Here is a 56,206-nt window from a genome sequence, read left to right on the forward strand (position 1 = left end):
GCGCAGGGCGGTGAGACGGCCGTCCTCGCGGTCGTGGCCGACGTCTAGGCTGCCCCTATGCCAAATGCTGTCGCCCAGGAGATCGCCGACGCCCGCTCCCGGGCCTTCGCGGAGGCGTTGCGCACGCGCGTCGTCGTCGCCGACGGCGCGATGGGCACGATGATCCAGGCGCAGGACCCGAGCCTCGAGGACTACGAAGGTCTCGAGGGCTGCAACGAGATCCTCAACGTGTCGCGGCCGGACATCATCGGCTCCGTGCACGACGCGTACCTCGAGGTCGGCGTGGACGCGATCGAGACGAACACGTTCGGCGCGAACTGGTCCAACCTGTCGGACTACGACATCGACGACCGCATCCGCGAGCTCGCGGCCGCCGGCGCACGGATCGCGCGCGAACGCGCGGACGCCTTCGCCACCGAGGAGCAGCCACGCTGGGTGCTCGGCTCGATGGGGCCGGGGACGAAGCTGCCGAGCCTCGGGCACACGACGTACGCCCACCTGCGCGACACGTTCGCCGAGCAGGCCGCCGGTCTGCTGGAGGGTGGCGCGGATGCCATCCTGGTCGAGACGAGCCAGGACCTGCTGCAGACGAAGGCCGCGGTGAACGGGTCCCGGGCCGCGATGCGCGAGGTGGGGCGCTCGGTCCCGGTGATCGCCCAGGTGACGGTCGAGACCACGGGCACGATGCTCATGGGCTCGGAGATCGGCGCGGCGCTCACGACGCTGCAGGCGCTGAAGGTCGACGCGATCGGGCTCAACTGCGCGACCGGTCCCGCCGAGATGAGCGAGCACCTGCGGCACCTGTCGCGCCATGCGGAGATCCCTGTGACGTGCATGCCCAACGCGGGCCTGCCGGTGCTCGGGCCCGACGGCGCGTCGTACCCGCTCTCGCCCGAGGAGCTCGCCGCCGCGCACACGCAGTTCGTGCAGGAGTTCGGGCTCGGGCTCGTCGGCGGCTGCTGCGGGACGACGCCGGAGCACCTGCGTCGCGTCGTCGAGGCGGTGCGCGGACGCCCGGTGGCCGAGCGGCACCCGCAGCGTGAGAACGGCGTCGCGAGCCTGTACTCGCACACGGACCTGCACCAGGACGCGTCGGTCCTCGCGATCGGCGAGCGGACGAACGCGAACGGCTCCAAGGCGTTCCGCGAGGCGATGCTCGCGGAGAACTGGGAGGAGTGCGTCGAGATCGCGCGCGCCCAGACGCGCGACGGCGCCCACCTGCTCGACGTGTGCATCGACTACGTGGGCCGCGACGGCGTCGCGGACGTGCGCGAGGTCGTCTCGCGCCTCGCGAGCGCGTCGACCCTGCCTCTCGTCGTCGACTCGACCGAGCCGGAGGTCATCGCCGCGGGGCTGGAGCTCGTCGGTGGGCGTGCCGTCGTGAACTCGGTGAACTTCGAGGACGGCGACGGCCCGACGTCGCGGTTCGCCCGGGTCATGCCGCACGTCGTGGAGCACGGGGCGGCCGTGGTCGCCCTGACGATCGACGAGGAGGGGCAGGCGCGCACGACTGAGACGAAGGTCGCCATCGCGACGCGCCTCGTGGAGACGCTGACGCGGGACTGGGGCATGCGGGTCGACGACATCATCGTCGACGCCCTGACGTTCCCCATCGCGACGGGTCAGGAGGAGACGCGCCGCGACGCGATCGAGACGATCGAGGCGATCCGCGAGATCACGCGCCGCTTCCCCGGCATTCACACGACGCTCGGGGTGTCGAACGTGTCGTTCGGGCTCAACCCGGCCGCGCGCACCGTGCTCAACTCGGTGTTCCTCCACGAGGCCGTCGAGGCGGGCCTGGACTCCGCGATCGTGCACGCGGCGAAGATCCTGCCGCTCGCGCAGATCCCCGACGAGCAGCGCGAGGCCGCGCTCGACCTCGTGTGGGACCGGCGCCGGTACGACGACGAGGGCAACCTCGTGCACGACCCGCTGGCCGTGCTGCTCGACCTCTTCGAGGGCGTGGACTCGGCGGCGCTCAAGGACCAGCGCGCCGCCGAGATGGCCGCGCTGCCCGTGGGCGAGCGCCTCGAGCGGCGCATCGTCGACGGCGCGCGCAAGGGCCTCGAGGACGACCTCGACACCGCCCTCGCCGACGGCATGAAGGCGCTCGACATCGTCAACGACCACCTGCTCGAGGGCATGAAGGTCGTCGGCGACCTCTTCGGGCGCGGCGAGATGCAGCTCCCGTTCGTGCTGCAGTCGGCCGAGGTGATGAAGACGGCCGTCGCGCACCTCGAGCCGCACATGGAGCGCGTCGAGGGCGACACGGGGAGCAAGGGCACGATCGTGCTCGCGACCGTGCGCGGCGACGTGCACGACATCGGCAAGAACCTCGTCGACATCATCCTCACGAACAACGGCTACACGGTCGTCAACATCGGCATCAAGCAGCCGATCTCGGCGATGATCGAGGCCGCCGAGCAGCACGACGCCGACGTGATCGGGATGTCGGGGCTGCTCGTGAAGTCCACCGTGGTGATGAAGGAGAACCTCGCGGAGCTGACCTCCCGCGGGCTGGCCGGCCGTTGGCCGGTGCTGCTCGGCGGCGCGGCGCTCACGCGGACCTACGTCGAGGACGACCTCGCCGGCCAGTTCCCGGGAGTGGTGCGGTACGCGCGCGACGCGTTCGAGGGCCTGCGGCTCATGGAGCCGCTCGTGCGCGTCGCGCGGGGCGCGTCGCCCGACGCCGTCGGACTGCCCGCGCTGAAGAAGCGCCGGCACGCTGTGGTCACCGTGACCGAGACCGCGCCGGAGGACCTGCCCGCACGCTCCGACGTCGCGGCGGACAACCCCGTGCCCGATCCTCCGTTCTGGGGGACGCGGCTCGTGAAGGGCGTGCGGCTCGCCGACTACGCGGCGTTCCTCGACGAGCGCGCGACGTTCATGGGGCAGTGGGGTCTCAAGCCCGGTCGTGGCGACGACGGGGCGTCGTACGAGGAGCTGGTCGAGACCGAGGGCCGGCCGCGACTCAACGAGTGGCTCGACCGCATCCGCACCGAGGGCATGGTCGACCCGTCGGTCGTCTACGGGTACTTCCCCGTGTGGTCGGAGGGCGACGACATCGTGGTCGCGCACCACGGCGCCGGGCTCGCGGGGATCGGCGCGCCCGACGGCGGGTCTGGCGGCGAGCCCGGGACCGAGCGCCTGCGCTTCACGTTCCCGCGGCAGCGCCGCGACCGGCACCTGTGCCTCGCCGACTTCGTCAAGCCGCGGTCGTGGGTCGAGGAGACGGGCCGGTACGACGTGCTGCCCGTGCAGCTCGTGACGATGGGCGCGAGCGTCGACGAGCACACCGCGAAGCTGTTCGCCGGCAACCACTACCGCGAGTACATGGAGCTGCACGGGTTGTCGGTGCAGCTCACCGAGGCGCTCGCCGAGATGTGGCACGCGCGGGTGCGGTCGGAGCTGGGCTTCGCCGACGAGGACCCGAGCGCGGTCGAGGACATGTTCAAGCTCGAGTACCGCGGCGCGCGCTTCTCGCTCGGGTACCCCGCGTGCCCGGACATGGAGGACCGGACCAAGGTCGTCGAGCTGCTCCGTCCGGAGCGCGTCGGCGTCGAGCTGTCGGCGGAGCTCCAGCTCCACCCCGAGCAGTCGACAGATTGTTTCGTGTTCCATCACCCCGAGGCCAAGTACTTCAGCGTCTGAGGTTCGCCGGGCTGCTTCCTGTCGGGCAACACGGCTCTGGGTCGGTCGGCACCTGCGTGGTGGTCCGCCGATCACGTGCGCGGTTTCAGTCACGGCGTCGTCGGGTCGGGATCTGCGGTCGCAAGCTTCCCTCACCGCCTCCGCAGGAGCGGGTCAACGACGTATTCGATCGGTGAGATTGCTGCCTGTACTGCCGTCGGCTGGGTCAATTGGTCCCGCTTCATCCACTGCGAATCCCGGGACCGGTGCCATGTCGATGAGGCGAATGAAGACATCACGTGTCTGGATGCCCCAGTTGTTGTTGAGGATCCAAGTCCGTCCTGCCTCGTGGATCGGATCGTCCAAGTGCCAACGCTTCCTATTCGCGGGCGACCTCTGGAGCTGCTGAACGACGGCGTCCCAGAGCTCATCGGTGTCGGAGAATAGTCCATCGACGACGATCAGCTTTCCAGTGGCCCCAGGTACCGAATCGAGTGCGTCCTTGATCGCCGTGACTGGAACGCCACTTGCCACCAGGCCTTGAACGAGGCACAAGACCGCTGCCCGCTTCGGCAGCGGTCCCGACGTTTCGCCAGGCGTTACCACGATGAACTTTGTCCTGTCCTGGTTGGCAGTCCCCTGCGTCTGACGCACCACGGCTTGCTCCCTCTGGCGAACACGCACGATGTAGTCGGCGGCCTCGGGAAGTGGAACCACCTGCTGAACGTCGAGCAAGAGAGTGCTCTCGTGCCGGTAGGGAGTAAGACGTACACAGCGGATGTCGAAGTCGTGAAACTCGTTCAGCCACAGAACCGTGGTGGTGATCTCCGGACTGAAGTCCTCCGAGACCAGCACGATCCCGACCTCGCGCGAAAGCACCGGCTCCTCCTCCTCGTCCCAGTCCAGCCACGCAAGTAATTCGGAGCGTGCATCCGGTTCACTCTCGTCGGTGACACCTCGCTCCCTTCGATACCTGGCGAAGGCGCTGACGAGAAGTTGGAACGTCATGGTCGAGACCATGGCCGCATATCGGATCGCCTGGAGCTCCATGTGGCCGCCATCAACCGTGCGCTTGAGCTCGAGCACGACGAGGCGGCCCTCACGACTCAGGCACAGAAGATCGATCCTGCGGTGGGCGCCTTCGAAGTCCCCGAACTCTTCGGCCACGACAAGCAGGTTGCGGTCGACCAGTTCGATGTGGTCGCGGAGCGCGGCCTGCAGATGAGCGCGCTCGAGAAGCCCTTCCTGGGCGAAGCTCGTTCTCGGCAATATGACCAAAGAGTCTTTCGTGACGGGGATTTTGGTCGAGAGCTTAGTGATGTCGTATAGCGCCATACGCGGTCTCCTCAGGTCGATGCTCTCGTCGCAACTGGTCCTTGGCTTCGTTCGCGGCGCCCTCCCGAGCGGCACGGGGTGGACAAGCGGTCAAGCGCGCCGATAACGCCTCGGTTAACCGCTCACCTGAGCGTCGCCCGCTGACGCGGGGCGGGCTTCTTCATCATCCCGATGGTCGACTCCGTCAGCATCTCGGACACGGTCGGCACGACCGTCTTCCAAGCCGCCTCCTACCTGGATCGACACGCCGGATCCGAACACCGCGTACGCAAACGCGCGCCCGTATCGACCGTAGTCGGCACCGGCACAGGCACTCGTGAAGGTGCAGCGTCGTCGTGGGGCACAGACGGGCACCACGGACCGGCGTCAGACGGCCGTGCCGCCGTAGTGCGCGGCCAGGCGCCGCAGCCCTTCGTCGACGCTCACGGCAGGGCGCCAGCGCAGGTCGCGGCGCGTGGCCCGCTGGTCGAACCAGTGCGCGGTCGACAGCTGCTCGGCGAGGAAGCGCGTCATCGGCGGCTCGTCGGCGCCCGGGCGCACGCGCCAGACGGCCTCGACCAGGCTGCCCGCGGCCCGTGCGACCCCGGCCGGCACGCGCCACCGCGGTGGCTCGACGCCGCCCGCCCGGCAGATGCCCGCGAGCAGGTCGGCGACGGTGCGCGGCTCGCCGTTGGTCAGCACGTACGCACGACCGTGCACGTCGTGGACGCGGTCGAGCGCGGCGAGGATGCCGTCCGCGGCGTTGTCCACGTAGAGCGTGTCGATGAGCGCCGCGCCGTGCCCCAGCAGGGGCAGGCGCCCGCCCGCCGCCCGCTCGAGCACCCGCTCCACCAGCTGGGTGTCGCCCGGCCCCCACACGATGTGGGGGCGCACGGCGACGACGCTCGGCCCGGTCTCGCCCGACCCGTCCGGCCGCCGACGGCGGTCGCGGCCCAGGGCGAGCAGCTCGGCCGCCGCCTTGGTGCGCGCGTAGTCGCCGCGCGCGTGCCGCGGGTCGGCGGGCGTCGTGCCCGCCCCGACCAGGGACGAGCCCAGGTGCGCCACGGACGGCGAGGACACCTGCACGAACCGCTCTACCCCGGCGCGCTCGGCCGCGTCGAGGAGCGCCCGGGTGCCCTCGACGTTCACGGCGTGGAACTCCGCGGGCTCGCCCGCGAGCGACACCTTGGCCGCGAGGTGCACGACCGCGTCGACGTCCTCGACGGCGCGCGTGACGGCTGCCGGGTCGGTCACAGACCCCTGGACGTCCTGGACGCCCGGCACACTGGAGGAGCGCCGCTGGAGCGTGCGGACCTCCTCGCCGCGTGCCACGAGCACGCGGGCGACGGCGCCTCCGAGCAGCCCCGACGCCCCTGTCACGAGCACGGTCACGGCGACCCCACCCGCCCGCCGGCGAGGACGCCGTCCGCCCAGGCGGCGAGGCGCGCCCGATCGATCTTGGAGTTGTGCCGCACGTCCGTGGGCATGCGCGGCACCACGAGCACGGCCGCGAGCGGCACGGGCGACGCGGCGCGCACGGCGGCGGTCAGCGCCTCGGGCGCCAGCCCGGGGCGGCGGGCGTCGGGCACGGTCTCCACCACCGCCACCGCCTGCTGCACGCCCGCGGGCCCGACGCCGACGACGGCGGCCCGCCGCACCTGCGCCACCCGCTCGACGTGCTGCTCCGGCCCCACGGGGGCCAGCGGGCCGTCGGCGGTGCGGAGCACGTGCCCGAGCCGCCCCTCGATCCACAGCCGGCCCTGCGCGTCGAGGTGCCCGACGTCGCCGGTGCGGTGCCAGCGCCCGGGCGGGGTGTCGTGCTCGGCGGCCAGGTCGGTGAGCCACAGCCGGTCGTAGCGCTCCTTGAGGTGCCCGGCCCGCACGAGGACCTCGCCGAGCACGCCGGGCGCCGCCGACGGCGCGCCGGTCGCGGCGCCGTCGTCGTCGAGCGCGCTGACGAGCACCTCCGCCCCGGGCACGGGGAGGCCGACGCACACACCCGCGTCGGGGGCCGCGGCGGCGTCACGGATGCCGTCGAGCGTGACGTCCGTGACCAGCAGGCACTCCGTCATCCCGTAGGGGGTGTGCGCCGTGGCAGCGGGCATGAGCTCGGCGGCCGAGCAGAGCAGCTCGGCCGAGATCGGCGCGCCCGTGGAGAGGAACGTGCGCACGCGCACAAGGGCGGAGCGGTCGGCGGTGTCGAGCGCGTCGGCGGTCGCAACCACGTTGAGGATCGCGGCGGGCGAGAGGAACACGATGCGCGCGTCCGACGCGCGCACGGCGTCGGCGACGGCCCGGGCGGTGAGCGTGCGCGGCGAGGAGACGTCCATGCGCGGCGTCACCGACCGGGTGCCGAGCGCGGGCCCGAGCAGCGCGAACGGGGCGAAGCCCGTGACGAGCCCGGTGTCGGGGCCGACGTCGAAGTGCTCGGCGAGCGTGTCCCGCAGCGCGGAGAGGCGGGCGTGCGAGTACACGACGCCCTTGGCCGGGCCCGTGGACCCGGACGTGAACAGCACGGCGGCCTCGTCGTCGGGGCCGGGCTCGGACGGCAGCGCGCCGCCCTCCCCGGCGCGCGCGACGTCGACGAGCTCGTGCGCCACGCCCAGCGCCCGCCGGACCGCGGGCGCGAGCGGGTCCGCCGAGATCCGCACGCCGGGCCAGCCGAGCGCGCGCGCCGCGGCCAGGCCCTTGGTCTGCGCGACGACGAACCGCGGCCACGCCCCGCGCTGGGCGCGCGTGAGCCCGCGGACGCCCAGCCCGGCGTCGGCGACCACCACGACGGCCCCGATGCGCAGGCACGCGTACACCAGCGCGGTCAGCGTGGGCCCCGGTTCCACCAGCAGCGACACGCGGTCGCCCCGGCGCACGCCGATCGCGTGCAGCCCCGCGGCCACCCGCCGCACCTGCCGGTGCAGCGACCGCCAGCTCACGGCCCGGGCAGAACCGTCGGCATCGCTCGCCGCCATGTCGAGCACCGCGGGCGCGTCGTCCCCCGCCCGCGCGTCGAGCCCCGCCCACAGCGGCACGAACGGCGGGGCGGCACCCCCGTCAGCACCGGTGGTCTCGGCACCGGCCTTGGACGGCACCTCGCCCCCGAGCCACCCGAGAACAGCAGGCGTCCAGTCCGCGTCCTCGGCGACGAGATGGCCTGCGTCCGCGAACCGGTGCACGTGCGCGTGCGGCAGCCGGCGCACGAGGTCGTCGAGGTAGCGGTCGGTGAACACCGGGTCGTGCGGTCCCCACAGCAGCACGGCGGGTACGCGGAGCCGCGCGACGCCGGCGGCGATGCGGTCGAGCTCGGGCGCGCTGGGGTGCGTGGCGTCTACGGGGATGTCGCCGACGAAACCCTCGATCCCGTCGCGGTCGTGCGCGGCGCGGTAGGGCAGCCGGTAGGCGCCCGCGACGTCGGCAGGCAGGCGCGGGCGCGCCAGGGCGAGCGTCGTGTCGAGGAAGGCGGGCGTCGTGCGGGTGCCGAGCCGGTGCACGGGCCCGGCGAGCGCGAGGCGCAGCGGCGCTGGCAGCGCGGCGTCGTCGGGCTGGTGCACGGCCGTGTTGAGCAGCGCGACGCCGGCGAGGAGGTCGGGGTGGTCGACGGCCCAGCCGAGGGAGACGACTCCGCCCCAGTCGTGGCCGAGGGTGACGACGGGCCCGGCGAGGCCGAGGGCGTCCGTGAAGGCGCCCAGGTCGGCGACGCGGCGGGCGAGCGGGCGGTGCTCGCCGGTGCGGGCGGAGAACCCCATCTCGAGCTGGTCGACGGCGACGACGCGCCACGCTGCACCGCCGCCCCGGGCGGCGGCGACGGAGTCGGTCACGAGCCGCCGCCACAGGTAGGACCACGTGGGGTTGCCGTGCACGGCGAGCACGGTGCCGACGGGCGCGAGACCGCGCCGCTCGAGCTCGGGGCCCGTGTCGAGGTAGTGCCAGGTCGCGCCCCGGGCGTCGCGCAGCACGTGGCTGTACCGCGGGTCCAGGCCGGGCAGCCCGGGCGGGACGGTGCGAGCGGGGCGGAGGAGGCGGTCGGTCGTGGGCGTGGAGGCGGGCCCGGTCACCAGGCCAGCTCCAGCATCGCCGTGTTGATGCCGGAGCCCACGCCCATGAGCAGCACGCGGTCGCCGGTGCTGAGCGTGCTCTGCTCCTCGGCGAGCGTGATCGGCACGGACGCCGGCCCCACGTTGCCGAGCCGCTCGTAGGTGGTGGGCACGCGGGAGCGGTCCAGCCCCACCGCCTCGACGATCGCGTCGGTGTGCACGCGCGAGACCTGGTGCGTGATGTACCGGTCCATGGAGGACCAGTCCCAGTCGGCGACGGCGTCCTTCCAGGCGTCCACGACGAGCTCGAGGCCGCCCGCGAGCAGCGCCTTGGCATCGGTGAACATGCCGTCGGTGCTGCCCACGCACAGGTCGTGGAACCGGGTGGCTGCGCGCGTGACGCCGCCGAGCACGCGGTGGGCGTGCGGGTGCTCGTCCGCGCGGCCCAGCACGGCGGCGGCCGAGCCGGAGCCGAGCGTGAGCGAGGCGAACTCCTGCATGAAGCTGTCGCGGTCGCGGTCTTCGCGCAGGAGCCGCTCGATCGTGCGGTCGTGGATGACGTCGGCGTCCTCGCCGTCCACGACGACCGCGTAGCGGATCTGACCGGACTCGATCATGCCCGCGGCGAGGCTCATGCCGTTGATGAAGCCGAGGCACGCGTTGGCGACGTCGAAGTTGGTGGCGGACGACGGCAGGTCGAGCCCGTGGTGCAGCCGCACCGCGACCGACGGCTCGAGGTGCTTGCGCGTGACCGACGTGTTGATCAGGAGCCCGACGTCGCTCGGGTCCACCCCGGCGGCGCGGAGCGCCTCCTGCCCCGCGGCAACCGTCGCGTCGTCGACGTCCTCGTGGGCGGTCCAGGTGCGCCGCTCGCGCACGCCCGCCACGCGCTGCAGCAGCGTGGACGGGAGACGCAGCCGCCGCAGCGCGGGGGCGAGACGCTCCTGCACCTCGGCAGACGTCCGCACGCCGGCGGGAAGCCGGCTGGTGACGGACAGCAGCGCGACGTTGGTGAACCTGGCGGTGGCGTTACCTGACACACGAGCTCCAGACGGCCGGACGCACGAGCGCCCGGCTCAGCGACGAGACGACCGGGGGGCGCCTGACCGCCGGTGCGGCAGCGCGACCGCGCCGGACGGGGGCCGACGGCTGGTGCCGTCCACTCCCGCGTCCCCGAGCGTAGGACGCTCGGCGGATGCCCGCCGTTCCAACCGGGCGCTGTGGGATGCGCCACGTCGGCACGGCGGCTCGCGAGATCGTCCTCGTCGCAGAGGGGCATGGTGCGCTCCTCCGTGATCGATGACTTCCCCGGCGCCGCACGGTCTACCCCGGAGACCGAGACGGCGAGCGACCTGGAGACGACCATGGGACTCATCGAGATCGAGCTGTTCACGACCCTCGACCTCGTCGGGCAGGCGCCCGGCGGGCCGGAGGAGGACCCCGAGAACGGGTTCCCGTTCGGCGGCTGGCAGGCACCGCTGCTCGACGACGTCGCCGGTGCGCAGATCGACGCCGCGTACGAGGGCACCGACGCGCTTCTCCTGGGACGGCGCACGTACGACATCTTCGCGTCGTTCTGGCCGCACCAGGAGGACGGCCCCGACAGCGGCTTCGCGACCCTCTTCAACCGCATCCCCAAGTACGTCGCCTCCCGCGGTACGCCTGACCTGCCGTGGGCCGGCTCGACACTCCTCGGCCCGGACCTACCCGGCGCAGTCCGGGAGGTGCGCGACCGGCACGAGCACGTCAAGGTCGTCGGCAGCCTGGACCTCGTGCAGACGCTCCTGCGCGAGAAGCTGTTCGACCGCCTCGACCTGTGGGTGCACCCGATCGTCCTCGGCACGGGAAAAACCGTGTTCGACGGCGGAGCGGTCCCCACCAACCTCACACTCCTCGAGCCCCCCGCACCGAGCCCCACCGGCACCGTGCTGCTGCGCTACGGCCTCGCCGAGGGAACGCCGGGGACGGGCGACATGAGCGAGCCGGGCCGGGGTGTGTGAGCCGGCGACGTCCGAGGCCACTGCGTCGGGACTCGCCGGACGTGGCCGGAACGTCCTCGGCTACCGAGCCGGGGCCGGCTCGCCCCTGAGGATGGACGTCATCTTCTTGCCGCGTGCGACCTCGTCGACGAGCTTGTCCATCCAGCGGATCTTCTGCATGAGCGGGTCCTCGATGTCCTCGACGCGGTAGCCGCAGATCACGCCCGTGATGAGGGACGCGTTCGGGTTCATCGCGGGCGCCTGGTCGAAGAACGTCTCGAGGTCGACCTCGGCGGCGATCGCCTTCTCGAGTCCCGCCTCGTCGTAGCCCGTGAGCCAGGTGATCACCTGGTCCAGATCCTCCGTCGAGCGCCCCTTGCGCTCGACCTTGGTCACGTAGAGCGGGTAGATGCTGGCAAAGCTCATCCTGAAGAGCCGCGGGTGTGCCATCGGTGTTCCTCCGTGCTCGTGCGTGGGGGCTGACGTCAGAGCGCGCCGACATCTCGCCGCTCGCAGCCGCCCTCGCGACCAGTCTCGCATCCCGGAGGACTGCGCGACCCTCCCGAGGACTGCGCAGTCCTCCCTCGGGACAAGACGCCGTGCATCGGCGCCCTCCGGCCGCTCGCCACGGCGGCGTCCGGGACCTACGCTCGATGGATGGCGATCCAGAGGTTGGACAACGTCGCCGTCGTGGTCGACGACCTCGACGCGGCCGTCGCGTTCTTCACCGAGCTCGGGATGGAGCTCGAGGGCAGGACGCCGATCGAGGGGCGGTGGGCGGAGCGCGTCGTCGGGCTCGACGGGATGCGGTCCGAGATCGCGATGATGCGCGTGCCCGACGGCGCGGGACGGCTCGAGCTCACGACGTACCACTCCCCCGCGCTCGTCGACGTGGGTCTGCGCGACGCGCCCCCGAACACGCTCGGCCTGCACCGCGTGATGTTCGCCGTCGACGACATCGACGACACGGTGGAACGCCTCCGCGGCCACGGCGCGGCGCTTCTCGGCGAGATCGTCCGGTACGGGGACGCGTACCGGCTCTGCTACCTGCGCGGCCCGAGCGGCATCATCGTCGCGCTCGCCGAGCAGCTCGGGTGACGCGCTGCCTCACCGGACAGAGAGTGCCGCCTGGAACGCGTCGAGGAGCGTGTCGCTGAACAGCACGAACCGGACCTCCTGCACGCTGCCCCGATCGTCGGGGCGCCAACCGCGCACCGCGTCGACGGCGACGGTCGCGACGACGTCCGGGTTCCACCCGTAGACCCCGGCGCTCACCGCAGGGAACGCGACCGATCGCGCGCCGCGCTCCGCGGCGACGTCGAGCGACCGCGTGAAGCACGACGCGAGCAGCGCAGGGTCGGTCTGCCCGCGGTGCCGGTTCGGCCCGACGGTATGGACGACCCATCGCGCGGGCAGGTCGAACGCGTCGGTGGCGACGGCGTCGCCGACGTCCAGACCGTCGCGGTGCGTGGTCGCCCGCAGACGACGGCACGCCTCGAGCAGGCGCGGCCCCGCGGCGGCGTGGATCGCGCCGTCGACCCCTCCCCCGCCCAGCAGGCTCGAGTTCGCCGCGTTGACGACGACGTCCGTCGCCACGCGCGTGATGTCGCCGCGCTCCGCCGAGATCTGCATGCCGTCGACCCTACGTGGGCCAGACGACAGGAGCCTCGCCGGTAGGCAGGTCAGGCTGGCCGAGCCGCGACGGCGGCCAGGCCGCGCGACGTCTCCAACCGGTCGACGAGCAGCGTGCCCGCCGCGACGAGCGGGACGAGCACGAGGTTGCCGACGAGCATCGTGCGCAGGAATGGCAGACCGGCGACATAGCTCGCCACGAGGCCGTCGACCCCCGGTGCGTACCACGTGCCGCGGCCCTGGAGCCACACGCCGAAGTTCGTCCAGAGGAAGAACCACAACGACCCGGCCACGCCGAACGCCGCGCCTGCACCGACACGTCGCCACCCGGACGTGTTCCGCGCGAGCAGGGAGCCGAGCCCCACGACGAGCCATGCGCTCCACGTGAACAGCGCGATGGAGGTGTTGCCGAGCACGACGTCGGACACGACCGTCACGGCCAGCGGCACGACGAAGGCCCAGCGCGAGCGCAGGAGGATCGTCGCGGCGAACGTGGCCGCGGTGACCAGCTCGAGGTTGGCCGGCGCGCCGAGGTCGGCCCGCACGAGGCGCCACACGACGGCGAGCGCCGCGAGCGCGACGACGAGCGCCGGGCGCCACCAGCGCGTCAGGAGGTGCGTCACGAGGTGAACGTCTCGAGCTTCCACGTGATCTCGTCCCCGTCCTTCGTCTCGAGCATGCCTGCCCCTACGGCAGCCATCTCACCGTTGACGTACAGCGCCCAGAACTCGCTCTCCGGGTCGGCCGTGATGCCGTCGATGGCGGTGATGTACGCGTTCTCGCCCTCGCCGGTCACCTCTGCCGTCGGGTCCGCCTCGAGCAGCAGGTCGAGTGCCATGCTCCCCTCCTCGCCCTCGTACGAGAACTCCGGCGCCTCCTCGGAGGAGTCGTCGGCCGGGGCGCTCGACTCATCGGTCGCGCTGCTCTCGGTCGCGGTCGGCGTGGTGGTCTCGGCTGCGTCGCCCGAGTCGGCGGCCGACGAGCACCCCGCGAGGAGGCCCGCAGCGAGCAGGAGGGACGTGAGGGCGGTCAGCGAGCGCGCGGGCGTCTCGCGAAGGGTCCGGAGGGTCACCCGCACAGCCTACTCAGAGCCGACGTCGTCCCGTTCTCCCGCCCGACAGGCGGACGCGTGCGGTCCGTGCGCGGCGGACGCGGTCCGCGGCGCCGACGGCGTCAGACGTCGATGCGCGCCCGGTCGAGCTCCGCCGCGCCGGCGACGATGAAGTCCTTGCGCGGTGCGACGTCGCTGCCCATGAGCAGCTCGAACACGCGCTCCGCGGCCTCCGCGTGCTCGGCCGTGACGCGACGCAGCGTGCGGTGCCGCGGGTCCATCGTCGTCTCGGCGAGCTGGTCGGCGTCCATCTCCCCCAGGCCCTTGTAGCGCTGGATGTCGTCCTTGTAGCGGCGCCCGGCCTTGTCGAGCTTCTTGAGGGTCGCGGTGAGCTCCGCCTCGGAGTAGGTGTAGATGTACTCGTTCTTGCGACGGCCCGACCCGATGACCTCGATCCGGTGCAGCGGCGGGACCGCCGCGAACACGCGACCCGCCTCGACCATCGGCTTCATGTACCGGTAGAAGAGCGTGAGGAGCAGGGTACGGATGTGCGCGCCGTCGACGTCGGCGTCGGTCATGAGCACGATCCTGCCGTAGCGCGCTGCCTCGAGGTCGAACGACCGACCCGAGCCAGCGCCGATCACCTGGATGATCGCGGTGCACTCGGCGTTGCGGAGCATGTCGCTCACGGACGCCTTCTGGACGTTGAGGATCTTGCCGCGGATCGGCAGGAGCGCTTGGAAGTCCGAGCTACGGGCGAGTCGCGCCGTGCCGAGCGCGCTGTCGCCCTCGACGATGAACAGCTCGCTGCGCGCGACGTCGTCGCTGCGGCAGTCCACGAGCTTCGCGGGCAGCGACGAGGTCTCGAGCGCGTTCTTGCGCCGCGAGATCTCCTTCTGCTTGCGGGCGGTGATGCGCGCGCGCATCTCCGCGACGACCTTGTCGAGCAGCAGCGCGGCCTGGGTCTTCTCGTCGCGCTTGGTCGACGTCAGCAGGGCGTTCAGCTCCTTCTCGACGACGCGCGTGACGATCGCGCGCACCGGCGCGGTGCCGAGGACCTCCTTCGTCTGGCCCTCGAACTGCGGCTCGGCGAGGCGCACCGTGACGACCGCGGTGAGGCCTGCGAGGACGTCGTCCTTTTCGATGCGCTCCGACGCGTCCCGCGTCGAGACCTTGAGGCGGCGCGCGTTCGTCTCGACGGCCTTGCGCAGGACCTTGAGCAGACCGGCCTCGAACCCGCCGAGGTGGGAACCGCCCTTGGGTGTGGCGATGATGTTGACGAAGCTGCGCACCTCGGTCTCGTAGCCCGAGCCCCAGCGCAGCGCGACGTCGACCTCGCACTCGCGCGTGACCGCCTGCGGCGACATGTGGCCGCGGTCGTCGAGGACCGGGACGGTCTCGGTGAACGTGCCGCTGCCGGTGAGGTGCCACGTCGCGGTGACGGGCGTGTCGGGAGCGAGGAACTCGACGAAGTCCACCGAGCCGCCGTGGTGGACGAACGTCTCCTCGTGCGGACCGTTCTCCGCCGGCGTGCCGGGCAGGCCGCGCTCGTCGCGGACCGTCACCTCGAGGCCCGGCACGAGGAACGTCGTCTGGCGCACGCGCGTGACGAGCTCGTCGTAGGAGAACACGGCGCTCTTCGGGAAGACCTGACGGTCCGCCCAGTAGCGCACGCGCGTCCCGGTGACTCCCCGCTTGGTCTTGCCGACCACGGCGAGCTCGGACCTGTCCACGAACGGCTCGAACGGCGCGTCCGGCGTAGGTCCCGCCTTCGGGTCGGCGAAGGTCCCCGGCTCGCCCCGGTGGAACGTCATGCGGTGCGTCTTGCTGCCGCGGTCGACCTCGACGTCGAGGCGCGCCGACAGGGCGTTGACGACGGACGCGCCGACGCCGTGCAGACCGCCCGACGCGGTGTACGAGCCGCCGCCGAACTTGCCGCCCGCGTGGAGCTTGGTGAAGACGACCTCGACGCCCGAGAGCCCCGTCTTGGGCTCGATGTCGACGGGGATGCCGCGCCCGTCGTCCTCCACGGTGACCGACGTGTCGGCGTGCAGGACGATGCGGATCTGCGTGCAGTTGCCCGCGAGCGCCTCGTCGACGGAGTTGTCGATGATCTCCCACAGGCAGTGCATGAGGCCGCGGGAATCGGTCGAACCGATGTACATGCCCGGCCGCTTGCGCACGGCCTCGAGGCCCTCGAGCACGGACAGGTGCCGAGCGGTGTAGCTGGACTCAGCGGAGGTGGTCGTCACGGCGGACAGCGTAGTCGAGGCCACCCACGGCCCGTGGCTGCCATGCCGCCGGACCGCCGAGCCGCCGTCTTCCCGTCCGGCGAGGGCTACGCGGGTAGCGAACCCGTGCACCCTCGGCACGGTCGGGTGGGCAGAAGATGGTTACATGGTCGTGTGACTGCTACGACGACCACCACCGAACCCCTGACCGCAGCCGACCGCTGCGACCGCTGCGGGGCCCAGGCGTACGTCCGCGTGGTCCTGCCGAGCGGCGAGCTGCTGTTCTGCGGCCACCACGCACGGGCCCACGCGGACGCCTACTCGGGCGTCGCGACCCAGATCCAGGACGAGACGGACCGCCTGCACGCCGAGCACGGCGCAGGCGCGATGCGCTGAGCGCGACCCCTCGCGACGAGACCGACGAGGCCCGGGCCGATCATGGCCCGGGCCTCGTGCTGTCCGTCTCTCCGAGTGCGCGGCCCAGGCCTGGCACTCAGCCTGGCCCGTCACCGTCACCGAGCAGGTCGACCCACTCGAGGATCCTGTAGGTGACGAGCCCGTGGACCACGAAGGGATCCGCCGCGGCGTAGGCCTCGGCGGCCTCCCGCGACGTGAGGATGCTCATCGCACCGTTCGACTGCGGGTCCTCGAACGTCCCGAGCGCGAGGAGCTCGCCGCGCGCCACGACCTCGTCGATGTGGGCGGAGTGCGCCTCCATGTGCGGGGCCGACCGCACCAGGACCTCGGGTGCGGAGTTGTAGAACACGACCCATCGCGACGTGCTCATGTTCTTCCCCCGACGTCGACATGGGACACGAGCCGACCGAGGATGTGCTCCCACCCTCGCTCGAAAGCGCCCCCGGCGTAGCCGCCGAGCTCGGGCAGGGCGCACGCCGCTCGGAGCTGGTCGTCGTCGAGGGCCTCCCAGCCGCGGTGCTCGACCGAGACCCGCGTCAGGGACGGGGCGAGCGACGCGAACGCCAGCTCGACCTCCGTAGTCACCGGGGTCAGCAGCCACGTAATGGTGAAGCCACGCGGCGGGTCCCAGGCCACGAGCTCGCCCCACGACCTCGTGGTGCCGTCGTGCCAGGTCTCGACGACGCGGCCGCCGACGCCCTCCTCCACGGCGACCGACCGCACGGCGTCGCCGCCGGCGGAGAACGGCGTGACCGGCCACCACGTGCCGATCTCTCGCACGAACACCTCGAAGGTGTGCCCCTGGTCGGCGTGCACCACGACCGACCGGCGCACCGGCGGCCGTCGGAACTCCAGCACGCCGGCCCCTGGCTCAGGCCGTCGCTCGCTCATCCTCGCCCTCCCCCCTCACCGTGCGGCCCGCCTCCTGCTCGGCGAGCCGGGCGGCGACGTCGAGCGACGCCGCCCACGCGTCTTCCAGGAACTGCCGCAGTCCGGCCAGACCTTCCGACCGGGCCCTGTAGAGGTTGCGCGTCCCGACGCTGCGGTGCGTCACGAGACCCGCGTCCTCCAGCACCCGCAGGTGCTGGCTCACGGCGCTGCGCGTCACCTCGAAGCTGCTCGCGAGCTCGCCCACGGCCAGCTCGTCGGAGGCGACCAGGCGCAGGATCTCGCGCCGACGGGGCTCGGCGAGCGCCCGCAGCACGTCGTCCTCGCGCGACGCGGTCATGCCCACAGTCCTACCGCGTTCCCGCCGGGGTCCGCCAGGACGGCGATGGTGCCGTGGTCGACCGGGTGGAGAAAGCGCGCGCGGGCGGCGTCAGGACTGATGATCTCGAAGAACGCGAGCGACGTACCCATGGTGGTCCCTCCGTCGGACGTCTCGCCGGGTCGGCGAGAACGCCGCCACTTTCACGGTAAGTCGTCACTAACGGTTAGTCAAGACTGACGGTTGCTTGGCCACGCTCGCGGGCGGTCGACGTCCGGAACCGTCAGGCCCCTGGCTCAGCCCAGCGGGTCGGTCACGAGGCGGGAGCGCGCCTCGTACACCTGGAGCGGCTCGGCCGTGCTGTGGACAGCTACTCCCTGCTCCGCGCCAGAGAGCCGGACACGACGAACGCCCCGCCCGGCCGTCGGGCCGAACGGGGCCTGCGTCGTGCTGGACGGACGACCTGGCGTCAGTCCAGGTAGTCCCGGAGGACCTGCGAGCGCGACGGGTGACGCAGCTTCGACATGGTCTTGGACTCGATCTGACGGATGCGCTCGCGCGTCACGCCGTAGACCTTGCCGATCTCGTCGAGCGTCTTGGGCTGCCCGTCGGACAGGCCGAACCGCATCGACACGACACCGGCCTCGCGCTCGGAGAGCGTGTCGAGCACCTGGTGCAGCTGCTCCTGCAGGAGCGTGAAGCTCACGGCATCGGCCGGGACGATGGCCTCGGAGTCCTCGATGAGGTCGCCGAACTCGGAGTCGCCGTCCTCGCCGAGGGGCGTGTGCAGCGAGATGGGCTCGCGACCGTACTTCTGGACCTCGACGACCTTCTCGGGGGTCATGTCGAGCTCCTTGGCGAGCTCCTCGGGCGTGGGCTCACGACCCAGGTCCTGCAGCATCTGCCGCTGCACGCGGGCGAGCTTGTTGATGACCTCGACCATGTGCACCGGGATACGGATGGTGCGCGCCTGGTCCGCCATCGCCCGGGTGATCGCCTGACGGATCCACCACGTCGCGTACGTCGAGAACTTGTAGCCCTTGGTGTAGTCGAACTTCTCGACCGCACGGATCAGACCGAGGTTGCCCTCCTGGATCAGGTCCAGGAACAGCATCCCGCGACCCGTGTACCGCTTGGCGAGCGACACGACCAGGCGCAGGTTCGCCTCGAGCAGGTGGTTCTTCGCCCGCTTGCCGTCGTGCGCGATCCACTGCAGCTCACGCTTGAGCTTGCGCTCGACGTCGTCACCCTCGGCAGCGAGCTTCTCCTCCGCGAACAGGCCGGCCTCGATGCGCTTGGCGAGCTCGACCTCCTGCTCCGCGTTCAGCAGCGCGACCTTGCCGATCTGCTTGAGGTAGTCCTTCACCGGGTCCGCGGTCGCACCCGCGGTGACGACCTGCTGCACCGGGGCGTCGTCCTCGTCCGCGTCGGACACGACGAAGCCGCGCGCCTCCTCGGCACCCTCGGTGGAGCCCGACTTCGCGCCGGTGGTCGTCGCCGCGTCGCCGTCCCCGGCGTCGTCCGTCACGTCGATCTCGACGTCCTCGACGTCGTCCGCACCCTTCGCGGCGCCCGCCTTGGCCGCAGCCGACTTCGTGGCGGTGGACCGCGGCGAGCGCGTCGTCCTGGCGCCGGCGCTCTTCGTGGCGGCCGCCTTCGTCGCACGCGTCGGGGTGGCCGACGCGGCGTCCGGCTCGCCGGACGCCGACTCGGACGCGGCGGCAGCGCTCGTGGTGCGCGTCGACGGCGTCTTGGGGGCCGCCTTCGCGCGTGCCGTCGTCGTGCTGCGCGGGCTCGCCGCCGCCGCGACCGCGGTCGCGGTGGGGATCTCGACCTCGACGCCTGCACCGGCGAGCGCGCGGAACACCGCCTTCAGCCGCTTGGCGTCGTTGACTGCCGCCTGCTCGCACGCGGTGCGAAAGCTCTCGGCGTCGACGCGACCGTTGGCACTGCCACGGCGCAGGAGCTCCTGCAGTGCGGGGTGCTCGAACTCGCGCGGGAGTGCGGGGATCTGTGTGGAGGGCGCCACAAACCGACCTTTCGGCATCACTTGGGGGGCGGTAGGGCCACCAGAGCGGGGGACATGGACCGTGATCAGGGTGCTGACTCGGGAACTCTCACGGGCTCACACTGACTCTCACGGCGAGTCGTCGGGCTCGGGTGGACATCTCTATTGTACCGGCGATCCGCGCGCGGAGCGTCGCGACACGTGGCTGCACGCGCTCGTCGTCGGCGGCTTCTCGTGCTCAGTGCTGTGTCGCAGGGCGCTTCCGCGCCGGGGCCATGTGGGGTTCAACGACCGCGGCACGCCGAAGATTCCCGACCGCGACGGTCCTCTAGCGGCCTGCGGCACGCTCCGGCTTGACCGCGAGCACCGGGCACGGGGCGTCGAGGAGGATGCGCTGCGCGTTCGAGCCCAGGATGAGCTTGCCCACCGGGCTGCGTCGTCGCAGCCCGATGACGATCAGGTCGGCGGACGTCCGCTCCGCGACCGCCACGAGGTCCTCCGCGAGATCGGCCGTGCCGTTCTCGACGTGCAGCGTCGCGCCCGCGCCCTGGAGCCGCTCCTCGACCCGGCGCAGCTCGTCCCCGCGCACCGTGTCGGCCTCCGGGGACACCGCGGACTCACCGATCACGACGACGAGCCCGGTCCCGCGGCGGACCGCCTCCGTCGCGGCGGTGTCGAGCGCCTCCCGGCCCTCGGGTGTGCTCAGGTGGGCGACGACGACGGTCATGTGTCCTCCGCGGGGCGGCTCGTCGGAACGGGCGGTGGCGGCGCCACCGTGCCGACCGTACCCGAAGCGGGCCGTGCCCGGACGACCGGCGCCCTCACGCCCGAGCGCGGACCCAGCCCGGCGGGACACCTGCGTCGAGAGCGCTCGAGAGCAGGAGCGCGAGACGGTACGACCCGTCCTGGGCGAGCGCCTCGCGCAGGCGCTCGGACGCTCGGCCGCCGTCGCCGTGCCACCAGGCGATGAGGGCGAGCAGCGTCAGGGCCGGCGCCGCCCGCCGTCGGGCGGCATGAGCGACGACGGCCTCGAGCACGACGCGCGCCGGCTCGGTCTCCTCCGGGTCGGGGACGATCGCGACGGCCGGGTCGACGATCCTCCCGATCGCCTCTCCCGTCCCTGCGTCGACGTCGCCCCCGCCACGTGCCGTCCGCTCCGGCAGGTCGCCGACACCCGGGACGAACGACAGGAGCACGGCGTCCCGGACGGGCACGGCCTCGAGAGCCGCCTCGACGCGGCCGAGCAGGGCGGGCGGCAGGTCAGGGGACCTCCCGGCCGGTGCACCCGCGGCGAGCGCCACCGCACGCCGCCAGGCGACGAGGCCCTCCTGTCTCCAGCCGACCGCGTCCGACGTCGACTGCTCGGACGACCGCGCCGCCCGCGCGCGACGCGACGCCCGTGCGGCGCTCCGGCGCGCGTCCGGGGCCGCCGGCGCGATCCGGAACGCGTCCTCGCGGGAGTCCGCGACGCTCGCGCCGGCCAGCACCATGTGAGCGCCGACCTCGCTCGACTCGAGCTCGCTCGGAGGACGCCCTCCCGGTGGGCAGCAGACCGGGTCGTCGCAGTCGAGGCAACCCCAGCCCGTCGTCGTGACGACCCACACGTCGGTCGGTCCGAACGTGTCCTCGACCGTCTCTCGGCAGTGCTCGACGGCGGCCCGCTCCCGGGCGGCCTCCGGGCCGCCGGTACGTATCGGCGCGTCGGTGTACACGACCACGGCGGCCCGGGACGCGCCGTCGGCGGCCAGGTGGGCGAGCACCGTGCGCGCGACCTGCGGCCCGTGCTCGAGGTCCGCGACGTCGGCGATGTCGACGCGCGCGACGAGGCCGACGCGGCCGCGCGGGCCGCGCAGCCCCACGAGCACGACGCTCTCGTGCGGCCGGTAGCCGAGGCGGAAGGGGACGTAGGCGAGCAGCTCGCGCGGGCCGCGGGCCCGGATCAGGGTCGACATGCCTGCCATCCCAGCCGTGACCGGACCCGAGCGGGGTTCCGTTCGCGGGGCTGTGGACACGCCACGAGGTTGTGGTCGACCGTTCTCCCAGCTGCTGGCCCGTTCACGCCGCGATGACTACGGTGTGCGCGTGCCCCTTCGACCGCCTCGTGCCTCCGACGACCGCGCGGTCCCGACCCTCGTCCTCGCCGCTCTTCTCGTCGTCGTGCTCACCGCGTGCGGCCCGACGGGGAGCGACGGCGAGCCCGACGCCGGGGCCACCGGGCGCGGACAGCTCATGGAGGGCCCCGACGAGACGGACGGCTCCGGCGATGCACCGTCCGCGGCGCCGGGCACCCCGCTGCCCGAGTACGACGTCGCCTCGGCGGTCGGCGACCTCGTCCAAGGGTTTCCCGCCGAGCTCGTGCCCGTGGCGCCCGGCTCGCAGGTCCTCGCGAGCTCGGCGCGTCCGTCCGACGACGGCACGCTCACCGTGATCACCCTCAACCTGCGCTCGGAGGACACCGTCGACGCGCTCACCGCCTACTACGCGGAGGCGCTGGGGGCCGCCGGGTTCACGGTCTCGCCCTCGGGCGTGCCGAGCGCCCTCACGTCGCTCACCACGTTCGTGCGCGCCCCGGCCGCCGACGCACCCGCCGAGTCGGTGGCGGTGGGGATCTTCGACGACGAGGCCGAGCGTCTCGTGACGATCAGCGGTCAGGTCGTCGGCGGCTGACCGCCGTCGCATAGGCTGCCCCCGTGCCGAACGGGACCCCCAGCGCCTCTGCCCCTCACGCCGGTCCGTCCGAGGACGAGCAGGCCGCCCGGACGAGCCTCGTCGATCGCGAGGGCGTGCGTGCCGGCGTCGACGCGGCGCTGAGCAGCGCGTGCGCCGGGCTCGCCGACGAGCTCGCCACGACACATCCCGACGCCGCACCGCTCGTGCGGGCCACCGAGGAGCTCCTCGCGGGCGGCAAGCGGCTCCGCGCCGCGTTCTGCTACTGGTCGTGGCGCGCGCACGGGGGCGACCCCGAGGACCCTCGGCGCGACGTCGTGCTGCGCGCCGGCGCGGCGCTCGAGCTGTTCCAGGCCGCCGCGCTCTTCCACGACGACGTCATGGACGCGTCCGACACGCGCCGCGGCCGGCCGACGGCGCACCGTGCGTTCGCCGCGCTCCACCGGCGCTCGGGATGGCACGGGGACGCGGACCGGTACGGCGAGAGCACGGCGATCCTGCTCGGGGACCTGGCGCTCATCGGGAGCCACCGCGAGCTGGGCGACGCGCTGGCGACCGTCCCGGGCGACGTCGCCGCGCGCAGCCGCGGCGTGTTCGGGCGCATGCAGACCGAGGTGACGGTCGGCCAGTACCTGGACGTCCACGCGCAGGTCCTCCCCTGGGGCGAGGACCCGGCTGCGGACGAGGAGCGCGCCCGCGCCGTCGTCCGGTCGAAGTCGGCGCGCTACTCCGTCGAGCACCCGATCGCGCTCGGGGCCGCGCTCGCGGGCGCCGACGACGCGCGGGTCGCAGCGACCGGCGTGTTCGGGCTGCCCGTGGGTGAGGCGTTCCAGCTCCGCGACGACGTGCTCGGCGTCTTCGGCGACGCCCAGGTCACCGGCAAGCCCGCCGGGGACGACCTGCGCGAGGGCAAGCGGACAGTCCTGGTGGTCCGCGCCCTCGCCGCGGCGTCGCCCGCGCAGCGGGACCTGCTGCTCGGCCGCCTCGGGGACCCCGCGCTCGACGCCGACTCGGTCGCCCTGCTGCGGGACGTCCTCGTGGCCACCGGGGCCCTGGCTTCCGTCGAGACCCTCATCGCCGAGCTCACGGACCAGGCGTTCGCGGCGCTCGCCGCCGTCGACCTCCACGAACCGGGAGCCCAGATGCTCGCCGCGCTCTCGCGCGCCGCCGTCGAGCGCTCGGCCTGACGGCGGGGCCTACGGGCGAGGGCGGGCGATCAGGCGAGCGACTGCGCGATGCGCCGCACGTGCGACTTGCGTCCCGCGGCGAGCGCGTCGATCGGCGACTCCCCCAGCTCCTTGTCGGGGCGGAACAGCCAGCCGATGATCTCGTCGTCGCGGAACCCGGCGTCGGTCAGGACGACGATCGTCCCCTGCAGGCTCGCGAGCACGCCGAGCCGGCCGTCGCCGGTGGGCTGCTTCGCGTTCGCCGGCTCGATGAGGTGCCGCGGCACGAGGAACCGTGCGGGCACCTGGAACGTCGTGCGCTCGCCGCGCCGCATCCCGACGACACGTCGCTCCTGGACGATGCTGCGCGCTCTGCCGACGTCCGTCCCGAGGGCCTCGGCGAAGTCGGGCATGGAGAGCCACTCCCCCACGAGGGCGTCGAGCTCGGCAGTGGGGTCGGTGGAGGGTTCGGTGGAGGGTTCGGCGGTCGCGTCGTGATCGGTCACGAGGCAAGCCTAGGCGCCTGCACAGGACACCCACGACCCGACCGCCCCGGCTCACCGGAACGAGACCGCTCGCCGCCTAGACTGCGTCCGTGGCCACCGTGACGACCGATCCCCTCGTAGGCCGCCTGGTCGACGGGCGCTACGAGGTCGTGTCGCGCATCGCCCGCGGCGGCATGGCCACGGTGTACCTGGCGGTGGACCGCCGCCTCGACCGCGACGTCGCGCTCAAGGTCATGCACCCGCACCTCGCCGAGGGAGCGACGGGCGCCGACTTCGTCTCGCGCTTCCGCCGGGAGGCACGCGCCGCCGCCCGGCTCACGCACCCGGGTCTCGTCGGGGTCTACGACCAGGGGCTCGACGGCGACACGAGCTACCTGACGATGGAGTACGTCGCGGGGACGAACCTGCGTCGCGTGATGCTCACGGAGGGAACCCTCACCCTGGGCCGCGCGCTGGACGTGCTGGGCGAGGTCCTGGACGCGCTCGCCGCCGCGCACCGCGCCGGCCTCGTGCACCGCGACATCAAGCCCGAGAACGTCCTGCTCGACGCGGACGGCCGTCTCAAGGTGACGGACTTCGGCCTCGCGCGCGCCGTCAACGAGGTCACGTCCACGACGACGGGCACGATCCTCGGGACGGTCGCCTACCTCTCCCCCGAGCTCATCGCGACCGGCGCGTGCGACGCCCGGACCGACGTGTACGCCGTCGGGATCCTCGCCTACGAGATGGTCCTCGGCTCCGTCCCCTACGTCGGTTCCACGCCCATCCAGGTCGCGTTCCAGCACGTGAACAACGACGTCCCGCCGCCGTCGGACACCGCACCCTGGCTTCCGCCCGAGCTGGACGACCTCCTGTGCGCGCTCGCCGCGCGCGACCCGGCGGACCGCCCCGCCGACGCCGGCGCGGCGCTCGCCCTCGTCCGTTCCGTCCGGTCGGCCCTCGACCCCGCAGACCTGGAGCGGCGCGTGGACCCGCCCGCCGCGTCCGACGGCGGGGTGCAGCCGACGGCGGCCCCCGCGACCGGTGCGGTGCCCCGCTGGGCCCCTGGCGAGGGCGACGACGCCGGCCCCGCCCCCACCGCGTCGCTCGCCGCGCTCAGCCTCCACGACCGCGAGGCCGCGGGCCTCACCGAACCGCTCGCCGTCGGGCACCTCATGGTCCCGACGACGCAGCCCGGCCCGCCGCACCCGCCCCGGGACGGCGGCCGGAGACGCGGGCGCGCCGCCCGCGCGCTCGTCTGGACGCTCGTCGTGCTCCTCGTGCTCGCCCTCGGCGGCGGCGGCGCGGCCTGGTGGTTCACGTCCGGGCCCGGCGCGTACACGACCGTCCCCGACGGCCTGACCGGCGTCTCGCAAGCAGAGGCGAGCGCCGTCCTCGACGACGCGGGCCTCGACGTGACGGTCGACGAGCGCTACGACGACACCGCGCCCGCGGGCGCGATCGTGTCGACCGACCCGGCGTCGGGCGACGCGGTGCGCAAGGACGGCAGCGTCCAGCTCGTGGTGTCCCAGGGCGTGCGGATGCTCACCGTGCCGACCGGTCTGGTCGGGTCGACGCAGGTCGAGGCCACGGCGGCCGTCGAGGGCGCCGACCTGACCCTCGGCGAGCCGGTGTCGCAGCACCACGACGAGGTCCCGGCCGGTCAGGTCATGGCCGTCACCGACCCCGACGGTGCGGCGATCGAGGAGGGCTCGACGATCCGGCACGACGTCCCCGTCGTCCTCACCGTCTCGGGAGGACCGGCGCCGGTCGTCGTGCCACAGGTCACCGGGTCCGAGAAGGACACCGCGGTGCGCACCCTGGAGGACGCCGGGCTCGTCGTCGACGTCACCGAGGAGTACTCGGAGTCGGTGGCCGCCGGACTCGTCGTGCGGCAGTCACCGGAGCAGGGCACCGACGCCGTCCGCACCGACACCGTCTCGGTCGTCGTCTCGCTCGGCCCGCCGCTCGTCGAGGTGCCGAACACCAACACGCGCAACGTCGCCGACGCGGAGAAGCTCCTGAAGGACGCCGGCTTCGAGGTCGAGATCCGCTACCCGCAGGGCATCCACCCGCTCAACATCGTCTACGCCCAGGACCCGCCGGGAGGCGACGGCAGGACGGCCCCGAAGGGCTCGACGATCGTCCTCAACGTCTTCTGAAGCGGGCGGCAGGCCGTCAGCGCCGCAGCATCTCCGCGACCTGGAACGCCATCTCGAGCGACTGCTGGTGGTTGAGCCGCGGGTCGACGAGCGTCTCGTACCGGAGGGCCAGCCCCGCGTCGTCGATCTCCTCCGACCCGCCGAGCACCTCGGTGACGTCGTCGCCCGTGAGCTCGACGTGCAGGCCGCCCGGGACGGTCCCCGCGGCACGGTGGACCTCGAAGAACCCGCGCACCTCGTCGAGCACGTCGTCGAACCGACGCGTCTTGTACCCGCTCGCGGACGTGATGGTGTTGCCGTGCATCGGGTCTGTCACCCACGTGACGGGGACCTCCTCGCGCGCGACCGCCTCGACGAGCGGAGGCAACGACTCCCGGATCCGGCCCGCGCCCATGCGCGAGATGAAGGTCAGGCGGCCGGGGACCCGGCCCGGGTTGAGGCGCTCGGCGAGCGCGAGCGCGTCGTCGGGCGACGTCGTCGGGCCGAGCTTGACCCCGATGGGGTTGGCGACGCGCGAGAGGAACTCGACGTGCGCGCCGTCGAGCTGGCGCGTGCGCTCGCCGATCCACAGGAAGTGTGCGGACGTGTCGTACGCGTCGCCCGTGCGCGCGTCGAACCGGGTGAGCGCGCGCTCGTAGTCGAGCACGAGAGCCTCGTGGCTGACGAAGAACTCGACCGTGCGCAGCGCGTCGAAGTCGGCACCGCACGCGTCCATGAAGCGGATCGCGCGGTCGATCTCCGACGCGGTCTGCTCGTACCGCGCGTACGCGGGGTTGCGCATGAAGCCGCGGTTCCACTCGTGGACCTGGCGCAGGTCGGCGAACCCGCCGGTGGTGAAGGCCCGCACGACGTTCCACGTCGCGCTCGAGATCTGGTACGCCTCGACGAGACGCTCGGGGTCGGGGACGCGCGAGGCGGCGGTGAACGCGTGGCCGTTGATCATGTCGCCGCGGTAGGCGGGCAGCGTGACGCCGTCGCGCGTCTCGTCGTCGGAGCTGCGCGGCTTGGCGTACTGCCCGGCCATGCGCCCCATCTTCACGACGGGCGTGCTCGCGCCGTGCGTGAGGATGACGGCCATCTGGAGGATGGTCCGGATCTTGTTGCGGATGCGGTCGGCGTTCGCCTCGGCGAACGTCTCGGCGCAGTCGCCGCCCTGCAGGAGGAACGCCTCGCCCCGGCCCGCCGCGGCGAGCCGGGAGCGCAGGGTGTCCGCGGCGGCGGGCACCACGAGCGGCGCGGAGGCCGACAGGCGCTCGCGCACGTCGGCGAGAGCCGCCTCGTCCGGCCACGTCGGCTGCTGGAGCGCGACGAGAGAACGGAAGTGGTCGAGGTCGGTGCCGACCTCCGGCTCGCTCGTGGTGGTCATCGCCGTGCCGCCGGCGTCAGTGCGCGGCCGGGGCGGCCGCGACGAGCGGCTGCCCGATGCCGTCGAGGAGCTCGCCGAACCACGCCTGCGTGACGTCGAACGCCTTGCCGCCCGCGATGCGCGGGAACTCGATCGCGCGCAGGCGGTCGCCCTGCTCCTCGTCGTGGCCGATGACGCCGGACTCGCCGCGCAGCGCGCACTCGACCGCGAGGTCGGTCATCGACTTGATGAGACGCAGGTCCTCGGCGTTCGCGGCCGCGGCGCGCGAGAAGTAGCCGGACTTCTGGACCATGACCTTCTCGGCGCCCAGCTTCTCGGCGAACTGCTTCGCGAACCACTGGCCCGGGTTGACGGTGTCGAGCTTGACGTGGCCGAACGGGTCGCGCTCGACGGTCTCGCCCGCCGCCTCGAGCTGCGCGACGATCTCGTGCATGCCCGCGCCCTCGGAGAGGAAGATGTTGACGTTGCCCTGGGAGTCCATGATCGTGCGGAGCCTCGCCGCCTCTGCCTCCAGGTCGAGGGCGAGCTCGGGCAGGAACACCGCGTGCACGTCCCAGCGCTCGCGCGTCAGCCCGAGGGCCGGGGCCCACTCCTGGGCGTCGAGCCACTTGCGGTACTCGGCCGCCGACGCCGCGGTGAGCCACCCGCAGTGGCGGCCCATGACCTCGTGCACGATGAGCATGCGTGGGCCCGAGCGGTGCTCCCCGATGACGTTCGCGGCGAAGCCCGCGGCCTCCTCGGCGGCGGTCCACGCTCCGAGCGACTGACGGATCGGGATCACGTCGTTGTCGATGGTCTTGGGCAGGCCCACGACGGTGAGCTCGTACCCGTTGTCGTGCAGGTAGGCCGCGAGGTCGGCGGCGGTCGTGTTGGTGTCGTCGCCGCCGATGGTGTGGAGCACGTCCACGCCGTCCGTCTTGAGCTGCTCGGCCGCGACCTGCAGCGGGTCCTGGCCCTCCTGGACGAGACCGCGCTTGACGCAGTCCTTCGCGTTCGTCAGCTTGACCCGCGAGTTGCCGATCGGCGAGCCGCCGAAGCGGTGCAGGAGGCCGGCCTGCTTGCGGCCCTCGTCGTCCACGACGATCTTCGTGCCCGTGAGCAGGCCGTGGTAGCCGTACTGGTACGCGATGATCTCGATCTCCGGGTCCAGCTCGGTGTACCGCTCGATGAGCCCGCCGACGGCGGAGGACAGGCACGGGGCGAAGCCGCCCGCGGTGAGGAGGGCGACGCGACGAACCGACATGTGAACTCAGAACCTCTCGTGGGACGGGATCCGTGGGACGGGATCTGCTGGCGCCCGGCCCTGCCGCCCGTCGGGCGTGCGCGGGCGACGGCGGAGGTGGGCGCCCTGAGGGCCGGCGACGGACCGCGGTGCTCGCGGTCCGGTCTGCCCGGCTCAGTCTACTGACGCGGGACCGGGCTCCGACGGCGGTTCCGGCACCTGGACGTCGGGGACCGGACGCCCGCCGGGGGCGCCGCCGCCGTGCTCGACCTCCTGGTGACCGGCCGCGATCCGGGCCTTGGCGGTCGCGGCGTAGATGTCGACGTACTCCTGACCCGAGAGCCGCATGATGGCGTACATGATCTCGTCGGCCACGGAGCGCAGGATGAAGCGGTCGTTCTCCATGCCGCGGTAGCGCGAGAAGTCGAGCGGCTCGCCGACCACGATGCCGATGCGCATGGGCTTCGGGATGACCTTGCCGATGGGCTGGGCGATGTTCGTCCCGATCATCGCGACGGGTATCACGGGCGCACCGGACTCGAGCGCGAGGCGCGCGACACCGGTCTTGCCGCGGTACAGCCTGCCGTCCGGGCTGCGCGTGCCCTCCGGGTAGATGCCGAAGAGGTCGCCGTCGCGCAGGACGCGCAGGCCGGTGTTCAGCGCGGCCTCGCTCGCCTTGCCCCCGGCGCGGTCGACCGGGATGGTGCCGACGCCGCGCATGAAGCCCGCCGTCAGCCGGCCCTTGACCCCGGTCCCGGTGAAGTAGTCGGACTTCCCGAGGAACTGCACCTTGCGACCCAGGACCAGCGGGAGGATGAACGAGTCGATGACGGCGAGGTGGTTGCTCGCGAGGATCGCGCCGCCGGAGTCCGGCACGTTCTCCACGCCCCGCGTCCAGGGACGGTAGAGCACCCGCAGCAGCGGCCCGACCATCACCTGCTTCATGAACCAGTAGAACAACGTTCCTCCTCGCGGGGTCCCGGCGCGGGACGTGCATCCGACTCTAGAGTGATAGTCATGGCCGCACCGAATGCCCAGCCGGACGATACCGAGCCCGACGACGTCGAGCCCGGTCGAGACGAGAACGGCCCCGGGGACGTCGACCCCGACGAGAACCGCGACGAGAACCCCGACGAGAAGCTCGACGTCGACGCGCGCTGGGCGGGCATCGTCGCCGAGCTCGGCGACCTGACCGACCTCGACCCCGGCTCCGTGCGCCCCGCCCCGGGCGACGGCGGGGCACCCGGCCGCGGGACGGCGTCGGGCACCGGTGGGGCGGCGCGCGGGCGCGACGTGATCGGGTCCGTGCCGGTCGCCCCCTGGGTCCAGCCCCGGGGGCCGCGTGACTGGCCCGCGACGCCCGAGGTGGAGGCGCTCGAGGAGGCCGAGAGCCACTTCGTGCCCCCGGACCCGCCGCTCGTGCTCGGTCGCGACCCGCTGCTGACGATGGCGTGGTCGCTCGTCGTCGGCGTGCCCCTGGTCCTGCTCGTGCTGCTCGCGGTCGCGCGGCCGTTTCCGGTCGTCGTGGCGCAGGTCGGCGGGCTCGCGTTCCTCGCGGCCCTCGCCGTGCTCCTGTGGCGCATGCCGCACCGGCGCGACGACGACGACGCGGGGCCGGGCGCCGTCGTGTGACCTCGCCGCGGGCGGGGCGGTCGCCGGACCACCCCGCCTGCGGACGCGTCAGCGGCGCGCGAGATCGGCCGCGCCGACGATGCCGGCCTCGTTGCCGTGCTCGGCGAGCTCGATCTTCGCCTCGGGCCGGTGACCGCGCGCGGAGAGCTGGTCGGCGAACGCGCGGCGGACCGGCTGCAGGAGCAGGTCCCCCGCGGCGCCGACGCCGCCGCCGATGACGATGAGCTCCGGGTCGAGCAGCGCGGTCACGGACGCCGCGCCCTCGCCGATCCAGCGGCCCAGGTTCGCGAGGAGCTCGACGGCGAGGTCGTCGCCCTCCTGCGCGGCCTGCGTGATCTGGGGGCCCGTGAGCTTGTCGGCGTCGCCGCCGCACAGCTCGAGGAGGCGGCGCGCGCGGTCGGGCTGCGCGATGAGCGCGCCCTGGCCGTCGCGCACGAGCGCCGTGCCGGAGGCGTACTGCTCCCAGCAGCCCTCGTGCCCGCACCCGCAGTAGTGCCCACCGGGGACGACGCGCATGTGGCCCACCTCGGCGGCGACGCCCCACTTGCCGCGCACGAGCTGACGGTCGACGACGATCGCGCCGCCCAGCCCCGTGCCGACGGTCAGCATGAGCATGTCGCTCGCGTCGCGCGCCACCCCGAACTGGAACTCGGCCCAGCCGGCGGCGTTCGCGTCGTTCTCGACGACGATGCGCACGTCGTCGGCCCCGATCAGGTCGCGCACGTTGCGCGCCAGGGGGTACTCGCGCCAGGCGATGTTGGGCGCGAAGAGCACCGAGGTGCGGTCGGGGCTGACGAACCCGGCGGCGGCGAGCCCGACCGCACCGACCTCGTGGTCGGCGGACAGCTCGGCGTACACCTCGGCGATCGCGCGATCGATGCTCGCGACGTCGTCGGGCTCGGTGTCGCGACGCGTCTGGGCGAGGATCTCACCCGTCTCGTCGACGACGCCGGCCGCGATCTTCGTCCCGCCGATGTCCACACCGATGGCGTGCATGTCCCGTCCTTACCCGCTAGATGTCGCTGACCGAGCCGATGCCGGGCGCCCGCGGCCGGGCACGCGAGGGCGCGTCGGGCCGGAACTCCACGCACGCGCGAAACGTTGCGCAAGCAGCGCACAGCGACTGAAGCCTACCGACATCCGATGGTCCCCGGCACGCACCGCCACTGGGTAGGGTTCTCCCACCGTCGACTACTGCCACTGGAGCCAGCATGGACGAGATCAGCGCCCCACGGATCGTCGAAGTCGATCCGTCGAAGAACCTCAACGACCTTCTCGCGAGCCGCGTCGCGGCCGACCCGTCCGCACCCATGGTGGAGCGCCCGACGGGGCCGGGCGGGGCGTGGGAGGCGCTCAGCGCGCGGGAGTTCGACGCCGAGGTCGTCGCCGTCGCGAAGGGGTTCGTGGCGCGCGGCGTCCAGCCCGGCGACCACGTCGGCATCATGTCGCGGACGCGGTACGAGTGGACGCTCCTCGACTGGGCGTCGTGGGCCGCGGGCGCCGTCCCCGTGCCGTTGTACGAGACGTCGAGCGCGGAGCAGGTGCAGTGGATCCTGTCCGACGCCGACGTGCGGCTCCTCGTCGTGGAGACCGAGGCCCACGCCGCGACCGTCGAGGAGGTCCGGCAGAGCACCCCGTCGCTCACCGACGTCCTCGCGATCGACAGCGGGGCGATCGCGACCCTCGTCGCGGAGGGCGCCGGCGTCGACGACGCGGAGATCGTGCGACGGCGTGGCCTCGCCGACCTCGCCGACGTCGCCACCATCATCTACACGTCCGGGACGACGGGCCGCCCCAAGGGCGCGGAGCTGACGCACGAGAACTTCTACTCGCTCACGGTCAACGCGGTCGAGGCCGTGCCCGAGGTCTTCAAGCAGCCCGGCGCGCGCACCCTGCTGTTCATGCCGCTCGCGCACGTGTTCGCGCGCTTCATCGGCGTGCTGGTCGTGGCGGGCGGGACGGTGCTCGGCCACACCCCGGACACGAAGACGCTGCTCGCCGACCTCGGCACGTTCAAGCCGACCTACATCCTCTCGGTGCCGCGCGTCTTCGAGAAGGTCTACAACTCCTCGGAGCAGAAGGCGGCCGCGGGCGGCAAGCTGAAGATCTTCCACTGGGCCGCGGCCACGGCGATCGCGTACTCGCGCGCGCTCGACGACCCGAAGGGGCCGGGGATCGGGCTGAAGGTCCAGCACAAGGTCGCCGACGCCCTCGTGTTCAAGAAGCTGCGCCACGCGCTCGGCGGACAGGCGAAGTACGCCGTCTCCGGCGGCGCGCCGCTCGGGGAGCGGCTCGGGCACTTCTACCGCGGCATCGGGATCCGCATCCTCGAGGGCTACGGCCTCACGGAGACGACGGCGCCCACCGCGGTCAACCGTCCGTCGGCGACCCGGATCGGGACGGTCGGCACCCAGCTCCCCGGGTGCGCCGCGCGCATCGCCGAGGACGGCGAGATCCTGCTCAAGGGCCACCACGTGTTCCGCGGCTACCACGGCAACGAGCAGGCGACGCAGGAGTCGTTCGTCGACGGCTGGTTCCGCACCGGCGACCTCGGCTCGCTCGACGACGACGGCTTCCTGCGGATCACCGGCCGCAAGAAGGAGATCATCGTCACCGCGGGCGGCAAGAACGTGGCGCCCGCGATGCTCGAGGACCGGATCCGGGCCCACGCGCTCGTGTCGCAGTGCGTCGTGGTCGGCGACCAGAAGCCGTTCATCGGGGCGCTCGTCACGCTCGACCCGGAGGGCCTGCCCGGCTGGGCCGCCATGCACGGCAAGGGCGAGCTGACCGTCGAGGAGGCGGCGAAGGACGCGGACGTCCTGGCAGCGCTCGACGCCGCCGTGACGCGCGCGAACCAGGCCGTCTCCCGGGCGGAGTCCATCCGCAAGTTCACCGTCCTGACCACCGACTTCACGGTCGAGAACGGGTACCTCACGCCGTCGCTCAAGGTGAAGCGGTCCGAGGTGCTCAAGGCCTTCGCCGCGGACGTCGACGCGCTCTACGCCGACGGCGCGGCACCCGTGCGCTGACGGGGACCGACCTCTGACGACGGCCCTCCCGGCACGATCCGGGAGGGCCGTCGCCGCCTGCGGCGTCGTTGTCGGAGGGCCTCGCTAGCCTTCCCGCCATGTCGCCGAGCCCGTTGCTGTCGCCTCCCCGGACCGGGTCGGTGGTGTCAGCGGCGACGGCGACGGCCGGCGCGGCGGTCCAGGCGTCGTTCGAGGACCTGGGGACGCCGCTGAGCGACGTGACGTTCGTCGTCGTCGACCTCGAGACGACGGGCGGGTCGCCCGCCGCCGAGGGGATCACGGAGATCGGGGCCGTCAAGGTCCGCGGCGGCGAGGTGCTGGGCGAGTTCCAGACGCTCGTCGACCCGGGACGGCCGGTCCCGGCCTTCGTGGCGCGGCTGACGGGGATCACGTCGGCGATGGTGGCCACCGCGCCGCGGATCGAGGCGGTCCTGCCGAGCTTCCTCGAGTTCGCGCGCGACGCGGTCCTCGTGGCCCACAACGCGCCGTTCGACGTGTCGTTCCTCAAGGCGGCGTGCGCCGCGGCCGGGTACGAGTGGCCGGGCAACCAGGTGCTGGACACCGTGCCGCTCGCGCGACGCGTCGTCACGCGGGACGAGGCGCCGAACCACAAGCTCTCGACCCTCGCGGCGCTCTTCCGCGCGACCGTCACGCCCGAGCACCGCGCGCTCGCCGACGCGCGCGCGACGGTCGACGTGCTGCACGCCCTGCTCGGCCGTCTGGGTCCGCTCGGCGTGACGCACCTCGAGGACCTCGCCACCGCGACCGACCCCGTGCCGCAGGACGTCCGGCGCAAGCGCCACCTCGCGGACGGTCTGCCGGACGCGCCCGGCGTGTACCTCTTCCGCGGACCGGGCGACGAGGTGCTGTACGTCGGGACGTCGACCTCCATCCGCCGCCGCGTGCGCTCGTACTTCACCCGGTCCGAGAAGCGCGGGCGCATCACCGAGATGGTCCGCATCGCGCACGCCGTGACCCCGGTCGTGTGCGCGACGCCGCTCGAGGCCCAGGTGCGCGAGCTGCGCCTCATCGCCGAGCACTCGCCGCGGTACAACCGGCGCTCGCGCCACCCCGAGCGCATGGCGTGGGTGCGGCTGACCCACGAGGCCTACCCGAGACTGTCGGTCGTGCGCGACGTGCGGGCGCCCGCCGCGCACATCGGCCCCTTCTCGTCGGGCAAGCAGGCGCAGACCGCGGTCGACGCGCTCCACGACGCGTTCCGGATCCGCCAGTGCACGCGGCGACTGCCCGTCGTCGCGAGCACCGGCGCGAGCGCGTGCGTGCTCGCCGAGATGGGTCGCTGCTCGGCGCCCTGCACCGCGACGACGCCGGACGCGGGCTACGCCGCGGTCGTCGAGGCCGTCCGGGGGGCGCTCGAAGGGGACCCGTCGCGGGTCGTCGCCGAGCTCGGCCGGCGCATCGCGGCGCTCGCCCACGACGAGCGGTACGAGCAGGCGGGAGAGGTCACGCACCGGCTCCGGGCGTTCCTCGTCGGCGCGGGGAGGGCGCAACGGCTCGCCCCGCTGTCCGCGTGCGAGGAGCTCGTCGCCGCACGCGAGACGGACGCCGGGGGGTGGGAGGTCGTCGTCGTCCGGCACGCGCGCCTCGCCGCGACGGGCGTGAGCCCTCCGGGCGAGGACCCGTGGCCGCTCGTGCGGGCGCTCGTCGCGACGGCGGAGACCGTCGCGGCGCCCGTGCCGCCCGCCCCGGCGTGCCACCCGCACGAGGCCGAGATCGTGCTCTCGTGGCTCGAGCAGCCCGGGGTGCGCCTCGTCGACGTGGCAGGCACATGGGCCTCCCCGGTCCGTTCCGCAAGGTCCCACGCCGACCCGGCGGTCACGGCCCGCGAGGTGGCCCGGCACGGCGTGCCCGCAGACGCCGCAGGCCCGGCCGTAGAGTGGGCGCACGACGACGACCCGTCCCCGGAGGAACCATGCTCACCGCCATCGTCCTGATCGACACCGACCCCGCGCGCATCCCGGAGGTCGCCTCGGAGGTCGCCGACCTCAAGGGCGTCAGCGAGGTCTACTCGGTCACCGGCAAGGCGGACCTCGTCGCGATGGTCCGCGTGCACGAGCACGACCAGCTCGCGGACGTGATCGCCGACCGCATCAGCAAGGTCGCGGGCGTCGTCCGCACCGAGACCTTCATCGCGTTCCGCGCGTACTCGAACGTCGACCTCGAGCAGGCCTTCGCCCTGGGGCTCGACGACTGACGGTCAGTCCCGGGCGGCCGCCTCGGCCCAGCGCGCGAGCACCCCGCGGGCAGCGCCCGAGTCGACGCTCGCGGCGGCGAGGTCGTAGGCCGCCCGCAGCCTCTCCACGAGCGACCCCTCCGTCGTACCCGGGAGGGTCGCGTCCGCGACGAGCGCTGCCGCCGCGTTGAGGAGCACCGTCTCGCGCACGGGACCGGGCTCACCGTCCAGGAACCGGCGCGCGACCTTCGCGTTGTGCGCGGCGTCCCCGCCTCGCAGGTCGGCGACGGTGATCGGCGCGAGACCGAGGTCGCCGGCCGGGTCGAGCCGGTGCTCGACGACGACGCCGTCACGCACCTCCCAGACCGTCGCCGTCCCGGTCGCGGCGAGCTCGTCCAGGCCGTCGTCGCCCCGGAAGACGAGCGCCGACGTCCCGCGTGCCGCGAGCACGCCGGCGATGAGCGGCGCCATGCGCCGGTCGGCGACGCCGATCGCCGCGGCGGGCGGCTGCGCGGGGTTGGTCAACGGGCCGAGCACGTTGAACGCCGTGGGGATGCCCAGCTCCTTGCGGGCGACACCGGCGTGACGCATGGAGGGGTGGAAGACCATCGCGAAGCAGAACGTGATGCCGGCCTCGTCCGCGATCTGCGCGACGCGCTCCGGACCGTGGTCGAGCCGGATCCCGAGGGCCTCGAGCACGTCCGCCGCACCCGACGAGGACGTCGCGGCCCGGTTGCCGTGCTTGACCACGCGCGGTCCGGCGCCGGCCACGACGAGGGAGGCCATCGTCGACACGTTGACGGTGTGCGCCTGGTCCCCGCCCGTGCCGACGATGTCCACCGAGGGTCCCTCGACGGTGAACCTGCTGGCGTGCTCGAGCATCGCGTCGGCGAGCCCGGTCAGCTCGGCGACCGTCTCGCCCTTGGCCCGCAGCGCCACGAGGAAGCTCGCGAGGCGCACCGGGGACACCTCTCCGGACATCACCTGGTCCATCGCCCACGACGCGTCGTCGACCGCCAGGTCCCGTCCCGCGACCAGCTCGGCGAGCAGTCCGGGCCAGGACCGCGTCGCTCCCGTCGGACCCGGTGTCGTGCTGGCGGGATGGGAGGTGGCGGTCACGAGGTCCTGCCCTTCGGCTGGTCGGTCACGGGGTGCCGGCGGCACCCAGCAGGTCGGCGACGGCGCGCTGGAGCTCCACCGCGTCGAACGGGCGCGGCACCGCGTCATCGGCGAGCGACCACGATGCTAGCCAACCGTCCTGCGGCCTGCCGGTGAGGACCAGGACCGGTGGGCAGCGGTAGATCTCGTTCTTCAGCTGGCGGCACAGCCCCATCCCGCCGGCCTTGTCGGCCTCCCCGTCGAGGACGATCAGGTCCCACCCCCCGGCGTCGGCCGCGCCGACGACCGCGGTCGCGGTGGCGACCTCGTGCCACGCGATGTCGGGGCTCCCGGCCCGGAGCCGCCGCCCGACGGCGAGGCGCACCTGCTCGCGCACGCTCACGTCGTCGCTGTACAGCAGGATGCGCGGCGCACGCGCCTGGGGCGCCGCGGCGTCCCCGTGCGTGGTCGTCACGGTCGTCGTCATCGTCGTCACCGTCACCTTCGTCCTCGGCGGTCGGAGCAGGCGGGCGATGGAGCCCGGCTCACGCTGGCATCTTGGCACGTCCGGCGGGCTCGCAGCACCCCCGGAGGGTCCTCCCCGAGGAGTCCTCTGCCCGACGGGCCAATCGACCGGGCGCTGCGATTTCATGGCACTTGACGATGATCCGTCACCAAGTGCAGGTCCGCGTGGGAAGATCTGGAGACTTTGTGAGATTCACCGCCTCGGGGTGGCACGCCCGGTGCCGCGAACCACCCTGACGTCGGCCATAATGGCTGGTGTGTCGACCGCAACGGCTGCCCCCCACGCCCATCAGCACGTGAGCGTCAACCGACCGAACCCCGTCTCGGTCGGGACGATCGTGTGGCTGGCCAGCGAGCTCATGTTCTTCGCCGGCCTCTTCGCCATGTACTTCACCGTCCGCTCGGTGATGCCCGCCGAGGAGTGGTCCGCCCAGGCGGACAATCTGAACCTCACCTTCGCGGCGATCAACACGACCGTCCTGGTGCTGTCGTCGGTGACGTGCCAGATGGGCGTGTGGGCTGCGGAGCGGTTCCAGCCCGTGCGCACCGGCTCGATCTGGCAGGTCAACCGCTGGGGCATGAACGAGTGGATCACGCTGACGTTCCTCATGGGCGCCTTCTTCATCGGCGGCCAGGTGTTCGAGTACGCGGAGCTCGTGGAGCACGGTGTCTCGATCTCCTCCACGCCGTACGGCTCGGTCTTCTACCTCACCACGGGCTTCCACGGCCTGCACGTGGTCGGCGGACTCCTCGCCTTCCTCTTCCTTCTGGGCCGCTCGTTCTCGGCCAAGAACTTCGGGCACCACGAGGCCACGACGGGCATCGTGACGTCCTACTACTGGCACTTCGTCGACGTCGTGTGGATCGCGCTGTTCTTCGTGATCTACATCCTGCGCTGACGGGGTCGGGGCCGCCCCGGCCCTCTCCCTCAGCATCTCCCGCCCCCTGCTCCCCCACCTGCGAGACGAGGATCATTTCGTGAAGGCACTCGCTGCCCGCAGACACCACCGCTTCGCGCCGGTCGTGCTGCTGCTGCTGGCGCTGCTGGTCACCGGTGGCGTCTACGCCACCCTTGCACCGACCCCGGCGAACGCCGAGACCGCCAGCACCGAGGACATCGAGACCGGCCAGAAGCTGTTCCAGGCCAACTGCGCCACGTGCCACGGCCCGAACGCCGAGGGCACGGACTCCGCCCCGTCGCTCGTCGGCGTGGGCGCGGCGTCGGTCGACTTCCAGGTGTCCACCGGCCGCATGCCCATGCAGATGGACGGCCCGCAGGCGCTCGAGAAGCCCCGCCAGTTCGACGAGGAGCAGACGGCGCAGCTCGCCGCCTACGTCGCGTCGCTCGGTGCGGGTCCCGCGATCCCGACGGACGAGCAGGTCGACGCCGAGCTCGGCAACGTCGCCAACGGCGCCGCGATCTTCCGCACCAACTGCGCCATGTGCCACAACGCGGTCGGCGCCGGTGGCGCCCTGTCCGAGGGCAAGTTCGCGCCGCCGCTGTGGGACACCTCTGAGCGCAACATCTACCAGGCGATGCTCACCGGCCCGCAGTCCATGCCCGTGTTCAACGACGCGACCGTGACCCCCGAGGAGAAGCGGGACGTCATCGCGTTCCTCGTCGACCAGCGCGAGGGCTCGGCCGGCGGCCTCAGCCTCGGCTCCCTCGGCCCCGTCAGCGAGGGCCTGTGGGCGTGGATCGTCGGTATGGGCCTCCTCATCGGGGCCGCAGTGTGGATCGGAGCCAAGTCCTCGTGAGCGACTACCAGAACCCGCGCTCGCCCGAGTCCTCGCACCGCGAGGTCGGGCACCGCGAGGAGCACGGCACCCTCGAGAGGTTCCCGGACCCGGGGCTGCCGGAGCACAAGAGCCGTCAGGCCGACCGCGACCCGCGGGCCGCGAAGCGCGCCGAGCGCCAGACCGCGACCCTGTTCGGCATCTCCGTGATCGGCACCATCGCCTCGATGGTCGTCTACTTCGCGCTGCCGCCGGACGGCACCACGGCCGGGGTCCGTCTCTCGACCCTCTCGCTCGGCGTGGCGATCGCGTTCGCGCTGCTCGGCATCGGCCTCGGCGCCGTGCACTGGGCCAAGACCCTGATGTCCGACCACGAGAAGGTCGACGAGCGCCACGCGATCGCGAGCGACGACGAGACCCGTGCCGGCGCGATCGCGGAGCTCGAGGCCGGCGTGAAGGACTCGGGGATCGCCCGTCGCGGGGTCCTCAAGGGCGCCGTGATCTCCGCCCTCGCTCTCTTCCCGCTGACCATCGCCGTCCCGCTCGTGAGCAGCGTCGGCGGCGACTGGAACGTCTCCAAGTTCAAGCACACGATGTGGAAGCCCGGGACGCGGCTCGCGATCGACCCGTCCGGTCGCCCCATCAAGGCGGCGGACGTGACGATCGGTTCGGTCGTGCACATCATCCCCGAGGCCTCCCAGGAGGAGATGCAGTCCCACGAGTGGATCACGGAGAAGGCCAAGGCCGTCGTCCTCCTGGTCCGTCTCGACCCGCGCGACCTCCACGCCGACCAGTCGCCCGAGGGCGAGACCTGGTCGTACGACGGCATCGTCGCGTTCTCCAAGATCTGCACGCACGTCGGCTGCCCCGTAGCGCTCTACGAGCAGCAGACGCACCACCTGCTGTGCCCGTGCCACCAGTCGACGTTCGACGTGGCCGACGGCGCGAAGGTGGTCTTCGGCCCCGCGAAGAGGCCCCTGCCGCAGCTGCCGATCTCCGTTGATGACGAGGGCTACCTGGTCGCTCAGAGCGACTTCCACGAGCCCATCGGCCCGAGCTTCTGGGAGCGTCTGAAGTGACCACCAGCACCGGAGCCGCCTCCTCGAAGGCGGCCGCACCGAAGGCAGCCGCGCCGACCACCCCTGCGGGCAAGGCCGCCGACTACCTCGACCAGCGCACGAGCATCGGCTCGGCCGTCAAGGAGTTCGCGCGCAAGGTCTTCCCCGACCACTGGTCGTTCCTCCTGGGCGAGATCGCGCTGTACTCGTTCATCGTGCTCATCATCACGGGCATCTTCCTGACGATGTTCTTCGTGCCGAGCATGTCGCTCGTGACGTACCACGGTGAGCCCGCGTCCATGGACGGCGTGCTCATGTCCGACGCGTTCGCGTCGACGCTGCACATGTCGTTCGAGGTCCGCGGCGGTCTGCTCATGCGGCAGATCCACCACTGGGCAGCGCTCGTCTTCATGGCCGCGATCGTCACGCACATGATGCGCGTCTTCTTCACCGGGGCCTTCCGCAAGCCGCGCGAGGTCAACTGGATCGTCGGCATGCTCCTCATGATCATGGGGCTCGCCGCCGGGTTCTCCGGCTACTCGCTGCCTGACGACGTCCTGTCGGGGAACGGCCTGCGCATCACCGACGGCGTCGTCAAGGCGATCCCGCTCATCGGCTCGTACCTGTCGTACTTCATCTTCGGCGGCGAGTTCCCTGGCGAGCACATCATCCCGAGGCTGTTCACGGTGCACATCCTGCTCGTGCCCGGCCTGATCCTGGCGCTCGTCGCGCTGCACCTCTTCTTCATCGTGCTGCACAAGCACACGCAGTACCCGGGCGGTGGCCGCACCGACAAGAACGTGGTCGGCTTCCCGCTGTTCCCGGTGTACGTGGCCAAGGCCGGCGGCTTCTTCTTCGTGGTGTTCGGCGTCCTCGCCCTCATGGGCGGCACGATGGCGATCAACAACGTCTGGAACTACGGCCCGTTCGACCCGTCACCCGTCTCGGCGGGTGCCCAACCGGACTGGTACATGCTGTTCCTCGAGGGATCGCTGCGCCTGATGCCCGGCGGGGCGGAGTTCGTCACGTGGGGTGACTTCACGGTCCCCCTCAACGTCCTCATCCCTGCCGTGGTGGTCCCGGGCCTGCTGTTCACGTTCCTGTTCGTCTACCCGTTCCTCGAGGCGGCAGTGACGAAGGACAAGCGCGAGCACCACGTCCTCGACCGTCCGCGCAACGTCCCCGTCCGCACCGGGCTGGGCGTCGCGTTCCTCACGGCGTTCATCATCCTGGCTCTCGCCGGGTCGAACGACCTCATCGCGACGCACTTCCACATGTCGATCAACACGATCACCTGGGTGTTCCGCATCCTGTTCTTCGTCGGCCCGTGGTTCGCGTACTGGATCACGAAGCGCATCTGCCTGGGTCTGCAGCGCAAGGACCGCGAGCTCGTGCTCCACGGGCACGAGACCGGACGCATCGTCCGGTTCGCGCACGGCGAGTACATCGAGGTCCACCGCCCGCTGGACGAGCAGGAGCGCTGGCTGCGCGTCAACTACCCGGCGCACGCCCCGCTCGAGATCGAGCCGGCCACCGACTCGCGCGGTGTGCGACGCAAGGGCTACAAGAGCGACAAGCGCATGCAGCGCCTCTCGCGGTTCTTCTACGAGGACCGTGTCGAGCCGGTGACGCCCGCCGAGCTCGCGGCTGCCCACTCGCACGGGGAGCACGACGCGCTCGAGGGCGCCTCCCACGCCGAGCTCGAGTCGGGTGCCGCCGTCGGTGGCGGGCGCGACCTGGTCGAACCCGAAGGCGGTGCTGACGAGCGTCGACCCTGACGTTCCTGCACAGTAGGACGATGACCCGCGACACAGCTTCTCGGACTTCCGAGGACTGGTCGCGGGTCATCGGCGTCTCCGGGGGACGGTGACCGGTTCACCGCTCCCGTTCACCCGTCGACCAGCCGCCGTGCCGGCACCAGGCCTGCGGTGGCCCGAACCAGGAGGAATTCCGGATGCCTGTCTACACGCTGCCCGAGCTGTCCTACGACTACGGTGCGCTGGAGCCGCACATCTCCGGGCGCATCATGGAGCTGCACCACTCCAAGCACCATCAGGCCTACGTCACCGGCGCCAACACCGCCCTCGAGAAGCTCGCCGAGGCCCGCGAGACCGGCGACTTCTCCGCGATCAACCTCCACGAGAAGAACCTCGCGTTCAACCTCGGCGGCCACGTCAACCACTCCGCCTTCTGGACCAACCTCTCCCCCGAGGGCGGCGGCGAGCCCACCGGCGAGATCGGCGCCGCGATCGACGAGAACTTCGGCTCGTTCGACGCCTTCAAGAAGCAGTTCGCCGCCGTCGCCGCGGGCGTCCAGGGCTCCGGCTGGGCCATCCTCGCCTGGGACTCCATCGGCTCCAAGCTCATCACCGTCCAGCTCTACGACCAGCAGGGCAACATCGCCCTCGGCCTGACCCCCATCGTCCTGCTCGACGTCTGGGAGCACGCCTACTACCTCGACTACCAGAACGTGCGCGCCGACTACGTCACCGCCTGGTGGAACCTCGTCAACTGGTCCGACGCCGAGGCCCGCCTCCAGCGCGCCAAGACCCAGACCGCCGGACTCATCGTCGCCTGAGAACAGAGCCTGACACCGCCTGACACGACAGACACCCGGCCGAACCCGGGGTTACACGTCACCCAGCAGCTCCGGTGACCCGTAACCCCGGGTTCGGCACGTCACCGCGCTCACGTCACCGAGGTCATCTCGACGACGTCGGGCCCGGCCCTCCGCAAGGAGGGCCGGGCCCGACGTTCGTCATCCGCCTGCCGGCGGGTACGGGTGGGTCAGTGGGCGTGCTGCCCGCGCGAGAACTCGAAGACCCAGCCGACGAGGGCGATCGCGCCGAACGCGACGCCGACGTAGACGAGCCACCAGCCGACGGCGAGGCCGAGGAAGGTGATAGCACCGGCGGAGGCGATCGCGAGCGGCCACCAGCTCCACGGCGCGTATACACCCTGGTCGCCGGCGCCCTGCTCGACGAGTCCGTCCGGGTCGTCCTCGGGACGGGCGTCGATCCGCTTGGCGGTGAGGGCGAGGTACGCGCCGATCATGGCGACGAGTCCCGCCGTGAGGAGGATGGCCACGGATCCGACCGGCTCCCAGCCGCTCATGAACCCGTAGACGACGCCCGCCAGCACGAAGAACGGCGTCCCGTAGAGGAACAGCTTGTACTCGACCCTCACTTGCCCGTCTCCTCGTCCGTCGGGCCCGTGGTGCCGGGCTCGTCGATGATCGTCGTCGTCGTGGAGTGGCTCGCGGCCTCGTCGCTGCCGCTCAGGCGGTCGAGCGCCACGCTCTTCTCACCGCGCCGGTCGGCCTCGCCGTACACCTGCTCGAGGACGTTGGGGTTCGGCTCGGCGTGGTCCATCGCCGCGACCTCGGGGTGGTGCAGGTCGAACGCGGGCGACTCCGAACGGATCCGCGGGAGCGACGTGAAGTTGTGCCGCGGCGGCGGGCAGGACGTGGCCCACTCGAGCGAGCGGCCGTAGCCCCACGGGTCGTCCACGGTGACCTTCGGCGCGTTGCGCCACGTCGTGTAGACGTTCCAGAGGAAGGGCAGCGTCGACGCCGCGAGGAGGAACGCGCCCACGGTCGACACCTGGTTCTCCCAGGTGAACCCGTCCGACGGCGCGTAGTCCGCGTACCGGCGAGGCATGCCCTCGACACCCAGCCAGTGCTGGATGAGGAACGTCGTGTGGAAGCCCACGAACAGCAGCCAGAAGTGGATCTTGCCGAGGCGCTCGTTGAGCATGCGGCCCGTGAACTTGGGCCACCAGAAGTAGAAGCCCGCGAACATCGCGAACACGACGGTGCCGAAGACGACGTAGTGGAAGTGCGCCACGACGAAGTACGAGTCGGACAGGGAGAAGTCCAGCGCCGGGCTCGAGAGGATGATGCCCGTCAGGCCACCGAAGAGGAACGTGACGAGGAAGCCGATCGACCAGAGCATCGGCGTCTCGAACGTCAGCTTGCCGCGCCACATCGTGCCGATCCAGTTGAAGAACTTCACACCGGTCGGGACGGCGATGAGCATCGTCATGAAGGCGAAGAACGGCAGCAGGACCGCGCCGGTCACGTACATGTGGTGCGCCCACACCGTCACCGAGAGCGCCGCGATCGCGATCGTCGCGTAGACGAGACCCTTGTAGCCGAAGATCGGCTTCCGGCTGAACACCGGCAGGATCTCGGTGACGATGCCGAAGAACGGCAGCGCGATGATGTAGACCTCAGGGTGCCCGAAGAACCAGAACAGGTGCTGCCAGAGGATCGCACCCCCGTTCTCCGGGTTGAAGATCTGGGCTCCGAGCCGGCGGTCCGCGCCGAGCGCGAAGAGCGCGGAGGCCAGCGGCGGGAACGCCATGAGCACGAGCAGGCTCGTGACGAGCGTGTTCCACGTGAAGATCGGCATCCGGAACATGGTCATGCCCGGGGCGCGCATCGTGATGATCGTGGTGATGAAGTTGACCGCACCCAGGATGGTGCCGAACCCGGCGAGCGCGAGACCGAAGACCCAGAGGTCTCCCCCGAGCCCTGGACTGAACGTAGTGTTCGACAGCGGCGCGTAGGCGAACCATCCGAACGACGCAGCACCCTGCGGCGTGAAGAAGCCCGCCGAGGCGATGAGCCCGCCGAAGAGGTAGAGCCAGTACGCGAACATGTTCAGTCGCGGGAACGCGACGTCGGGCGCACCGATCTGCAGCGGCATGATGACGTTCGCGAAGCCCGCGAAGAGCGGGGTGGCGAACAGCAGCAGCATGATCGTGCCGTGCATCGTGAAGAGCTGGTTGTACTGCTCCTTGCTCTGCACGAGCTGGATCCCGGGCTCGAAGAGCTCCGCGCGGATCACGAGGGCCATGAGGCCGCCGATGCAGAAGAAGATGAACGACGAGATCAGGTACAGGTACCCGATCGTCTTGTGGTCGGTGGACGTGACCCACTTGATCACGGTCCGCCCGAGGGTCTGGCGCCGGGGCGCGAGACCCGGGATGACTTCGGCCTGCGCGACCATCAGTGCTCACCCTCCGTGGTAGCGGCGACGGGGTTCGGGTCCTGGAGGCGGCTGAAGCCCTCGACCGGGAGCTGCCCGTCCTGGCCCTTCTCCCGGAGCGCCTCCATCTGCGCGTCGAACTCCGCGCGGTCGACGACCTCGACGTTGAACAGCATGCCCGAGTGGTGCTCGCCGCAGAGCTCGGCGCACTTGCCGGCGTAGACGCCCTCGCGCTCGGGGGTCACGACGAACTCGTTCGTGCGGTGCGGGATCATGTCCTGCTTGTAGAGGAACGCGGGGATCCAGAACGAGTGGATGACGTCGCGCGAGTCGAGCACGAACCGGATGCTCTCACCGGCGGGCAGGTACAACGTCGGCAGCACCTCTCCCGTGCCGGGAGCGCCGTCGATCGCGGCCTCCTCGGTCAGCGTCTCCCCGACGTTGGCGAGGTGCTCGCCGGACTCGTAGACGTTCTCGTCGACGTAGTTGAAGTCCCAGCTCCACTGCTTGCCGATGACCTGGACGGTCATGTCGGACTCGACGTCCTTGTCCTGGATCGCGCTCATGTCGCGGTCCGTGTAGAAGAACAGGACGAGGACCATGAGGATCGGCACGGCCGTGTACATGATCTCGAGCGGCAGGTGGTAGCGCGTCTGGACCGGCAGGACGTGGTCGTCCTTGCGCTTGCGGTAGGCGGCGACGCACCACAGCATCAGGCCCCACGTGATGATGCCGACGATGAGCGCGGCGATCCACGAGCCGTTCCACAACGAGGTGATCCGTGCGGTCTGGTTGGTCACCTCCCCGTCGTCGTATCCGGGCAGGAAGCCACGCTGGACCGTGTCGCTGGCACAGCCGGACGCCATCGCCGCGACGGCGACGGCGAGTGCCGTCGCCCGCAGGATGGTGCGCCGTGTGCGGCTAGGGGGTTGCGAGTGCAAGGGGGGCCTTTCACGTCACGTCCTGCCCGAACCCGTCTCCACGAGCCCAGCACAGGACCTTCGTCCTCGACACACGAAGCCTAGCGCGGGATTCCGCCGCTCGTGCCCCGGAACGCCGCGCACCGGCAGGAGATCCCCGACACGTCCGGGCCGGTCAGGCCTGGTTCGGAACACGCCGGGCGACTCTGTCAGATCCTTCGTCCGCATCGCTGCGGCGAGGTTCGGCGGTACCGTGCTGGGGACTCGCGCACGAGACCCTGCCGGACCGCGCGAGCGCAACGATCCTGCCGGGTCGCCCGCCGTCGGCGGCCCGGTCCGGCCCGTGCGGCCCGCAGCCGCCCGCGCCCCACGCGATCCTGGAGACCTTGTGACGCACACCACCCGCGCAGCCCGCGTCCGCCTCGACAACGGCGGGCGCGCGCCCTGGCACCCGCTCGCGCGCGAGGCGTTCGAGCAGGCGCTGGACGACGGCTGGGCGGACCCGCGCCGCCTCCACGCGGAGGGTCGCCGTGCCGCGGCGCTGCTCGACGGCGCGCGCGAGGCCGTTGCCTCCGCGCTCGGGGCGCGGACCGAGGAGGTCGTCTTCACGCCGTCGCACACCGCGTCGCTCCACACGGCCGTCGCGGCGCTGGCCGCCGGACGACGACGGGTCGGCTCGCGCGTCGTCGTCGGCGCGGTCGAGCGCTCCGCGGTGCTGCACGCCGCGGAGCACGGCGGGTGCGAGCGGGTCGTGGTCCCCGTGGACGGCTCGGGCCGCGTGAGCGCCGGCGACATGTCCGACGCCGTGGCCCGGCCGGGCACGGCCCTCGCCGCCCTGCAGCACGCCAACGGCGAGGTCGGCACCCTCCAACCGCTCTCCGAGGTCCACGAGGCCGCGCGTGCGGCGGGTGTCCCCTTGCTCGTCGACGCGGGCGCGAGCCTGGGCCACGCCTCCGTCGGGGAGTCGTGGGACGCGCTGGCCGCGGACCCGGGCGACTGGGGCGCGGCCCCCGGCGTCGGGGTCCTCGTCCTGCGCTCGCGCGTGCGACGGCGCAGCCCGTTCCCGGAGGACCCGGATCCCTTCGCGCCCGGTGGCGTCAGCGTCCCGGCCGCGTTCTCCGCGGCCGTGGGTCTGCAGGCCGTCCTCGCAGACCGGGAGGCCGAGGACTCACGACGGCGCGAGCTCGTCGACCGGGTCCGCGCGCGCGTCGCCGCGATCCCCGACGTCGAGGTGGTGGGGGACGCGGTCGACCGGCTCCCCCACGTCGTGACGTTCTCGTTCCTCTACGTCGACGGGGAGGCGCTGCTCACCGAGCTCGACCGGGAGGGAATCGCGGTCGGTTCGGGATCGGCGTGCACGTCCAGTGCGCTCGAGCCGTCCCACGTCCTCGCCGCGATGGGGGTCCTCACGCACGGGAACGTCCGGGTCGCGATCGACCGCTCGACGACGGATGAGGACGTCGATCGCCTCCTCGCGGTGCTGCCGGACGCCGTCGCCCGCGTGCGCACCGCGCTGGGGGTCGAGGGCCTGTGAGCACCGGCGACGCGACCGACGAGGCGCCCGAGGGTTCCACAGGCGACCAGCCCGGGCCCGCCGTGGTGGACACCCGCGGGCTGCGCTGCCCGATCCCGGTGATCCGCCTCGCCGCGGCGGCGCGCGAGCACGGGACCGGCGACCTGCTCACCGTGTGGTCGACCGACCCGGCCGCGCGTCTCGACGTGCCGGCCTGGGCGCGCATGCGCGGTCACCGCGTCGTCGACGAGCACGAGGTCGTCGGGGATCACGAGGTCGTCGAGGAGCACGAGGATGCCGGGGAGGGCGAGCCGTCCGGAGCGCCGTCGACGTGGGCGATCACGGTCGAGCTCGGCCGCTGAGACGACGGGAGCCCGGCCCCCGTGGGGACCGGGCTCTCGAGGAGTCCGCCGGGACGGTGCGTCAGCTGAACGAGCCGCCGCACGCGCAGGCGCTGCCCGCGTTGGGGTTGTCGATCGTGAAGCCCTGCTTCTCGATGGTGTCGGCGAAGTCGATCGTCGCGCCCTCGAGGTAGGGGACGCTCATCTTGTCGACCACGACCTCGACGCCGTCGTAGTCGCGCAGGGCGTCGCCCTCGAGCAGACGCTCGTCGAAGTAGAGCTGGTAGATCAGGCCGGAACAGCCGCCGGGCTGAACCGCCACGCGCAGGCGCAGGTCGTCGCGGCCCTCCTGCTCGAGGAGGATGCGGACCTTGTCCGCGGCCACATCGGTCAGGTCGACGCCGTGGGTGGCAATCTCGGTGGTCTCGCTCATCTCGTCTCCGCGCTGTCGGGGGCACGTGTGCCCCGGTGGTGGCCGGCATTCCTGGATCTCCCGGGCGGTCCTCAACCCGAGGGTTCCCGTCAGGTCCTCAACACCACACGTGCCGGTCGTGTTCCCGAGTCTACGACGCGTGCGGGACGTACGGTCGAACACACCCGGCGGCACCCGGGACGACAGCGACGACAACCGACGAGAACCGACGACGGGAGCGGACATGGACCAGGCGGTGCACCTCCTGACGATCGCGACGCGAGACCTCGACGCCGCGCGTCGCTTCTACGGGGCGCTGGGCTGGACCGCCCAGCTCGACGTGCCCGGCGAGATCCTCTTCTACCGCTCGGCGGCCGGGCAGCTCCTCGGGTTCTTCGAGCGGTCGAAGTTCGTCGAGGACCGGGGCGTCGACGGTCAGGGCGCCTCGCCGACCGGAGTCACCCTCTCCCACAACGTCGGCTCGCGGGCCGAGGTCGCCGCACTCGTCGAGCGGATGCTCGACGCGGGCGGGGACCTTCGCAAGGCGCCGCAGGAGGGCCAGTTCGGCGGGGTCTTCCACGCGCACGTCGCCGACCCGAACGGCGTCGTGTGGGAGATCGCCCACAACCCGGCGTGGCAGGTGCTGCCCGACGGGAGCGTCGATCTCGGCTGACGCGGCCCTCGACCCGGCGCGCGCCTCCCCCCGCACGGTGTCAGGTGCGCGACCAGGTGCGCGCGACGCGCTCCACGAGGGCCCGCGGCGAGTCGCCTCCCCAGGCGTAGGCGCCGCTGAGACCCGCTGCCGCCTGCTCGCGCCGGCCGGCGACGACCGACCGCGCGACGACCACCACCGGCACGGCGTGCCGTGCGGCGCGCTGCGCGACCTCGCGGACCGCGCCCTCGCCCAGCTCGTGCGCACCGAGCTCGTCCGCGACGACCACCACGAGGTCGGCGGCGGCGAGGCGCTCGTCGAGGTCGACGGCGTCCGCGACCACGCGCAGCGCCGGGACGAGCCGTCCGCCGAGCGCCGCGACGGCGAACGCCGCGCCGCCGCCGCTGCCCGAGCCGGGGACGCCGGCGAGCCGACGCGGGCCCGACGCGGCGAGCAGGTCGCGCCCGAGCGGCCCGTGGCCGTCCCGGTCGAGCACCTCGACGGCCGCCGCCACGTCGTGCGCGACCGCGCCGAGCGCGCGCTCCAGGTCCTGGGCGACGGCGTCGTCGACCCCACGGGCCGCGAGCGCCGCGCTCGCCCCGTGCAGGCCGAGCAGCGGCGCGTCCGTGGCGACCGCCGCCACGAGGTGCACGCCGCGCAGCGCCCGGCGGGCCGAACGCAGGAGCTCGATCATCGGCGCGGCGAGCGCCGGCGCACCGTCCGTGCCCGACGACGCGTGCCCGGCCGTGCGGGGCGGACCACCGGGTCCGGTCGTCTCCGCCACCTCACCGGCCAGGGCGCGGAGCAGTCCGGCACCGCCGTCATGGCTACGCGCTCCCCCGGTCGCGAGCACGACGCGTCCCGGGTGTCCGTCGACGGTCTGGGCCGCGTCCGCGCAGAGCGCGACCAGGTGGCCGAGGGCGTCGGACGCCCGGGGCGTCGTCGACCCGTGAGCGCTGCTCGACGGGCCGTCGGGCGCGCGGTGGTCGGGTGCGCTGTCGTCGAAGTCTTCGGGTGCGCTGTTCCCGTCGGACCTGCCGTCGGGGATCGCGAGGTCGTCGACCGCCGGGACCTGGGACACGTCCGCGTAGACGGTGCCGGACCGCACGTCCCGGCGGACCGCGACCGGCACGTCCCGACCGCCCGGGCCAGGGACCACGCCGGCGAGCAGCTCGGGCGCGACGAGGGCGAGGGCATCGAGGAACGCCGGTCCTGAGCTCGCGAGCCCGACGTGGTCGACCTGCACCGCGGCCACAGGTCGTCCGGTGGCGCTCACCGTCTCCGCCCACCAGCGCGCGACGTCCCGAGGTGCCGGCGCCGCCCGCGCGGACTCGGGCCCGCCGGCCCCGCCCGGCCACGCGGGCGCCGGGTCACCCGCCCCGTCCGGCCACGCGCCGTCGGGCACCACGGGACCGGCCGAGCCGGTGACGAGGACGCGCATGCGGGGATTCTGCCAGCCCGCGGGCGCGCGACAAGGCCTCCCGTCCGTCCCGGCCGCACCGAGACATGTCGACGACACCCTGTGCGACGATGTTCCCGTGAGCACTGGTAGCACCTTGCTGGACTCCGGTCTGACCGGACCCGACGCGGTTTCTCGCGAGAACGGCTCCGGCTTCGCCGAGCCCGCCCCCTCCGCCCTCCTGCTGCTGGGGCAGGGTCGCGACCTCGCGTCCGAGCGCGGCGTCGAGTGCGTGGGCGACCTGCCCGCGCCGAGCGACCCGGACCTCGTCGAGCGCGCCCGGGCGGCGCGTGCGGCGCTGGGCGAGCGCGCGTTCGTCCTCGGCCACCACTACCAGCGCGACGAGGTGATCGACTTCGCCGACGTCACGGGCGACTCCTTCAAGCTCGCGCGCGAGGCGGCCGCACGTCCCGAGGCCGAGTTCATCCTCTTCTGCGGCGTGCACTTCATGGCGGAGAGCGCCGACATCCTCACGTCCGACGCGCAGCAGGTGGTCCTGCCCGATCTCGCGGCGGGCTGCTCGATGGCCGACATGGCGGCGATCGACCAGGTCGAGGACGCGTGGGACGCGCTCGAGGAGGCGGGGATCGCCGACTCGACGATCCCCGTGACCTACATGAACTCGTCTGCGGCGATCAAGGCGTTCACGGGTCGCCACGGCGGGACGGTGTGCACGTCGTCGAACGCGGAGGTCGCGCTGCGGTGGGCCTTCGATCAGGTCGGCGGCGTCGACGGCACGGGGAAGGTCCTGTTCCTGCCCGACCAGCACCTGGGCCGGAACACCGCGGTGCTCCAGCTCGCGATGTCGCTCGACGACTGCGTCGTGTTCGACCCGCGCAAGCCGAACGGCGGCCTGACCGACGCCGAGCTGCGCGACGCGCGCATGATCCTGTGGCGCGGCCACTGCTCGGTGCACGGCCGCTTCTCCGCGAAGAACGTGAGCGACATCCGGGCCGCGGTGCCCGACGTGAACGTGCTCGTCCACCCGGAGTGCAAGAACAAGGTGGTCACGGCCGCGGACTTCGTCGGGTCCACGGAGTACATCATCACGATGCTCGAGGCTGCGGAGCCCGGTTCGTCGTGGGCCATCGGGACCGAGCTCAACCTCGTGCGGCGCGTCGCTCGCGCGCACCCGGACAAGCAGGTGCACTACCTCGACTCGACGGTGTGCTTCTGCTCGACGATGAACCGGATCGACCTGCCGCACCTCGTGTGGGCGATGGAGTCGCTCGCCGCGGGCCGTGTGGTCAACCGGATCGTCGTGGACGCCGACGACGCGCACTGGGCGCGCGTCGCGCTCGACCAGATGCTGGCCCTGCCCGGGATCTAGCGGCCCGGCGCGACGAGGCCGTCGAGAGAACGGCGGCACGCGGAGGTGGGTGCATGAGCACCGGCAACGGGATGAACGTCGGGATCTTCGTCTTCGACGAGGCGGAGGAGCTCGACGTCGCGGGCCCGTTCGAGGTCCTCACCGCGTGGGCCGAGCACTCGGCGATCAAGCCGCACGTCTCGACGTTCTCGTGGGACGGCGGCGGCGTACGCCTCGCGAAGGGGCTGCGGCTCGTCCCCGACCGGTCCGCCGACGACGTCGGGCCGCTGCACCTGCTCGTCTACCCCGGTGGCTGGGGAACGCGCACCCTCCTCGCCGACCACGCGCACCTCGACTGGCTGCGCGCGATGCGCGCGCAGACGCCGATCATCGCCGGGGTGTGCACGGGGTCGCTCGTGCTGGCGGCGGCGGGGCTGCTCTCCGGGCGCCCCGCGACGACGCACTGGGCGCACTACGACGACCTCGCGGAGATCGACCCGAGCGTCGTGCTGGACACCGAGGCGCGGTTCGTCGACGACGGCGACGTCGTGACGTCGGCGGGCGTCTCGGCCGGCATCGACATGGCGCTGCACCTGGTGGCCCGCCTCGAGAGCCCGGACGTGGCGCGCGCGGTGCGGCGTTCGATCCAGTACGACCCGGCGCCGCCGGTGTAGGTGTACCGACCCGGGACGTCGGTCGAGCGGACCGGGCTCAGCCGACGGCCGGCGTCGTGGTGCGTCCCGAGCGGTACCGGCCGGAGCGGTGGGCCCAGACGTCGAAGGCGACGGTGCAGAAGGGCGGGACGGTCGCCGCGAGCGCGAGGAACGTGGTCCAGAGGGACCAGCGCACGCGCACCGCGACCGCGATCGCGAGCGCGACGTAGACGAGCACGAGCCCGCCGTGGATCGGCCCGAAGATCTCGACCCCTCGTTCGGTCGTCCCGGCGACCCACTTGAGGTACATCCCGACGAGCAGACCCGCCCAGGAGAACGCCTCGGCGATCGCGACGGCGCGGAACGCACGAACGACCCACGGGCGCCGCGCCGAGTCAGGGGCGGTGGGGCGAGGTGCGGTGCTCGTCGTCGTCACGCCGCGCATCCTCGCACACCCTCGTCGATACCTGATACCGGTCGTGCGGGATAGTAGCCTGCGAGCGTGACCCGTCAGCTCCAGCTCCTCGTCGCCAGCACGATGCCCCGCCGAGCCGTCCCCGGCCGGCACCCTCTCGACCCGTCGGTGACGCACCTTCGCGTCCACCCCGGTGACCTCGACTTCTACCTGCACGTGAACAACGGCGTGTACCTGCAGATGATGGACATCGCGCGCAGCAACTACATCGCCGACCTCGGCGGGTTCTCGCTCCTCAAGGACGAGGGGTGGTACCCGGTGGTCGCGGCGTCGACCATGAAGTACCGCCGTTCGCTGCAGCTGTGGGACCGGTTCGAGATCACGACGCGCGTGGTCGGCTGGGACGAGCGCGTGGTATATCTCGAACAGCTCTTCACGCGCCGAGGCGACCTGTGCGCGCGAGGACTCGTCGCGGGCCGTTTCCTCGCCCGCGGCTCCGGGGACCGGGTGCCGGCGCCGGACGTCGTCGGCCTGCTCGGCGGCGACCTGGTCTCCCCCGAGCTCCCCGACGACGTCGCGGCCTGGTCCCGCGCGCTCGACGTCGCCCACCGCACCGTCTGAGCCCACCGCGTCCGTCGGCTGAGCCCGAGTCGCCGCCGGTGGTTCGATGGGCGGATGGAGACCGACCCCTTTGACGCCACGATGGTGCCCGCGCTCCCCTGCCCCGACATCGACGCGATGCGCGACTTCTGGGTGGACCTCGGGCTCGTCGTCACCTACCGCCAGCTTCGGCCGAACCCCTACCTCGTGGTACGACGCGGAGAGTTCCAGATCCATTACTTCGGGCTCGAGGGCGTCGCGCCCGCCGACTCGTACAGCACGTGCATCGCGCTCGTCGACGACACCGCGCCCGTCTTCGACACCTTCGCCGCGGGGCTGCGCGCCCGGTACGGGCGGCTCCCGCTGACCGGCGTGCCCCGCGTCACGCGTCCGCGCCGACGGGCGAACGCGGGCGGCACCGCCGGGTTCAGCGTCGTCGACCCGGCGGGCAACTGGGTGCGGGTCATGCGGCGCCCGCCCGCCGGCTCGGACGGCTCTGACGACGGCGAGAGCCAGGAGGTCCGGGAGGACGGCACCGGCGACGAGTCGGCACGCCAGGCCTACGCCGAGCGGCCCGCGGGCCGGGTCGCGCGCGCCCTCGACGACGCCGTCGTGCAGGCCGACTCCCACGGCGACGCCGTGCAGGGACGCCGGATCCTCGCGGGCGCGCTGCGGCGCGCGGGAGACGACACCGCCCCGGCGGACCGCGTGCGCGCGCTCGCCTACCTCGCGGAGCTCGCCGTCCGCACGGACGACCCCGACGCGGCCCGCGAGCACCTCGACGCGCTCGCGACGCTCGTCCCGACGCTGGACGAGGCCGCGCGCCAGGCCGTCGGCACCGCGATCGACGACGGCGACGAGCTGCGCGCGGCCCTCGACGGCTGACGGCCGACAGGTCAGGCGCCCGCGCCGCCGAGCCGCGCGAGGAGCAGCGCCTCCGCGAGCACGACCTTCTCGAGCTCGCCCAGGTGCACGGACTCGTTCGCGCCGTGCGCGCGCGAGTCGGGGTCCTCGACGCCCGTGACGAGGATCGCGGCGTCGGGGAAGACGTCGAGCAGGTCGGCGATGAACGGGATCGAGCCACCGATGCCGATGTCGACCGGGTCCGTGCCCCACGACGTCGCGAACGCCCACCGCGCGGCCTGCATCGCCGCGGAGTCGGCGGGCGCGAGGAACGGCTTGCCCTGCTCGCCGTCGCGCACGGTGACGCGCGCGCCGAACGGCGCGTTCGCCTCGAGGTGCGTGCGCAGCGCCGCCATCGCGGCCGCCGGGTCCTGGCCCGGCGCGAGGCGCACGGACAGCTTCGCGGTGGCGCGCGGCGTGAGCGTGTTCGACGCGTGCGCGACGCTCGGCGCGTCGAGACCGATGACGGCGATCGCCGGCTTGGTCCACAACCGCCCCGCGATGCTGCCCTGCCCGGCGAGGACCGTGCCGTCGAGGAGCGACGAGTCCGCGCGGAAGTCGGTCTCCGTGTAGTCGACGGTGGGCTCGGCCCCGACGACGAGCCCCTCCACCGCGACGTCGCCCGCGTCGTCGTGCAGCGTGGCGATCAGGCGGGCGAGCAGCGTGACGGCGTCGAGCACCGGACCGCCGAACATGCCCGAGTGCACGGCGTGGTCGAGGACGGCGACCTCGACCTCGCAGTCGACGAGACCCCGCAGCGACGTGGTCAGGGCGGGGACGCCGATCTTCCAGTTCGCCGAGTCCGCGACGACGATGACGTCGGCCGCGAGCAGGTCGCGGTGCTGCCTGAGGAACGGCAGGAACGTCGGCGAGCCGACCTCCTCCTCACCCTCGACGAACACCGTGACGCCCACCGGGAGGTCCCCGAGCGACGCGAGGGCGCGCAGCGCGCCGAGGTGGGCGACGACGCCCGCCTTGTCGTCGGCCGCGCCGCGCCCGAAGAGACGGCCGTCCCGCTCGGTGGGGACGAACGGCTCGGTGTCCCACGCAGAGGCGTCACCCGGGGGCTGCACGTCGTGGTGGGCGTAGAGCAGGACCGTCGGCGCGCCGTCGGGCGCGGGGCGGCGCGCGACGACCGCGGGGGCGCCCTCGCTGCCGTCCTCGGTGGTCGCGCGCAGCACCTGGACCTCCGGGAGGCCGGCCTCGCGCAGGAGGGCGGCGACGGCGTCGGCGCTCGCCGCGACGTGCGACGGGTCGAACGCGGAGTTCGAGACGCTCGGGATGCGCACGAGCGCCTCGAGGTCCGCACGCAGGGCGGGGAACAGACCGGTGACCGTCTCGCGCAACGTGGTCACGAGGGTCGGGTCGGTCGTGTCGGGTGAGTTCGTCACGACGAGCACCGTACGTCAGCCTGGGGGGCGAGGAGCGGCCTCGCTCTCGACTACGCTGGACCCGTGTTCTCCCGCAGCAAGCCCGGCGCCACGTCGTCCGCCCCCGACCCCGTCGACGCGGCGGCCGAGATCGAGTCCGGCACGGCCACCGGCAAGGGCCGACCGACTCCCAGGCGCAAGGAGTCCGAGGCCGCGAACAAGCGCCCGCTCGTGCCGGACGACCGCCGGGCGGCGGCGAAGTCGGCGCGGGAGAAGCAGCGCGAGATGCGCGACCGCCAGTACCAGGCGATGCAGACCGGCGACGAGCGCTACCTGCCGCCGCGCGACAAGGGACCGGTCCGCCGCTACGTGCGCGACCACGTGGACGCGCGGTGGAACCTCGGCGAGTTCTTCCTCCCGATCGCCCTCGTGTTCATCGTCATGTCGCTGCTCACCGCCCAGAACCAGGGGCTCGCGTTCATCACGGTCATGGCGCTGTACGTCATCGTGCTGCTGACGATCGTCGACGCGTTCATCATGTGGCGCGGCCTGCGCAAGCGGCTCGTCAAGAAGTTCGGCGAGGTGCCGAAGGGCACGGTCATGTACGCCGTGATGCGCGCGTTCCAGCTGCGCCGGGCGCGCCTGCCGAAGCCCGTGCACAAGAAGCACGGCGTCTACCCGGAGTGACGGTCGGCACCGTCGGGCATCCGTCCGCCGGTTCCTCGGGCAACCGTCCGGCCGATAGGTTAGGGCCATGCCCAACTACCGCTACCTCGGCAACTCGGGGCTCAAGATCTCCGAGATCACCTACGGCAACTGGCTCACCCACG

55 protein-coding genes (1 of these 55 cut by a window edge) are annotated in these 56,206 nt (G+C 72.5%); 25 read left to right on the top strand and 30 right to left on the bottom strand.

Annotation, left to right across the window (positions count from 1 at the left end; translation table 11 throughout):
* Positions 1-57: 57 nt before the first annotated feature.
* Positions 58-3,651: a methionine synthase gene (metH, locus tag AC4H2G_RS06610; RefSeq protein WP_494364974.1), complete on the top strand. Its 3,594-nt coding sequence runs from the start codon at positions 58-60 to the stop codon at positions 3,649-3,651.
* Between the two features lie 153 nt (positions 3,652-3,804).
* Here the strand turns inward: metH and AC4H2G_RS06615 are convergent, their stop codons facing one another.
* From AC4H2G_RS06615 to AC4H2G_RS06630, 4 genes are all read right to left on the bottom strand, one after another.
* Positions 3,805-4,965, bottom strand: a complete 1,161-nt coding sequence (locus AC4H2G_RS06615) for a hypothetical protein (protein ID WP_494364975.1) — start codon at positions 4,963-4,965, stop codon at positions 3,805-3,807.
* 366 nt (positions 4,966-5,331) lie between these two features.
* Positions 5,332-6,336, bottom strand: coding sequence for an NAD-dependent epimerase/dehydratase family protein (locus AC4H2G_RS06620; RefSeq protein ID WP_494364976.1), 1,005 nt, complete (start codon positions 6,334-6,336; stop codon positions 5,332-5,334).
* The gene (locus tag AC4H2G_RS06625; protein ID WP_494364977.1) at positions 6,333-8,993 is read right to left on the bottom strand and encodes an alpha/beta fold hydrolase; all 2,661 of its coding nucleotides are present in this window, start codon (positions 8,991-8,993) and stop codon (positions 6,333-6,335) included. Before AC4H2G_RS06625 ends, AC4H2G_RS06620 begins: the two co-directional genes overlap by 4 nt.
* Complete coding sequence (locus AC4H2G_RS06630) at positions 8,990-10,012, bottom strand: 3-oxoacyl-ACP synthase III (RefSeq protein ID WP_494364978.1); 1,023 nt, start codon at positions 10,010-10,012, stop codon at positions 8,990-8,992. The genes AC4H2G_RS06625 and AC4H2G_RS06630 overlap by 4 nt, the downstream gene beginning before the upstream one ends.
* 324 nt (positions 10,013-10,336) lie before the next feature.
* Here AC4H2G_RS06630 and AC4H2G_RS06635 point away from each other — a divergent pair, with 324 nt between their 5' ends.
* Positions 10,337-10,972 carry a dihydrofolate reductase family protein gene (locus tag AC4H2G_RS06635; protein WP_494365366.1) on the top strand — a complete coding sequence of 212 codons (636 nt, stop codon included), beginning with the start codon at positions 10,337-10,339 and terminating at the stop codon, positions 10,970-10,972.
* A 60-nt stretch (positions 10,973-11,032) separates the two neighbouring features.
* Here the strand turns inward: AC4H2G_RS06635 and AC4H2G_RS06640 are convergent, their stop codons facing one another.
* Complete coding sequence (locus tag AC4H2G_RS06640) at positions 11,033-11,401, bottom strand: DUF2200 domain-containing protein (RefSeq protein WP_494364979.1); 369 nt, start codon at positions 11,399-11,401, stop codon at positions 11,033-11,035.
* Positions 11,402-11,608: 207 nt separating this feature from the next.
* Between AC4H2G_RS06640 and AC4H2G_RS06645 the strand changes: the two genes are divergently transcribed.
* Positions 11,609-12,049 (top strand): VOC family protein, encoded by a 441-nt coding sequence (locus AC4H2G_RS06645; RefSeq protein WP_494364980.1) that lies wholly within the window; start codon positions 11,609-11,611, stop codon positions 12,047-12,049.
* Between the two features lie 9 nt (positions 12,050-12,058).
* Here the strand turns inward: AC4H2G_RS06645 and AC4H2G_RS06650 are convergent, their stop codons facing one another.
* The 4 genes from AC4H2G_RS06650 to AC4H2G_RS06665 all read right to left on the bottom strand — a co-directional run bounded on the left by AC4H2G_RS06650 (position 12,059) and on the right by AC4H2G_RS06665 (position 15,886).
* Positions 12,059-12,583 (bottom strand): O-acetyl-ADP-ribose deacetylase, encoded by a 525-nt coding sequence (locus AC4H2G_RS06650; protein ID WP_494364981.1) that lies wholly within the window; start codon positions 12,581-12,583, stop codon positions 12,059-12,061.
* A gap of 50 nt (positions 12,584-12,633) precedes the next feature.
* Positions 12,634-13,206 carry a DUF6580 family putative transport protein gene (locus AC4H2G_RS06655; protein WP_494364982.1) on the bottom strand — a complete coding sequence of 191 codons (573 nt, stop codon included), beginning with the start codon at positions 13,204-13,206 and terminating at the stop codon, positions 12,634-12,636.
* A complete protein-coding gene (locus tag AC4H2G_RS06660; protein WP_494364983.1) occupies positions 13,203-13,655 on the bottom strand; it encodes a DUF4430 domain-containing protein in 453 nt (150 codons plus the stop codon). The genes AC4H2G_RS06655 and AC4H2G_RS06660 overlap by 4 nt, the downstream gene beginning before the upstream one ends.
* A 101-nt stretch (positions 13,656-13,756) precedes the next feature.
* Positions 13,757-15,886: a DNA gyrase/topoisomerase IV subunit B gene (locus AC4H2G_RS06665; protein WP_494364984.1), complete on the bottom strand. Its 2,130-nt coding sequence runs from the start codon at positions 15,884-15,886 to the stop codon at positions 13,757-13,759.
* 153 nt (positions 15,887-16,039) lie between these two features.
* On the opposite strand from AC4H2G_RS06665, the gene AC4H2G_RS06670 reads away from it, so the two are divergent.
* Complete coding sequence (locus AC4H2G_RS06670) at positions 16,040-16,261, top strand: DUF7455 domain-containing protein (RefSeq protein WP_435736190.1); 222 nt, start codon at positions 16,040-16,042, stop codon at positions 16,259-16,261.
* Positions 16,262-16,358: 97 nt separating this feature from the next.
* Here the strand turns inward: AC4H2G_RS06670 and AC4H2G_RS06675 are convergent, their stop codons facing one another.
* From AC4H2G_RS06675 to AC4H2G_RS06705, 7 genes are all read right to left on the bottom strand, one after another.
* Entirely contained in the window at positions 16,359-16,652 is a 294-nt protein-coding gene (locus AC4H2G_RS06675) for a YciI family protein (protein ID WP_494364985.1), read from the bottom strand.
* Positions 16,649-17,173 carry an SRPBCC family protein gene (locus tag AC4H2G_RS06680; RefSeq protein ID WP_494364986.1) on the bottom strand — a complete coding sequence of 175 codons (525 nt, stop codon included), beginning with the start codon at positions 17,171-17,173 and terminating at the stop codon, positions 16,649-16,651. The genes AC4H2G_RS06675 and AC4H2G_RS06680 overlap by 4 nt, the downstream gene beginning before the upstream one ends.
* On the bottom strand, positions 17,154-17,510 hold the full coding sequence (locus AC4H2G_RS06685; RefSeq protein WP_494364987.1) for an ArsR/SmtB family transcription factor: 357 nt from the start codon (positions 17,508-17,510) through the stop codon (positions 17,154-17,156). The genes AC4H2G_RS06680 and AC4H2G_RS06685 overlap by 20 nt, the downstream gene beginning before the upstream one ends.
* The gene (locus tag AC4H2G_RS06690; protein WP_494364988.1) at positions 17,507-17,641 is read right to left on the bottom strand and encodes a hypothetical protein; all 135 of its coding nucleotides are present in this window, start codon (positions 17,639-17,641) and stop codon (positions 17,507-17,509) included. Before AC4H2G_RS06690 ends, AC4H2G_RS06685 begins: the two co-directional genes overlap by 4 nt.
* Before the next feature lie 317 nt (positions 17,642-17,958).
* Positions 17,959-19,518, bottom strand: coding sequence for an RNA polymerase sigma factor (locus tag AC4H2G_RS06695; RefSeq protein WP_494364989.1), 1,560 nt, complete (start codon positions 19,516-19,518; stop codon positions 17,959-17,961).
* A 307-nt stretch (positions 19,519-19,825) separates the two neighbouring features.
* Complete coding sequence (locus AC4H2G_RS06700) at positions 19,826-20,224, bottom strand: universal stress protein (protein ID WP_494364990.1); 399 nt, start codon at positions 20,222-20,224, stop codon at positions 19,826-19,828.
* A 94-nt stretch (positions 20,225-20,318) separates the two neighbouring features.
* Positions 20,319-21,449: a DUF4192 domain-containing protein gene (locus AC4H2G_RS06705; protein WP_494364991.1), complete on the bottom strand. Its 1,131-nt coding sequence runs from the start codon at positions 21,447-21,449 to the stop codon at positions 20,319-20,321.
* A gap of 130 nt (positions 21,450-21,579) precedes the next feature.
* Between AC4H2G_RS06705 and AC4H2G_RS06710 the strand changes: the two genes are divergently transcribed.
* Together AC4H2G_RS06710 and AC4H2G_RS06715 are read left to right on the top strand one after the other, a co-directional pair.
* Positions 21,580-22,164 (top strand): hypothetical protein, encoded by a 585-nt coding sequence (locus tag AC4H2G_RS06710; RefSeq protein WP_494364992.1) that lies wholly within the window; start codon positions 21,580-21,582, stop codon positions 22,162-22,164.
* 23 nt (positions 22,165-22,187) lie between these two features.
* A complete protein-coding gene (locus AC4H2G_RS06715) occupies positions 22,188-23,351 on the top strand; it encodes a polyprenyl synthetase family protein (RefSeq protein WP_494364993.1) in 1,164 nt (387 codons plus the stop codon).
* 29 nt (positions 23,352-23,380) lie between these two features.
* Here AC4H2G_RS06715 and AC4H2G_RS06720 read toward each other — a convergent pair whose 3' ends face one another.
* Positions 23,381-23,836 (bottom strand): Rv2175c family DNA-binding protein, encoded by a 456-nt coding sequence (locus AC4H2G_RS06720; protein ID WP_494364994.1) that lies wholly within the window; start codon positions 23,834-23,836, stop codon positions 23,381-23,383.
* A gap of 89 nt (positions 23,837-23,925) precedes the next feature.
* On the opposite strand from AC4H2G_RS06720, the gene pknB reads away from it, so the two are divergent.
* On the top strand, positions 23,926-25,977 hold the full coding sequence (gene pknB / locus AC4H2G_RS06725; protein WP_494364995.1) for a Stk1 family PASTA domain-containing Ser/Thr kinase: 2,052 nt from the start codon (positions 23,926-23,928) through the stop codon (positions 25,975-25,977).
* A gap of 16 nt (positions 25,978-25,993) precedes the next feature.
* Here the strand turns inward: pknB and AC4H2G_RS06730 are convergent, their stop codons facing one another.
* From AC4H2G_RS06730 to AC4H2G_RS06740, 3 genes are all read right to left on the bottom strand, one after another.
* Complete coding sequence (locus AC4H2G_RS06730; RefSeq protein WP_494364996.1) at positions 25,994-27,343, bottom strand: class II 3-deoxy-7-phosphoheptulonate synthase; 1,350 nt, start codon at positions 27,341-27,343, stop codon at positions 25,994-25,996.
* 16 nt (positions 27,344-27,359) lie between these two features.
* A complete protein-coding gene (locus tag AC4H2G_RS06735) occupies positions 27,360-28,586 on the bottom strand; it encodes a pyrophosphate--fructose-6-phosphate 1-phosphotransferase (RefSeq protein WP_494364997.1) in 1,227 nt (408 codons plus the stop codon).
* 153 nt (positions 28,587-28,739) lie between these two features.
* The gene (locus AC4H2G_RS06740; RefSeq protein ID WP_494364998.1) at positions 28,740-29,525 is read right to left on the bottom strand and encodes a lysophospholipid acyltransferase family protein; all 786 of its coding nucleotides are present in this window, start codon (positions 29,523-29,525) and stop codon (positions 28,740-28,742) included.
* 57 nt (positions 29,526-29,582) lie between these two features.
* On the opposite strand from AC4H2G_RS06740, the gene AC4H2G_RS06745 reads away from it, so the two are divergent.
* Positions 29,583-30,197, top strand: a complete 615-nt coding sequence (locus tag AC4H2G_RS06745; protein WP_494364999.1) for a hypothetical protein — start codon at positions 29,583-29,585, stop codon at positions 30,195-30,197.
* A 48-nt stretch (positions 30,198-30,245) separates the two neighbouring features.
* Here the strand turns inward: AC4H2G_RS06745 and AC4H2G_RS06750 are convergent, their stop codons facing one another.
* Positions 30,246-31,193, bottom strand: a complete 948-nt coding sequence (locus tag AC4H2G_RS06750; RefSeq protein ID WP_494365000.1) for an ROK family glucokinase — start codon at positions 31,191-31,193, stop codon at positions 30,246-30,248.
* Positions 31,194-31,408: 215 nt separating this feature from the next.
* Between AC4H2G_RS06750 and AC4H2G_RS06755 the strand changes: the two genes are divergently transcribed.
* The 3 genes from AC4H2G_RS06755 (at position 31,409) to AC4H2G_RS06765 (ending at position 35,441) form a co-directional block, all read left to right on the top strand.
* Entirely contained in the window at positions 31,409-33,226 is a 1,818-nt protein-coding gene (locus AC4H2G_RS06755; protein ID WP_494365001.1) for an AMP-dependent synthetase/ligase, read from the top strand.
* A 98-nt stretch (positions 33,227-33,324) separates the two neighbouring features.
* Positions 33,325-35,181 carry a DEDD exonuclease domain-containing protein gene (locus tag AC4H2G_RS06760; RefSeq protein WP_494365002.1) on the top strand — a complete coding sequence of 619 codons (1,857 nt, stop codon included), beginning with the start codon at positions 33,325-33,327 and terminating at the stop codon, positions 35,179-35,181.
* On the top strand, positions 35,160-35,441 hold the full coding sequence (locus AC4H2G_RS06765) for an Lrp/AsnC family transcriptional regulator (protein WP_494365003.1): 282 nt from the start codon (positions 35,160-35,162) through the stop codon (positions 35,439-35,441). The genes AC4H2G_RS06760 and AC4H2G_RS06765 overlap by 22 nt, the downstream gene beginning before the upstream one ends.
* Positions 35,442-35,444: 3 nt before the next feature.
* Here the strand turns inward: AC4H2G_RS06765 and trpD are convergent, their stop codons facing one another.
* Positions 35,445-36,539 carry an anthranilate phosphoribosyltransferase gene (gene trpD, locus AC4H2G_RS06770; RefSeq protein ID WP_494365004.1) on the bottom strand — a complete coding sequence of 365 codons (1,095 nt, stop codon included), beginning with the start codon at positions 36,537-36,539 and terminating at the stop codon, positions 35,445-35,447.
* Positions 36,540-36,564: 25 nt separating this feature from the next.
* Entirely contained in the window at positions 36,565-37,005 is a 441-nt protein-coding gene (locus AC4H2G_RS06775) for a hypothetical protein (protein WP_494365005.1), read from the bottom strand.
* 286 nt (positions 37,006-37,291) lie between these two features.
* On the opposite strand from AC4H2G_RS06775, the gene ctaE reads away from it, so the two are divergent.
* From ctaE to AC4H2G_RS06800, 5 genes are all read left to right on the top strand, one after another.
* A complete protein-coding gene (gene ctaE, locus AC4H2G_RS06780) occupies positions 37,292-37,942 on the top strand; it encodes an aa3-type cytochrome oxidase subunit III (RefSeq protein ID WP_494365006.1) in 651 nt (216 codons plus the stop codon).
* A 79-nt stretch (positions 37,943-38,021) separates the two neighbouring features.
* A complete protein-coding gene (qcrC, locus tag AC4H2G_RS06785) occupies positions 38,022-38,801 on the top strand; it encodes a cytochrome bc1 complex diheme cytochrome c subunit (protein ID WP_494365007.1) in 780 nt (259 codons plus the stop codon).
* Positions 38,798-39,859 (top strand): cytochrome bc1 complex Rieske iron-sulfur subunit, encoded by a 1,062-nt coding sequence (gene qcrA, locus AC4H2G_RS06790; RefSeq protein WP_494365008.1) that lies wholly within the window; start codon positions 38,798-38,800, stop codon positions 39,857-39,859. The genes qcrC and qcrA overlap by 4 nt, the downstream gene beginning before the upstream one ends.
* A complete protein-coding gene (gene qcrB, locus AC4H2G_RS06795; protein WP_494365009.1) occupies positions 39,856-41,616 on the top strand; it encodes a cytochrome bc1 complex cytochrome b subunit in 1,761 nt (586 codons plus the stop codon). Before qcrA ends, qcrB begins: the two co-directional genes overlap by 4 nt.
* Positions 41,617-41,792: 176 nt before the next feature.
* Positions 41,793-42,416, top strand: coding sequence for a superoxide dismutase (locus tag AC4H2G_RS06800; RefSeq protein WP_494365010.1), 624 nt, complete (start codon positions 41,793-41,795; stop codon positions 42,414-42,416).
* A 209-nt stretch (positions 42,417-42,625) separates the two neighbouring features.
* On the opposite strand, the gene AC4H2G_RS06805 is transcribed toward AC4H2G_RS06800, so the two are convergent.
* From AC4H2G_RS06805 to ctaC, 3 genes are read right to left on the bottom strand one after another with little or no spacing between them, the layout of a single operon-like run.
* On the bottom strand, positions 42,626-43,024 hold the full coding sequence (locus AC4H2G_RS06805) for a cytochrome c oxidase subunit 4 (protein WP_494365011.1): 399 nt from the start codon (positions 43,022-43,024) through the stop codon (positions 42,626-42,628).
* Positions 43,021-44,850 (bottom strand): aa3-type cytochrome oxidase subunit I, encoded by a 1,830-nt coding sequence (gene ctaD, locus AC4H2G_RS06810; RefSeq protein WP_435736210.1) that lies wholly within the window; start codon positions 44,848-44,850, stop codon positions 43,021-43,023. Before ctaD ends, AC4H2G_RS06805 begins: the two co-directional genes overlap by 4 nt.
* The gene (ctaC, locus tag AC4H2G_RS06815; protein WP_494365012.1) at positions 44,850-45,770 is read right to left on the bottom strand and encodes an aa3-type cytochrome oxidase subunit II; all 921 of its coding nucleotides are present in this window, start codon (positions 45,768-45,770) and stop codon (positions 44,850-44,852) included. Before ctaC ends, ctaD begins: the two co-directional genes overlap by 1 nt.
* Positions 45,771-46,137: 367 nt before the next feature.
* Here ctaC and AC4H2G_RS06820 point away from each other — a divergent pair, with 367 nt between their 5' ends.
* Together AC4H2G_RS06820 and AC4H2G_RS06825 are read left to right on the top strand one after the other, a co-directional pair.
* Entirely contained in the window at positions 46,138-47,283 is a 1,146-nt protein-coding gene (locus AC4H2G_RS06820) for a cysteine desulfurase family protein (protein ID WP_494365013.1), read from the top strand.
* On the top strand, positions 47,280-47,624 hold the full coding sequence (locus AC4H2G_RS06825) for a sulfurtransferase TusA family protein (protein WP_494365014.1): 345 nt from the start codon (positions 47,280-47,282) through the stop codon (positions 47,622-47,624). The genes AC4H2G_RS06820 and AC4H2G_RS06825 overlap by 4 nt, the downstream gene beginning before the upstream one ends.
* A gap of 61 nt (positions 47,625-47,685) precedes the next feature.
* On the opposite strand, the gene erpA is transcribed toward AC4H2G_RS06825, so the two are convergent.
* Positions 47,686-48,036: an iron-sulfur cluster insertion protein ErpA gene (gene erpA, locus AC4H2G_RS06830; RefSeq protein ID WP_494365015.1), complete on the bottom strand. Its 351-nt coding sequence runs from the start codon at positions 48,034-48,036 to the stop codon at positions 47,686-47,688.
* A 223-nt stretch (positions 48,037-48,259) separates the two neighbouring features.
* On the opposite strand from erpA, the gene AC4H2G_RS06835 reads away from it, so the two are divergent.
* Entirely contained in the window at positions 48,260-48,688 is a 429-nt protein-coding gene (locus AC4H2G_RS06835; protein WP_494365016.1) for a VOC family protein, read from the top strand.
* 40 nt (positions 48,689-48,728) lie between these two features.
* Here the strand turns inward: AC4H2G_RS06835 and AC4H2G_RS06840 are convergent, their stop codons facing one another.
* Positions 48,729-50,108, bottom strand: coding sequence for a glycerate kinase (locus AC4H2G_RS06840; protein ID WP_494365017.1), 1,380 nt, complete (start codon positions 50,106-50,108; stop codon positions 48,729-48,731).
* A 130-nt stretch (positions 50,109-50,238) separates the two neighbouring features.
* Here AC4H2G_RS06840 and nadA point away from each other — a divergent pair, with 130 nt between their 5' ends.
* Both nadA and AC4H2G_RS06850 read left to right on the top strand, forming a co-directional pair.
* Positions 50,239-51,456, top strand: a complete 1,218-nt coding sequence (nadA, locus tag AC4H2G_RS06845) for a quinolinate synthase NadA (protein ID WP_494365367.1) — start codon at positions 50,239-50,241, stop codon at positions 51,454-51,456.
* Positions 51,457-51,509: 53 nt separating this feature from the next.
* Entirely contained in the window at positions 51,510-52,109 is a 600-nt protein-coding gene (locus tag AC4H2G_RS06850; protein WP_494365018.1) for a DJ-1/PfpI family protein, read from the top strand.
* A 37-nt stretch (positions 52,110-52,146) separates the two neighbouring features.
* Here the strand turns inward: AC4H2G_RS06850 and AC4H2G_RS06855 are convergent, their stop codons facing one another.
* A complete protein-coding gene (locus tag AC4H2G_RS06855) occupies positions 52,147-52,524 on the bottom strand; it encodes a DUF3817 domain-containing protein (protein WP_494365019.1) in 378 nt (125 codons plus the stop codon).
* Between the two features lie 66 nt (positions 52,525-52,590).
* Here AC4H2G_RS06855 and AC4H2G_RS06860 point away from each other — a divergent pair, with 66 nt between their 5' ends.
* Together AC4H2G_RS06860 and AC4H2G_RS06865 are read left to right on the top strand one after the other, a co-directional pair.
* Entirely contained in the window at positions 52,591-53,124 is a 534-nt protein-coding gene (locus AC4H2G_RS06860; RefSeq protein ID WP_494365020.1) for an acyl-CoA thioesterase, read from the top strand.
* Positions 53,125-53,178: 54 nt separating this feature from the next.
* Positions 53,179-53,988 (top strand): DUF8817 family protein, encoded by an 810-nt coding sequence (locus AC4H2G_RS06865; protein ID WP_494365021.1) that lies wholly within the window; start codon positions 53,179-53,181, stop codon positions 53,986-53,988.
* Between the two features lie 11 nt (positions 53,989-53,999).
* Here AC4H2G_RS06865 and AC4H2G_RS06870 read toward each other — a convergent pair whose 3' ends face one another.
* Entirely contained in the window at positions 54,000-55,397 is a 1,398-nt protein-coding gene (locus AC4H2G_RS06870; protein ID WP_494365022.1) for a dipeptidase, read from the bottom strand.
* Positions 55,398-55,460: 63 nt separating this feature from the next.
* Here AC4H2G_RS06870 and AC4H2G_RS06875 point away from each other — a divergent pair, with 63 nt between their 5' ends.
* Positions 55,461-56,063: a DUF3043 domain-containing protein gene (locus AC4H2G_RS06875; protein ID WP_494365023.1), complete on the top strand. Its 603-nt coding sequence runs from the start codon at positions 55,461-55,463 to the stop codon at positions 56,061-56,063.
* 67 nt (positions 56,064-56,130) lie between these two features.
* Positions 56,131-56,206, top strand: partial view of an aldo/keto reductase family protein gene (locus tag AC4H2G_RS06880; RefSeq protein ID WP_494365024.1) — the 5' end (the start) only. It continues 938 nt past the right edge of the window; the window shows 76 of its 1,014 coding nt (coding positions 1-76); the start codon lies at positions 56,131-56,133; its stop codon lies beyond the right edge, outside the window.

The organism is Cellulosimicrobium sp. BMG9.23 (assembly GCF_059159985.1).

What these genes read in the sequence shown, in the direction of transcription:
- metH (WP_494364974.1), top strand. Translation starts at nt 58, where the DNA reads ATGCCAAATGCTGTCGCCCAGGAGATCGCCGACGCCCGCTCCCGGGCC.
- AC4H2G_RS06615 (WP_494364975.1), bottom strand. Translation starts at nt 4,965, where the DNA reads ATGGCGCTATACGACATCACTAAGCTCTCGACCAAAATCCCCGTCACG.
- AC4H2G_RS06635 (WP_494365366.1), top strand. Translation starts at nt 10,337, where the DNA reads ATGGGACTCATCGAGATCGAGCTGTTCACGACCCTCGACCTCGTCGGG.
- AC4H2G_RS06640 (WP_494364979.1), bottom strand. Translation starts at nt 11,401, where the DNA reads ATGGCACACCCGCGGCTCTTCAGGATGAGCTTTGCCAGCATCTACCCG.
- AC4H2G_RS06645 (WP_494364980.1), top strand. Translation starts at nt 11,609, where the DNA reads ATGGCGATCCAGAGGTTGGACAACGTCGCCGTCGTGGTCGACGACCTC.
- AC4H2G_RS06650 (WP_494364981.1), bottom strand. Translation starts at nt 12,583, where the DNA reads ATGCAGATCTCGGCGGAGCGCGGCGACATCACGCGCGTGGCGACGGAC.
- AC4H2G_RS06675 (WP_494364985.1), bottom strand. Translation starts at nt 16,652, where the DNA reads ATGAGCACGTCGCGATGGGTCGTGTTCTACAACTCCGCACCCGAGGTC.
- AC4H2G_RS06680 (WP_494364986.1), bottom strand. Translation starts at nt 17,173, where the DNA reads ATGAGCGAGCGACGGCCTGAGCCAGGGGCCGGCGTGCTGGAGTTCCGA.
- AC4H2G_RS06685 (WP_494364987.1), bottom strand. Translation starts at nt 17,510, where the DNA reads ATGACCGCGTCGCGCGAGGACGACGTGCTGCGGGCGCTCGCCGAGCCC.
- AC4H2G_RS06690 (WP_494364988.1), bottom strand. Translation starts at nt 17,641, where the DNA reads ATGGGTACGTCGCTCGCGTTCTTCGAGATCATCAGTCCTGACGCCGCC.
- AC4H2G_RS06700 (WP_494364990.1), bottom strand. Translation starts at nt 20,224, where the DNA reads ATGACCGTCGTCGTCGCCCACCTGAGCACACCCGAGGGCCGGGAGGCG.
- AC4H2G_RS06705 (WP_494364991.1), bottom strand. Translation starts at nt 21,449, where the DNA reads ATGTCGACCCTGATCCGGGCCCGCGGCCCGCGCGAGCTGCTCGCCTAC.
- AC4H2G_RS06730 (WP_494364996.1), bottom strand. Translation starts at nt 27,343, where the DNA reads ATGACCACCACGAGCGAGCCGGAGGTCGGCACCGACCTCGACCACTTC.
- AC4H2G_RS06735 (WP_494364997.1), bottom strand. Translation starts at nt 28,586, where the DNA reads ATGTCGGTTCGTCGCGTCGCCCTCCTCACCGCGGGCGGCTTCGCCCCG.
- AC4H2G_RS06745 (WP_494364999.1), top strand. Translation starts at nt 29,583, where the DNA reads ATGGCCGCACCGAATGCCCAGCCGGACGATACCGAGCCCGACGACGTC.
- AC4H2G_RS06750 (WP_494365000.1), bottom strand. Translation starts at nt 31,193, where the DNA reads ATGCACGCCATCGGTGTGGACATCGGCGGGACGAAGATCGCGGCCGGC.
- AC4H2G_RS06755 (WP_494365001.1), top strand. Translation starts at nt 31,409, where the DNA reads ATGGACGAGATCAGCGCCCCACGGATCGTCGAAGTCGATCCGTCGAAG.
- AC4H2G_RS06760 (WP_494365002.1), top strand. Translation starts at nt 33,325, where the DNA reads ATGTCGCCGAGCCCGTTGCTGTCGCCTCCCCGGACCGGGTCGGTGGTG.
- AC4H2G_RS06765 (WP_494365003.1), top strand. Translation starts at nt 35,160, where the DNA reads ATGCTCACCGCCATCGTCCTGATCGACACCGACCCCGCGCGCATCCCG.
- AC4H2G_RS06775 (WP_494365005.1), bottom strand. Translation starts at nt 37,005, where the DNA reads ATGACGACGACCGTGACGACCACGCACGGGGACGCCGCGGCGCCCCAG.
- ctaE (WP_494365006.1), top strand. Translation starts at nt 37,292, where the DNA reads ATGGCTGGTGTGTCGACCGCAACGGCTGCCCCCCACGCCCATCAGCAC.
- AC4H2G_RS06800 (WP_494365010.1), top strand. Translation starts at nt 41,793, where the DNA reads ATGCCTGTCTACACGCTGCCCGAGCTGTCCTACGACTACGGTGCGCTG.
- ctaD (WP_435736210.1), bottom strand. Translation starts at nt 44,850, where the DNA reads ATGGTCGCGCAGGCCGAAGTCATCCCGGGTCTCGCGCCCCGGCGCCAG.
- erpA (WP_494365015.1), bottom strand. Translation starts at nt 48,036, where the DNA reads ATGAGCGAGACCACCGAGATTGCCACCCACGGCGTCGACCTGACCGAT.
- AC4H2G_RS06835 (WP_494365016.1), top strand. Translation starts at nt 48,260, where the DNA reads ATGGACCAGGCGGTGCACCTCCTGACGATCGCGACGCGAGACCTCGAC.
- AC4H2G_RS06840 (WP_494365017.1), bottom strand. Translation starts at nt 50,108, where the DNA reads ATGCGCGTCCTCGTCACCGGCTCGGCCGGTCCCGTGGTGCCCGACGGC.
- AC4H2G_RS06850 (WP_494365018.1), top strand. Translation starts at nt 51,510, where the DNA reads ATGAGCACCGGCAACGGGATGAACGTCGGGATCTTCGTCTTCGACGAG.
- AC4H2G_RS06865 (WP_494365021.1), top strand. Translation starts at nt 53,179, where the DNA reads ATGGAGACCGACCCCTTTGACGCCACGATGGTGCCCGCGCTCCCCTGC.